This is a genomic window from Pseudonocardia asaccharolytica DSM 44247 = NBRC 16224 (assembly GCF_000423625.1).
GTDB classification, from domain to species: domain Bacteria; phylum Actinomycetota; class Actinomycetes; order Mycobacteriales; family Pseudonocardiaceae; genus Pseudonocardia; species Pseudonocardia asaccharolytica.
Window position 1 is genome coordinate 284,504 of sequence record NZ_AUII01000001.1, and the last position, 57,396, is coordinate 341,899.

General features: G+C 73.2%; 49 protein-coding genes, 4 tRNA genes and 2 pseudogenes (2 of these 55 only partly in view). 28 read left to right on the forward strand and 27 right to left on the reverse strand.

Translation table 11 applies throughout. The annotated features are described in order from the left end of the window. The 6 genes from G567_RS0101365 to G567_RS26150 form a co-directional block, all read left to right on the forward strand. Positions 1-476 carry the final stretch of an HAD hydrolase family protein gene (locus G567_RS0101365; protein WP_028928551.1) on the forward strand. It extends 2,212 nt beyond the left edge of the window, so the window shows 476 of its 2,688 coding nt (coding positions 2,213-2,688); the start codon falls outside the window, past its left edge; the stop codon is at positions 474-476. Beyond that, positions 473-1,276: a polysaccharide deacetylase family protein gene (locus G567_RS0101370; RefSeq protein ID WP_051232028.1), complete on the forward strand. Its 804-nt coding sequence runs from the start codon at positions 473-475 to the stop codon at positions 1,274-1,276. The genes G567_RS0101365 and G567_RS0101370 overlap by 4 nt, the downstream gene beginning before the upstream one ends. A 2-nt stretch (positions 1,277-1,278) precedes the next feature. Then, complete coding sequence (locus G567_RS0101375) at positions 1,279-2,355, forward strand: aminoglycoside phosphotransferase family protein (protein ID WP_037055263.1); 1,077 nt, start codon at positions 1,279-1,281, stop codon at positions 2,353-2,355. Then, positions 2,352-3,653 (forward strand): lipopolysaccharide biosynthesis protein, encoded by a 1,302-nt coding sequence (locus G567_RS26145; protein WP_051232029.1) that lies wholly within the window; start codon positions 2,352-2,354, stop codon positions 3,651-3,653. Before G567_RS0101375 ends, G567_RS26145 begins: the two co-directional genes overlap by 4 nt. Positions 3,654-3,984: 331 nt before the next feature. After that, entirely contained in the window at positions 3,985-5,190 is a 1,206-nt protein-coding gene (locus G567_RS0101385) for a hypothetical protein (protein WP_028928554.1), read from the forward strand. Positions 5,191-5,209: 19 nt separating this feature from the next. Continuing rightward, positions 5,210-8,164 (forward strand): FtsW/RodA/SpoVE family cell cycle protein, encoded by a 2,955-nt coding sequence (locus G567_RS26150; RefSeq protein WP_051232030.1) that lies wholly within the window; start codon positions 5,210-5,212, stop codon positions 8,162-8,164. A gap of 75 nt (positions 8,165-8,239) precedes the next feature. Here G567_RS26150 and mreB read toward each other — a convergent pair whose 3' ends face one another. From mreB to G567_RS0101410, 5 genes are all read right to left on the reverse strand, one after another. Then, positions 8,240-9,235 (reverse strand): rod shape-determining protein, encoded by a 996-nt coding sequence (mreB, locus tag G567_RS0101395; RefSeq protein WP_028928555.1) that lies wholly within the window; start codon positions 9,233-9,235, stop codon positions 8,240-8,242. 96 nt (positions 9,236-9,331) lie between these two features. Continuing rightward, the gene (gad, locus tag G567_RS0101400) at positions 9,332-10,753 is read right to left on the reverse strand and encodes a glutamate decarboxylase (protein WP_028928556.1); all 1,422 of its coding nucleotides are present in this window, start codon (positions 10,751-10,753) and stop codon (positions 9,332-9,334) included. 4 nt (positions 10,754-10,757) lie between these two features. Beyond that, positions 10,758-11,396, reverse strand: a complete 639-nt coding sequence (locus G567_RS35295; protein WP_245585491.1) for an acyl-CoA thioester hydrolase/BAAT C-terminal domain-containing protein — start codon at positions 11,394-11,396, stop codon at positions 10,758-10,760. After that, positions 11,354-12,346, reverse strand: coding sequence for an acyl-CoA thioesterase/BAAT N-terminal domain-containing protein (locus G567_RS35300; RefSeq protein ID WP_211223812.1), 993 nt, complete (start codon positions 12,344-12,346; stop codon positions 11,354-11,356). Before G567_RS35300 ends, G567_RS35295 begins: the two co-directional genes overlap by 43 nt. 552 nt (positions 12,347-12,898) lie before the next feature. Next, positions 12,899-14,227, reverse strand: a complete 1,329-nt coding sequence (locus tag G567_RS0101410; protein ID WP_051232031.1) for a cytochrome P450 — start codon at positions 14,225-14,227, stop codon at positions 12,899-12,901. A gap of 141 nt (positions 14,228-14,368) precedes the next feature. Here G567_RS0101410 and G567_RS0101415 point away from each other — a divergent pair, with 141 nt between their 5' ends. The 3 genes from G567_RS0101415 (at position 14,369) to G567_RS0101425 (ending at position 16,530) form a co-directional block, all read left to right on the forward strand. Beyond that, positions 14,369-15,208, forward strand: coding sequence for a metallophosphoesterase family protein (locus G567_RS0101415; RefSeq protein WP_028928558.1), 840 nt, complete (start codon positions 14,369-14,371; stop codon positions 15,206-15,208). A gap of 174 nt (positions 15,209-15,382) precedes the next feature. Next, positions 15,383-15,829: a hypothetical protein gene (locus tag G567_RS0101420; protein ID WP_028928559.1), complete on the forward strand. Its 447-nt coding sequence runs from the start codon at positions 15,383-15,385 to the stop codon at positions 15,827-15,829. After that, the gene (locus G567_RS0101425; RefSeq protein ID WP_028928560.1) at positions 15,766-16,530 is read left to right on the forward strand and encodes a hypothetical protein; all 765 of its coding nucleotides are present in this window, start codon (positions 15,766-15,768) and stop codon (positions 16,528-16,530) included. Before G567_RS0101420 ends, G567_RS0101425 begins: the two co-directional genes overlap by 64 nt. Positions 16,531-16,638: 108 nt before the next feature. Here the strand turns inward: G567_RS0101425 and G567_RS0101430 are convergent, their stop codons facing one another. The 6 genes from G567_RS0101430 to G567_RS0101455 form a co-directional block, all read right to left on the reverse strand. After that, the gene (locus G567_RS0101430) at positions 16,639-16,836 is read right to left on the reverse strand and encodes a hypothetical protein (protein WP_028928561.1); all 198 of its coding nucleotides are present in this window, start codon (positions 16,834-16,836) and stop codon (positions 16,639-16,641) included. Continuing rightward, complete coding sequence (locus G567_RS26160) at positions 16,833-17,405, reverse strand: MarR family winged helix-turn-helix transcriptional regulator (RefSeq protein WP_084795663.1); 573 nt, start codon at positions 17,403-17,405, stop codon at positions 16,833-16,835. The genes G567_RS0101430 and G567_RS26160 overlap by 4 nt, the downstream gene beginning before the upstream one ends. A gap of 191 nt (positions 17,406-17,596) precedes the next feature. Continuing rightward, positions 17,597-17,671 (reverse strand) — tRNA-Val (locus tag G567_RS0101440). Between the two features lies 1 nt (position 17,672). Beyond that, positions 17,673-17,744 (reverse strand) — tRNA-Cys (locus G567_RS0101445). Positions 17,745-17,812: 68 nt separating this feature from the next. Next, positions 17,813-17,885, reverse strand: a tRNA-Gly gene (locus G567_RS0101450). Between the two features lie 102 nt (positions 17,886-17,987). Further along, on the reverse strand, positions 17,988-18,419 hold the full coding sequence (locus tag G567_RS0101455) for an SsgA family sporulation/cell division regulator (protein ID WP_028928562.1): 432 nt from the start codon (positions 18,417-18,419) through the stop codon (positions 17,988-17,990). A gap of 279 nt (positions 18,420-18,698) precedes the next feature. On the opposite strand from G567_RS0101455, the gene G567_RS0101460 reads away from it, so the two are divergent. The 3 genes from G567_RS0101460 (at position 18,699) to G567_RS0101470 (ending at position 20,058) form a co-directional block, all read left to right on the forward strand. Next, complete coding sequence (locus tag G567_RS0101460) at positions 18,699-19,547, forward strand: anti-sigma factor (protein ID WP_028928563.1); 849 nt, start codon at positions 18,699-18,701, stop codon at positions 19,545-19,547. Positions 19,548-19,585: 38 nt separating this feature from the next. Further along, positions 19,586-19,963, forward strand: coding sequence for a TIGR02611 family protein (locus tag G567_RS0101465; protein ID WP_261763853.1), 378 nt, complete (start codon positions 19,586-19,588; stop codon positions 19,961-19,963). Between the two features lie 23 nt (positions 19,964-19,986). Beyond that, positions 19,987-20,058: transfer RNA gene (locus G567_RS0101470), tRNA-Val, on the forward strand. Between the two features lie 798 nt (positions 20,059-20,856). On the opposite strand, the gene G567_RS0101480 is transcribed toward G567_RS0101470, so the two are convergent. Together G567_RS0101480 and G567_RS36780 are read right to left on the reverse strand one after the other, a co-directional pair. Then, positions 20,857-21,201: a DUF2254 domain-containing protein gene (locus tag G567_RS0101480; protein ID WP_147201112.1), complete on the reverse strand. Its 345-nt coding sequence runs from the start codon at positions 21,199-21,201 to the stop codon at positions 20,857-20,859. Positions 21,202-21,467: 266 nt separating this feature from the next. Continuing rightward, positions 21,468-21,748: pseudogene (locus tag G567_RS36780) on the reverse strand (carboxylesterase family protein). Between the two features lie 293 nt (positions 21,749-22,041). Between G567_RS36780 and G567_RS0101495 the strand changes: the two are divergent. The 3 genes from G567_RS0101495 to G567_RS0101505 all read left to right on the forward strand — a co-directional run bounded on the left by G567_RS0101495 (position 22,042) and on the right by G567_RS0101505 (position 25,428). Continuing rightward, a complete protein-coding gene (locus G567_RS0101495; RefSeq protein WP_028928567.1) occupies positions 22,042-22,638 on the forward strand; it encodes a PadR family transcriptional regulator in 597 nt (198 codons plus the stop codon). After that, positions 22,635-23,861: an FAD-dependent monooxygenase gene (locus tag G567_RS0101500; protein WP_028928568.1), complete on the forward strand. Its 1,227-nt coding sequence runs from the start codon at positions 22,635-22,637 to the stop codon at positions 23,859-23,861. Before G567_RS0101495 ends, G567_RS0101500 begins: the two co-directional genes overlap by 4 nt. A 622-nt stretch (positions 23,862-24,483) precedes the next feature. Then, positions 24,484-25,428, forward strand: coding sequence for a hypothetical protein (locus tag G567_RS0101505; protein WP_147201111.1), 945 nt, complete (start codon positions 24,484-24,486; stop codon positions 25,426-25,428). A gap of 85 nt (positions 25,429-25,513) precedes the next feature. Here G567_RS0101505 and G567_RS26165 read toward each other — a convergent pair whose 3' ends face one another. Then, on the reverse strand, positions 25,514-26,197 hold the full coding sequence (locus tag G567_RS26165) for a DUF6777 domain-containing protein (protein ID WP_051232032.1): 684 nt from the start codon (positions 26,195-26,197) through the stop codon (positions 25,514-25,516). 130 nt (positions 26,198-26,327) lie between these two features. Continuing rightward, a complete protein-coding gene (locus G567_RS0101515) occupies positions 26,328-26,603 on the reverse strand; it encodes a hypothetical protein (protein WP_028928570.1) in 276 nt (91 codons plus the stop codon). Between the two features lie 178 nt (positions 26,604-26,781). On the opposite strand from G567_RS0101515, the gene G567_RS31655 reads away from it, so the two are divergent. From G567_RS31655 to G567_RS36560, 6 genes are read left to right on the forward strand one after another with little or no spacing between them, the layout of a single operon-like run. Beyond that, the gene (locus G567_RS31655) at positions 26,782-28,821 is read left to right on the forward strand and encodes a glycosyltransferase (protein WP_051232033.1); all 2,040 of its coding nucleotides are present in this window, start codon (positions 26,782-26,784) and stop codon (positions 28,819-28,821) included. Between the two features lie 4 nt (positions 28,822-28,825). Further along, the gene (locus G567_RS0101525; protein ID WP_028928571.1) at positions 28,826-30,295 is read left to right on the forward strand and encodes a lipopolysaccharide biosynthesis protein; all 1,470 of its coding nucleotides are present in this window, start codon (positions 28,826-28,828) and stop codon (positions 30,293-30,295) included. After that, a complete protein-coding gene (locus tag G567_RS0101530; protein ID WP_028928572.1) occupies positions 30,288-32,552 on the forward strand; it encodes an ArnT family glycosyltransferase in 2,265 nt (754 codons plus the stop codon). The genes G567_RS0101525 and G567_RS0101530 overlap by 8 nt, the downstream gene beginning before the upstream one ends. Then, entirely contained in the window at positions 32,549-33,202 is a 654-nt protein-coding gene (locus G567_RS33800) for a protein-tyrosine phosphatase family protein (RefSeq protein WP_147200956.1), read from the forward strand. The genes G567_RS0101530 and G567_RS33800 overlap by 4 nt, the downstream gene beginning before the upstream one ends. Continuing rightward, positions 33,199-34,341: a GNAT family N-acetyltransferase gene (locus G567_RS0101540; RefSeq protein WP_028928574.1), complete on the forward strand. Its 1,143-nt coding sequence runs from the start codon at positions 33,199-33,201 to the stop codon at positions 34,339-34,341. Before G567_RS33800 ends, G567_RS0101540 begins: the two co-directional genes overlap by 4 nt. Then, positions 34,338-35,597 carry a glycosyltransferase family 4 protein gene (locus tag G567_RS36560; protein WP_028928575.1) on the forward strand — a complete coding sequence of 420 codons (1,260 nt, stop codon included), beginning with the start codon at positions 34,338-34,340 and terminating at the stop codon, positions 35,595-35,597. The genes G567_RS0101540 and G567_RS36560 overlap by 4 nt, the downstream gene beginning before the upstream one ends. Before the next feature lie 32 nt (positions 35,598-35,629). Here the strand turns inward: G567_RS36560 and G567_RS32670 are convergent. Further along, positions 35,630-36,565: pseudogene (locus G567_RS32670) on the reverse strand (GNAT family N-acetyltransferase); the annotation flags it as partial. Positions 36,566-36,683: 118 nt separating this feature from the next. Between G567_RS32670 and G567_RS32675 the strand changes: the two are divergent. Then, positions 36,684-37,925 (forward strand): hypothetical protein, encoded by a 1,242-nt coding sequence (locus tag G567_RS32675; protein ID WP_147200955.1) that lies wholly within the window; start codon positions 36,684-36,686, stop codon positions 37,923-37,925. On the opposite strand, the gene G567_RS0101555 is transcribed toward G567_RS32675, so the two are convergent. The 5 genes from G567_RS0101555 to G567_RS0101580 all read right to left on the reverse strand — a co-directional run bounded on the left by G567_RS0101555 (position 37,895) and on the right by G567_RS0101580 (position 42,099). After that, entirely contained in the window at positions 37,895-38,707 is an 813-nt protein-coding gene (locus G567_RS0101555) for a PIG-L deacetylase family protein (RefSeq protein WP_211223813.1), read from the reverse strand. The two genes, G567_RS32675 and G567_RS0101555, sit on opposite strands and share 31 nt — an antisense overlap. Before the next feature lie 5 nt (positions 38,708-38,712). Next, the gene (locus tag G567_RS33805; protein WP_037055270.1) at positions 38,713-38,955 is read right to left on the reverse strand and encodes a hypothetical protein; all 243 of its coding nucleotides are present in this window, start codon (positions 38,953-38,955) and stop codon (positions 38,713-38,715) included. A gap of 154 nt (positions 38,956-39,109) precedes the next feature. Then, a complete protein-coding gene (locus tag G567_RS26180) occupies positions 39,110-40,537 on the reverse strand; it encodes an Hsp70 family protein (protein ID WP_051232034.1) in 1,428 nt (475 codons plus the stop codon). A 27-nt stretch (positions 40,538-40,564) separates the two neighbouring features. Continuing rightward, positions 40,565-41,464 (reverse strand): homocysteine S-methyltransferase, encoded by a 900-nt coding sequence (gene mmuM, locus G567_RS0101570; protein WP_028928579.1) that lies wholly within the window; start codon positions 41,462-41,464, stop codon positions 40,565-40,567. Positions 41,465-41,598: 134 nt separating this feature from the next. After that, the gene (locus G567_RS0101580; protein WP_028928580.1) at positions 41,599-42,099 is read right to left on the reverse strand and encodes a GNAT family N-acetyltransferase; all 501 of its coding nucleotides are present in this window, start codon (positions 42,097-42,099) and stop codon (positions 41,599-41,601) included. A 154-nt stretch (positions 42,100-42,253) separates the two neighbouring features. Between G567_RS0101580 and G567_RS0101585 the strand changes: the two genes are divergently transcribed. Both G567_RS0101585 and G567_RS0101590 read left to right on the forward strand, forming a co-directional pair. Then, positions 42,254-42,520, forward strand: coding sequence for a type II toxin-antitoxin system Phd/YefM family antitoxin (locus G567_RS0101585; RefSeq protein WP_028928581.1), 267 nt, complete (start codon positions 42,254-42,256; stop codon positions 42,518-42,520). Between the two features lie 2 nt (positions 42,521-42,522). After that, on the forward strand, positions 42,523-42,900 hold the full coding sequence (locus tag G567_RS0101590; protein WP_211223814.1) for a type II toxin-antitoxin system VapC family toxin: 378 nt from the start codon (positions 42,523-42,525) through the stop codon (positions 42,898-42,900). 189 nt (positions 42,901-43,089) lie between these two features. Here G567_RS0101590 and G567_RS0101595 read toward each other — a convergent pair whose 3' ends face one another. From G567_RS0101595 to G567_RS0101605, 3 genes are read right to left on the reverse strand one after another with little or no spacing between them, the layout of a single operon-like run. After that, positions 43,090-44,250: a ZIP family metal transporter gene (locus tag G567_RS0101595; protein WP_028928583.1), complete on the reverse strand. Its 1,161-nt coding sequence runs from the start codon at positions 44,248-44,250 to the stop codon at positions 43,090-43,092. Between the two features lie 13 nt (positions 44,251-44,263). Then, complete coding sequence (locus G567_RS0101600; protein ID WP_028928584.1) at positions 44,264-45,307, reverse strand: multicopper oxidase domain-containing protein; 1,044 nt, start codon at positions 45,305-45,307, stop codon at positions 44,264-44,266. Then, a complete protein-coding gene (locus tag G567_RS0101605; protein ID WP_051232035.1) occupies positions 45,304-46,020 on the reverse strand; it encodes a metal-dependent transcriptional regulator in 717 nt (238 codons plus the stop codon). The genes G567_RS0101600 and G567_RS0101605 overlap by 4 nt, the downstream gene beginning before the upstream one ends. Before the next feature lie 265 nt (positions 46,021-46,285). Between G567_RS0101605 and pglW the strand changes: the two genes are divergently transcribed. From pglW to G567_RS26190, 3 genes are all read left to right on the forward strand, one after another. Then, entirely contained in the window at positions 46,286-50,473 is a 4,188-nt protein-coding gene (gene pglW, locus G567_RS26185; RefSeq protein ID WP_051232036.1) for a BREX system serine/threonine kinase PglW, read from the forward strand. Positions 50,474-50,642: 169 nt separating this feature from the next. Continuing rightward, positions 50,643-50,942, forward strand: a complete 300-nt coding sequence (locus tag G567_RS36990; protein WP_211223824.1) for a hypothetical protein — start codon at positions 50,643-50,645, stop codon at positions 50,940-50,942. Positions 50,943-51,127: 185 nt separating this feature from the next. Then, a complete protein-coding gene (locus tag G567_RS26190; protein WP_051232037.1) occupies positions 51,128-51,520 on the forward strand; it encodes a hypothetical protein in 393 nt (130 codons plus the stop codon). A gap of 125 nt (positions 51,521-51,645) precedes the next feature. Here the strand turns inward: G567_RS26190 and G567_RS34725 are convergent, their stop codons facing one another. Together G567_RS34725 and G567_RS0101625 are read right to left on the reverse strand one after the other, a co-directional pair. After that, positions 51,646-52,023: an HIRAN domain-containing protein gene (locus tag G567_RS34725; protein WP_051232038.1), complete on the reverse strand. Its 378-nt coding sequence runs from the start codon at positions 52,021-52,023 to the stop codon at positions 51,646-51,648. A gap of 398 nt (positions 52,024-52,421) precedes the next feature. Further along, on the reverse strand, positions 52,422-53,027 hold the full coding sequence (locus G567_RS0101625) for a hypothetical protein (RefSeq protein ID WP_147200954.1): 606 nt from the start codon (positions 53,025-53,027) through the stop codon (positions 52,422-52,424). A 142-nt stretch (positions 53,028-53,169) separates the two neighbouring features. Between G567_RS0101625 and pglX the strand changes: the two genes are divergently transcribed. Continuing rightward, positions 53,170-57,081 (forward strand): BREX-2 system adenine-specific DNA-methyltransferase PglX, encoded by a 3,912-nt coding sequence (pglX, locus tag G567_RS26200; RefSeq protein WP_084795674.1) that lies wholly within the window; start codon positions 53,170-53,172, stop codon positions 57,079-57,081. Here the strand turns inward: pglX and G567_RS0101635 are convergent. Next, positions 57,042-57,396 carry the 3' end of an FAD-dependent monooxygenase gene (locus tag G567_RS0101635; RefSeq protein WP_028928587.1) on the reverse strand. It continues 1,274 nt past the right edge of the window, so only the last 355 of its 1,629 coding nucleotides appear in the window; the start codon falls outside the window, past its right edge; it ends in the stop codon at positions 57,042-57,044. The genes pglX and G567_RS0101635 overlap by 40 nt on opposite strands.

A 57,396-nucleotide genomic window follows, 5' to 3' on the forward strand; every position in this document is an offset into this window, starting at 1 on the left:
CAGAGCGGGAGCGGGTCCGGGTCGTCGCCGGGCAACGGCAGACCGATATCGTCGCGGCCGGCACCGACAAGGGGACGGGCCTCGCCGCCCTCGCCCGGATGCTCGGACCGGCCCCGGACTCGCCTGCCGAGATCGTGCTGGCCGTCGGCGATACGGAGTCCGACCTGCCGATGCTCGGGACGGCCCGGCACGCCTACGCCCCGGGCAACGCCGCCGAGGCGATACGCGGGGCCGGGGTCGCGGTGCTGTCGCGCCAGTACGCCGCCGGATTCGCGGACGCGGTCGCCCGGCTGCTCGGCCACCGCCCCGGCAGGTGCCCGCGCTGCCGCGGGGCGGCGCCCGAACCGTCCGCCCGGCTGCTGCTCGCCCTGCTGGATGCCCAGCGCGGGGGACGTCCCGGTCTGCCCACCGCCGCGGTGCGCCTGGCCGCCGAGCTCGCCCGCGCCCGGACGCGGCCCATCCCGGCGGCCGCATGATCATCCCGATCCTGCTCTACCATGCGGTCTCCGATGCCCCGTCGCGGTTCATCGCGCCGTTCACCGTGTCGCCCGCCGCGTTCGCCCGCCATCTCGACGCGATCACCGAGGCCGGTGGGACGACACTCACCGTCTCGCAGCTGCGTGCCGCCGTGCGCGGGGACGGGACGCTGCCGCCGCGCCCGGTGCTCGTCACGTTCGACGACGGGTTCCGCGACACCCTCACCGCCGCGGCGCCGCTGCTGGCGGCCCGGGACATGACCGCGACGGTCTACGTGACCACCGGGGTGGCGGACGGCGTCAGCCCCGGTGGCGACCCGATGCTGAGCTGGGCGGAGCTTCGCGAGCTCGGCGCGATCGGGGAGCTCGGGGCGCACAGCCACACCCATCGCGAGCTGGACACCCTGCCGCTGGCGGACGTTCGCCGGGAGGTGGTGGACTGCAAGCGCCGGCTGGAGGACGGGATCGGCCGCCCGGTGCACAGCTTCGCCTACCCGTTCGGCTACTCCGACCCGCGGGTCCGCCGCGTCGTCGCGGAGGCCGGCTACTCGTCGGCGTGTAGTGTCAAGAACGCCCTGAGCTGCGTGGATGACCCCGACTACGGCCTCTCCCGGCTGATGCTCACGGCCACCCACACCGACGCGGATGTGCGCGGCTGGCTGCGCGGCGCGGCACCGATCGGCCAGCCCGACGAGCGGCTGCGCACCCGGGGCTGGCGGGCCTGGCGGCGGCTGCGGAGCCGGTGGCGGCCCGTGCCGCCGTGGGCCGCGGTGGGCTCCCCGGCGGGTGAGATGCCGTGACGATGTCCGGGGCGCTGCCGTTCGGCTGGCTGCGCGGACCGATCGCCGGCCCGCTCACCTCCCTTCGCGCCTCGGTCCTGATCCGCCGGACCGCCCCGGCGGCGGTCGCGGCGCTGCTCGACGGCGACGGCAGGTCGTGGCGAATGGGGGAGCGGCTGCGCGGAGGTTCCGACACGGCGATCGTCGCGATGCACGACGGGGACGCAACCGGTGGCCGGAGCATCCTGCTCAAGGCCACCATGAGCAGGCCGGGGCGTGCTCAGCTCGTCCGGCAGGGCACCGTGCTCGCGGCGCTGCACGCCGACGAGCGGCTGGGTCCGTGGCGCGGGCTGCTGCCCCGGATACTGGCGGCCGGAGACGTCAACGGCGCCTACTGCACGCTCGAGACCCGGCTCGGCGGGGGCGACGGGCGGATCGCGGTGGCCGATCCCCATCGCCGGGATCTCGTCCTGGCCGGTGCCCTCGACGCGATCACCCGGCTGCACCGCCGGACCGCGAGCGTGGTCACGGTCGCTGATGCGGGGATCACCCGCTGGATCGGCGAGCCCGCCGCCGTCGTGCGTCCCGTCCTGCGCGGTGCGTATCGGGCCGCCCTGGACCGCCTGGTGGGGGAGCTGACCGGCAGCCTGCACGGCCGGCGGGTGGCGGTCGGTTGGGTGCACGGCGACTTCACCGCGCACAATGTGTTGTGCGCGCCCGGCTGCGAGGTGACCGGGGTCGTGGACTGGTGCCAGTCGGATCCCGACGGGCTGGCGGTGCTCGATGTCGTCAGCTTCCTGCTCACCTTCGACACCGAGGTGGCGGGCGAGGAGCTGGGGACCGTCGTGGTGCGCTGGCTGGCCGACCCGGGACGGGCGGGTGCCGTGCTCACCGAGGCGCAGCGCGGCCTGGGCGCCGATCCGCTCGGGCCCGGCACGCTCGCGTTGCTGGCGTGGCTGCGCCATGTCGCCACCAATATCGCCAAGTCGCCACGCTACGCCGCGAACCCCGTCTGGATTCGCCGTAACGTGCGGGCCGTGCTGCGCCACTGGTACCGGCCGCCCCGCCACCGCCACCCGGGACCGGTGCCGCCGGGATGAGCGGCGGCCCGCCGGTTCTCGCACCGGCCGCGCGATGGCTGCGCGGCTGGGCCGCTCCGGTCCACCGCGACGGGCTGGCACTCGTGCTGAGCGCGGGGTTCACCTCGGTCCTCGGGCTGCTCTACTGGGTCGTCGCGGCCCGGCTCTTCCCGGCCGACGTCGTCGGCGTCAACTCGGTCACCCTGTCGACGATGATGCTGCTGGGCGGGGTGGCGCAGCTGAACCTGAACTACATGCTGCTGCGGTTCCTCCCGGTCGCGGGGGTGCGCAGCCGCAGGCTGGTCGTGCTCGCCTACCTGGTGAGCGGGTTGCTGTCCGCGGCCGCGGCGGGAATCTTCGTCGCGGGCGCCGGGGTGTGGGCGCCTGAGCTGCTGGAGCACATCGGGCGGGCGCGGCTGTTGCTCCTCCTCGTTCCGGCGACCGCCCTGTGGGCGCTCTTCACCCTGCAGGACTTCGCGCTCACCGCGGTCCGGCGGGCGACCGTGGTGCCGGTCGAGAACCTGGTGTTCTCGGCCCTCAAGATCGTGTTGCTTGTCGTGGCGGTGGGGCTGGCGCCGCGCGTGGGGATCGCGGTGTCGTGGGTGATCGCCACCGCGGTGGCCGTCGTGGTCACCAACGGATATCTGTTCCTGCGGGCGTTGCCCGCGCACGAGGCCCGCAGCCGAGACCTGGCTGAGCCGTTGACGCTCGCCGGGATCGGGCGGTTCGTCGGTGCCGACTACGCCGGTGCGGTGTTCTGGCTCGCCGCCACCTACGGCCTTCCGATGATCGTCATCGCCGTCGTGGGCCCGGTCGGTGCCGCGACCTACAACATCACGTGGACCATCGCGTTCTCGCTCTACCTGGTCTCGTCCGCGATGGGGCAGTCCCTCGTCGCGCACGTGGCCGTCGAGCCGGCCCGGCTGCCCGCGGCGCGGCGGGCCATGGAGCTGAAGGCGGCGGCGCTGCTCGTGCCAGCGGTCGCGGTGATCGCGCTCGGGGCGCCCGTCGTGCTCGGCGTGTTCGGGCCCTCCTATGCCGAGTCCGGAACCGGGGTGCTGGTCCTCGCGGCGCTGTCCGCGTTGCCGAACATCATCACCAACTCGACGATCAGCGTCGCCCGGGTGCGTCGGCGGATCCCGGTGCTGTTCGCGGTGCCGGCGAGCGTGGCGGTGCTGACGATCGGCCTGTCGCTGGTGGCACTGCCCCGATGGGGCGTGACCGGGGTCGGGGCCGCATGGTTGGCGAGCCAGACCCTGGTGGCCGGGTTGCTGCTCGTGCTGCGCTCGCCTCGGCTGGCCGCGCGGCGCCGCGGATAGCCCAGGCAACCACCGACGTTCAGCGGCGGCGCAATCCCGAGCTCTGTGGTGAAATGAACAGGGGCAATCAAGGCGGGGGGCGCCATGGGCGGGGAAATGGTCCGGGGACAGGCGCGGCGAACCGTGCGGGACCACCACGGCGGCGCTCGAAGATCGATTCTGTCCCCGGCTTGAGCCGCGGCTCTCGCCGGATATCGCTGCTTCCCATCGCAATGCGCGGGTCCGAACGTGCGGTGCACCGACCGGGCCGGCCGAACGTCGCTACGGCGCTGAGGGATGGCCTGCCATGCTGCAGCCTGGGTCAGGGGGTACCAGGTCGCCTGGTACGCGGATGTCTCGCCGGCGGGGTTCGGCGCGCCGTCCGCAGCCGGACTACGCCGGGGAGGTGGTCGGGGACTCCCGGCCGCTGGTCGAGCCGGCGCTGGAGCACGATGCGATCCTCGGCCTGCCCCGCCTGCTCGAGGTCGCCCGGCTCACCCCGGCCCAGGTGCTCGTGCTGGCGATCGATCTGTTGTCCGGGCTGCAGGCCCGGGGCCCGGCAGGCGTCCGGCCCGGTGAACCGTTCGGGTACGCCGTGGTCGTCGGCTCCGACGGCCGGGCCCGGTTGACCACCCACCCGGGGCACCCGGGCCATCCGGGGCCGAACGGCCACGGGCCCGCCGAGCCGGCCGGCGCCGCGCCGCTGCTGGCGGAGCTGGCAGCCGCCGCAGACCGATCGACCCGCCATCCGGACCAGCGGGCGGCCGACCAGCTCGCCGCGCTGGACCGGGCGGCTGACGCGGCGGCAGCGCCCGGCGCGAGTGTCGCCGCCGTGGCGGAACCGCTACGCGCCGCGCTGCCGTCCGACTCGGGCCGGCAGCAGCGCGCCGAGCTCGCGCGGCTGGTCCGCGCCGCGAACGGGCTTCCGGCCGTTGCGCCCGCCGCGGTCCCCGAGGCGCTGCCGTACGCCCCGCGGGAAGCCACGCCCCGATCCCGGCCCGTCGCCCGGACCGTGGTGTCGCGGGCCTGGAAATGGGGGGTCTCGATCGTGGTGCTGGCCGGGGTGATCCTGCTCGAGTTCACCTTCCTGAGCGACCGGATCAGCCAGGACATCGGTGTGGTGCTGGACGCCGGTCGCGCCGGGTCGGTGACGGCCACCGCCCGGCCGACCCCGCCGCCGGTCGTGCCGCCCGCCCCGCAGGCGGCCGGCGCCGTCGCCGGCGTCGACCTGCGGGCGCTGCATCCGTGCACCCCCGGCAGCGACTGCCAGGTCCGGTTGCAGGTGCTCCTGCATCCGCGGCCCGAGCCGCAGACGGTCGACTGGAACGTCCGGGTCGACAACCCCTGTACCGGTGCGACGGTGGCCGGTCCGCAGGGGACGGTGGCCGTGCCGCCGGACGGAGACCGCGCCGTGGTCGTCGACACCGTCGCACTGCCGCCGGGCGCCGCGCTTGCCGTGCTGGCCCAGATCAGCGCCCCCGCCGTGGCGGCCAGCGCGCCGTTGCTCGTCCCGGTCGAGGGTGCGTGCGCGACGACACCACCCGAACCGTCTCGCTGAGCTCGAAGGGAGCGCTGGGGTGCTGAGCGTGGAGCGTGGTGGGACCTCGGCGGCGCCGGGCGGGCCGGCGGGTCCTGAGCAGAAGCGCCCGTTGCGCGCCAAGGACTCCGGGGGCACCGCCTTCGACCTGCTGGCCATCCTGTCCGCGCTCGTGCTGGTCGGGCTCGGGCTCGCCAATCTGTACATGGTGGACAGTCCCGAGGCGATGGTCCGGCAGGCGGCGATCGCGGTCGCCGGGGTCGTCCTGCTCGCGGTGCTGTGGCGGTTCCGGGCCGGGCTGCTGCTCGTGCTCGGCTGGGTCAGCTACGGCGTTGCCGTGCTGTTGCTGGGTGCGGTGCTCGTCGTGGGCGTCACGGCGAACGGGGCGACCCGCTGGATCAGCTTCGGCTCGTTCACCTTCCAGCCCTCGGAGCTGGCCAAGCTCGGGTTGCTGCTGGTGCTCGCCTCGGTCCTCGGCTCGGGTCGTCCCGCCTGGCAGCGCTTCGTGTTCGGGATCGGGCTCGCGGTGCTGCCGATCGGGCTCACCGTGCTCCAACCGGACCTCAGCACCACCACCCTGCTGATGGTCCTCACCGTCGCGATGCTCGTCATCGGCCGGATACCCGCGCGCTTCCTGCTGCCTCTGTTCGCCGCGGCGGCGGTGGCGGTGCCGCTGGTCATCGGGATGCTGCGGCCCTATCAGGTGGAGCGTCTCGGCAGCTTTCTCGTGGGTTCCCACGAGGAGCCGACGGGGGCGGGCTGGGCCGTTCAGCAGGCACGGATCGCGCTCGGCTCGGGGTCGCTGTTCGGCCGGGCGGGCGAACCGCTGACCGCGCTGATGGCGCAGTACCTGCCCGAGCGGGACACCGATCTGGCGCTGGCCAGCGTGGTCGAGCAGTTCGGGCTGGTGGCCGGTGCCGCCGTCGTCGTGGCCGCGATCGTGCTCGTCTGGCGGCTCGCGCTGGCCAGCCGGGTGCCCCGGACGCCGAACGGGGCACTCGTCGGCGGTGGGCTCGCGATCCTGCTCGGAGCGGAGATCCTCGTTTCGCTGGGCGGCAACCTGGGGCTGCTGCCCCTTGCCGGTGTCCCGTTCCCGCTGCTCAGCAATGGCGGGACGGCACTGCTGGTGCATCTGGCCGCGCTCGGGGTCGTGCTGGGCGTGCGCCGGGACGGGGCGCGCAGGCGACTGTGGATCGTGCCCCGCTGGCGGGCGCGGCGGCCGCGGCTGGTCCGGGCGACCGCGCTCGCGATGTCCGCCGTGCTGGTGACGTTCGGATTCTACGGCTGGAACATCCAGGCCACCCAGGGTGAGGCCCTGTTCGCCGCCGGCCAGGAACAGATGACCCGATGCATCCGGCTCCCCGCGCTGCGCGGGGAGATCACCGACCGGCACGGGGCACCGTTGGCCACCAGCACCGCGGCCGCGGGCACCGGCGTCGACAAGGTGGTCGCGGTGCCGGCCATCCTGCGGTCCCGGCCGGACGACATCGCCAAGCTCGCGGCGCTGACCGGGCAGCCGGTGCAGGCCATGACGGCCGCCCTCGACGACGCCCCCGCGACCACCCTTTCGCTGCCGGTCGCCGAGGTTCCTGCGGAGACCGGGGCATCGGTCGCCGCGGCCGGGATCACCGGGGTGCTGGTGATCCCCGAACCACAGCGCAGCTATCCCACCGGATCCCTGCTCGGCCCGGTCCTCGGGTTCGCCGGGATCGCGACCCCGGCCGAGATGCAGCGGCAGCCGGATCTGCCCCTCGGGGAGATCGTCGGGCGCGCGGGACTGGAGCAGCAGTACGACTCGATCCTGCGCGGGATCAACGGCCAGCAGTGCGTGTACGTCACCCCCGCGGGGGTGCCGGTGGTGATGGGCCCGCACCGGGAGCCGATCCCGGGTGCCGACCTGCGGCTCTCGCTCGACCTGGGGTTGCAGCGGCAGCTCGCGGCCGGCCTGGCGGACGCGCTGCGCGGGCAGAGCCGCAGTGCGATCGGGGCCGCCGTCGCCGTGGATCCGCGGGACGGTCAGATCCTCGCGATCGCGAGCCTGCCGTCGTATGACAACAACGTCTACGGTCCGCCGATCGACCCGGCCGGGCTGCGGGCGGCCACATCCGCCCCCGGCCACCCCATGCTGGAGCATGTGACCCAGGCCGCGGTACCGCCCGGCTCGACGTTCAAGCTGGTGGTCGCCTCGGCCGACGTGATCCACCCCCCGTGGCCGGTCGACCAGATGATCCCCACCGGCGGCAGTTTCACCCTGGGCGGGCACACGTTCAACAACTGGCGGACGATGGGTCCGATGGACCTGCGCCAGTCGATCGCCTGGTCCAACGACGTCTACTTCTACAAGCTGGCCAACGCCCTCGGGCCCGAGCCGATCATCGACGCCGCGCGGGCGCTGGGGGTCGGCGCCCGCACCGGTATCGATCTGCCGGGGGAGTCGCCGGGCTACCTCGGCACCCCGCAGTCGGTGAGCGAGAGCGGCGGGACCTGGTACGGCGGATCGACGGTGATCCTCGGCATCGGACAGGGATATCTACAGGTCACGCCCCTGCAGAACGCCCTGTGGACGGCCGGTGTCGCGACCGGACAGCTTGTCACCCCGCGGCTGGGCCTCGCGACCGGGGCCGACGGGAGCGCGTACACCGCACTTCCGGTCCCGCCGCCGAAGCCGGTGCCGTTCGCGGACGCCCTCGGCCCGGTCCGGGACGGCATGCGCGCCGCGGTGACCGGCGGGACCGCCACCCGGCTGGCCGGGCTGCCCGTGCCCGTCGGCGCGAAGACCGGAACCGCGCAGGACGGCAGCCTGCCCGACACCAGCTACGACAACTGGATGAGCGCGGCCGCCCCGATGCCGGGTCCGAACATCGTCATGACCGCGCTCGTCCAGGGACCCGGCACCGGTGCCAACAGCGCCAGCGCCGTGGTCGCCGGCGGGTTGAGCTACTACCTCGCCCACGAGGCGGAGGTACGGGCCACCGATCCGGTCCAGACTCCCTGACCGCCCCGCCCGCGTTATGGCTCCACAATGCGGACGGGACGTCGCGCCTGACCGCATTGTGGAGCCATGACGCGCTCAGCTGCGGCCGTAGGCGGCCAGCAGGTCCGGGCTGCGCAGGCACTGCGCGGCGCCTTCGGCGACGCAGGTCAGCGGGTTGGCCGCGAGCGTGATCGGGAACCCGAAGGCCTGTTCGAGGTTCTCGCTGAAGCCGCGGGTCAGCGCCGCCCCGCCGAAGAGGAGAATCCCGTCCGCCAGCACGTCGGCGGTGGCCTGCGCCGGCAGGTCGTCCAGGCAGGCCGCGAGGGTCTGGATGATGGTGTCCGTGAGCGGCCGGATGACGTCCGTGATCTCCGCGACCGGAAGAGTGAGCACGCGTGGCCGGCCCGATCCGGCGTCGCGGCCCTGGACCACCAGGCTGGGTCCGGTTTCCACGCCTGCCCGGATCTTGATCTCCTCGGCCGTCTGCTCCGCCACGATGAGCTCGTGCTCTTCGCGCAGATGCCGGTAAACCGCAAGGGTCATCTCGTCACCGGCGACCCGGCAGGAGCGGGAGGTGAGCACGCCGCCATAGCAGAACGCGGTCACCTCGGCCGTGCCGCCGCCGACGTCGATGACCATGTGCACCCGGCGCTCCAGGGGATCGATCCCGCAGCCGACCGCCCCCGCGATCGGTTCGTCGAGCGCTGTCGCCCGGCTGATCCCGGCCTCGTCGGCGGCCTCGAGGAGGGCGCGCTGTTCCAGGTCGGTCGCGCCCCCGGGCACGCCGATGACCACCCGGGAGCGGCTGCGCTGCCAGGGATGCTGGGCGATCCGCCGGACGACCGCGCGCAGATAGGCCCGCGCCGTCTCCAGATCGGTGATCACCCCGTCCTGTAGTGGCCGGATCGCGGTCATCCCCGCCGGTGTCCGACCGACCAGCTCCGAGGCGTGCTGCCCGAGTGTCACCACCCGGCCCCGTCGGGCCCCGTTGCGGCGCATCAGCAGGACCGATGGTTCGTCGAACACGACGCCTTGACCCGTGTCACAGACAACCGTGTTCGCGGTGCCGAGATCGATGCCGAGTTCGACCACTGCCCCTCCCCCCGCGGCCGCTACCGGCCATGGGCTCAGTGTGGTCCGGTGAACACGGCCGGTCCACCGCTGACCGGCGATTCGCCCGGTGCGGAGTCAGCCGCTGCCGGTTCCGGCCGATTGCCCGGCCCCGTGCGCGAATGACGACGCCTCCGCCCCGCGCTGGGGCGACCGCTGGGCACCGAGCCTGCCCAGCGCCCGGCGCAGGTCGTCGAGCAGCAGACCGGCGAGGTCGTGGGAGAAGCCGTTGCGCACGACGATCCGCAGCGCCGCGATGTCCTCGCGGTCGGCCGGGAACACATAGGCCGGTACCAGCCAGCCGGCCTCGCGCAACGCCGCCGAGACGTCGAACGCCGAGAACGGCGCGTCCGCATCGACGGTGAACGCGAACACCGGAAGCTGCGAGCCGTCGGTGAGCAGCCGGAACGGACCCAGCTCGGCGATCCCGGCGGCGAGCGACGTCGCGACGTCGCGGCAGGTCTGCTGCACCCGCCGGTAGCCGTCCACGCCGAGGCGCAGGAAGTTGAAGTACTGCGCGATCACCTGACCGCCGGGCCGGGAGAAGTTCAGGGCGAAGGTGGGCATCTCGCCGCCGAGATAGTTGACGGTGAAGACGAGTTCCGCGGGCAGCGCGTCGTGGTCGCGCCAGACGGCCCAGCCGACGCCCGGATGGACCAGCCCGTACTTGTGCCCGGAGGTGTTGATCGACGACACCCGCGGCAGCCGGAAGTCCCATTCCAGCCCCGGATCGCAGAACGGCGCGATCATCGCCCCGGACGCGCCGTCCACATGCACCGGGATGTCGAGACCGGTGCGCCCGGCAAGGTCGTCGAGCGCGGCACAGATCTCGGCGACGGGTTCGTAGCTGCCGTCGAAGGTCGACCCGAGGACCGTGACGACGCCGATCGTGTTCTCGTCGCACCGCTCGACGGCCTCGGCCGCGCCCAGCCGCAGCCGGTCGCCCTCCATCGGCACCAGCCGGGCCTCGACGTCGAAGTAGTTCGCGAACTTCTCCCAGCAGATCTGCACGTTGATGCCCATGACGATGTTGGGCCGATCGGTGGGCTTCCCGGCGGCCCTGCGCGCGAGCTGCCAGCGCCGTTTCATCGCCAACCCGCCGAGCATGCAGGCCTCGCTCGACCCGGTCGTGGAGCAGCCGATGGCCGCGGCCGGGTCCGGGGCGTTCCACAGGTCGGCGAGCATCCGCACGCAGCGGGCCTCGAGGTCGGCGGTCCGCGGGTACTCGTCCTTGTCGATCACGTTCTTGTCGAACGACTCGGACATCAGCCGCTCGAGGTTCGGCTCGGCCCACGTGGTGACGAAGGTGGCGAGGTTGAGCCGGGCGTTCCCGTCGAGCATCAGCTCGTCGTGCACGATCTGGTAGGCGATCTCGGGGTCGAGCCCCTCGGCGGACAGGGCGAAGCGCGGCACGTCGAGCGGCTCACGGGCGAAGATCGGGTTGACCGCGACGTCGCGGTGGTGGCCTCCGGTTTCGGACGGCGGGTGCGCGATCGGCATGCGATCACGCTAGCCCGGGCCGTCCCGATGAGCCGGGATCACGGAGCGAGCTCACCGGAACCGGCCGGCCTTCCGCGACGGTGCGCAGGAACGTCAAGACCCGCACGGTGGCGTCCCGCTGGGCGGCGTCGACCCCCTCGCGGGTCCCGCCCAGCGCGATGCCGCCGGTCCACTGCGCGTCGGTGGGAAGCGTGCCCAGCCGGATCAGGTGCCCTGCGCCGGGATAGTTGACGTGTGCGTCTGCGAACGCGTCGCCGCGCTGGGCGCGCAGCGCCGCCGCCATGGCCGCCGAGGGCCAGACCTGGTCGTCCTCGCCGGTCAGGCACAGCAGCGGGCAGTGGGCACGGTCGGCGGGGATCGCGGCCGCTCCCGGGCCGGCGCGCAGCCCGGCGGCGTAGGCGGGACGCAGCCGCAGCAGACTGGGCCGGTGCGCCGCGATGTCGCGGCCGACCCTCCAGGCGTTGCGGACCAGCTGGGGCATCACCGCGCCCGTGGGCAGCGCCAGCCAGGGCAGCGGTCGCCCGCCCCGGGTCCATGAGGCGGTGTCCGGAACCTCGCCGTCCGAACCGACGGCCTGCCAGGTCACGCTGCTCGGGCTGATCAGCACCAGGCCGGCGGGAGCCGGCTGCGATCCGGTGCACACGGCGGCGAGCAGCCCCTCCGCCCCACGGGACCCCCCATCGCGGCCACCGGTCCGGACACCTCGTCCCGGGTCGCCAGCCAGCGCAGCGCGGTGTCGAATCGCTCCAGCGGCACCTCGGCGATGGCCTCCGCGGCCTGTGTCTCGTCCACCCACGAGACCGCGAGCGCGGCGAACCCGTGCGAGGCGAGCAGCGCGGCGTGCCCGACCTGCGAGTCGTGGCCGCCCTCCGACCCGCCGAAGCAGACCACCCCCGGACGGCCCGTTGCGGGCGGTGGACCCTCGGGAACCGCGAGCACGCCGGGCCGCCCGCCGACGTCGACCGGTGCGAGCCGGACGTCGGCCTCAGCCGCCACGCGGATCACCGTGCGGCGCGCGACCGCCGCCCCGACCGCAGCCGAGACGGTGACCGGCCACGCGGGCGCGGGCGGGACGAACAGCTCCGGGACGGCGTCCCGGGCGGCGAAGCGCATGGCCCACAGCGGCGCGTCGGGTGCCGCGGTCGCCCAGTCCCCGGAGTCCGGGACGAGCACGGCCGGTTCGACGAGGCCGGAGGGTGGCGCGGTGAAGCGGGCGACCGACCGCCACGCCCGGCCGAACAGGTCCACACCGGACGCGGCGAGCTCGACCGCCGCACCGGCGGATGCGCGCACCACCACCGCGAACGGCTCGTCGTGGCGGCTGCGCACCGGCACGTCCAGCTCGATTCCGGCGGCGGTGAGATCCGTGGGAGGCGTGGGCGGGACGGCGATCGCCGGGGCCGCGGCGGTCCGCCCGTCGACCAGCGCCGTGCGCGTTTCGAACCACGACGGGAACACCCCGGAGACCAGGCCGCCGAGCCCGGCGAGCGCGAACGGCAGCACCCAGTAGCACACGACCGACAGCGCGTCGCCGGCATCGCGCAGGGTCGCCGCGCCGTCGACCAGAGGCGGCACCAGCGCCGACGCCGTCATCCCGGCGAAGACCCCCCCACAGCCAGGTCATCGCGGTCGTGATGACCCGGAACCCGTCCGTCCGGGCGGTGCGCGCGTCCACCGAGGACGCGGCGTACTCGCGCACGGACGGCCGTCCGGTCAGGACGCCGACCAGCGCGACGATGAGCAGGCCAGCGTTGCCCAGCGGTTGCAGCCAGCGACCGAGCACGGCGTCAGGCACGACGAACGCGGCGACGAGCAGGACCGCGAACACCCAGACGGTGCCGATCTCCAGGGTTCGCAGCGGGGCACCCCGCCACCGCGCGAGCAGCTGCGTTCCCGCGGCGACGGCGAACGCCAGGCCCACCGCCGCCGGAAACGGTGCGTTGCCGACCAAGGCCCAGTACACGACCCACGGCAGGAACCCCAGGACGAACGCCATGTGGGCCCCCTCCCGGCCGCCATCCCGAATGTCAGCGTGCGCCTGGCCGGGGAGCTCCGGTAGGTCCATCCGGCGCAAGCCGGCACTGCGGCTGCACGTTTCACCCCTGGTCAGAGCCCCTGTGAGTGCGTAACAGTGTTAGAATACTGTTACGCACTCACAGGGGCCGGGAGGGTCACAGGCAACGCGTCGTAGCCGCGCAGCACCCGGGTGGGCCTGCGGTGCCCGGGGCCGGCCGGGGCGAGACCGGGGAAGCGGTCGAACAGCGCCCGCAGAGCCACCTCGCCCTCCATCCGGGCCAGCGCGGCGCCGAGGCAGTAGTGGACGCCGCTGGAGAACGCGACATGCCGCCCCGCCTCGGGCCGGGTGACGTCGAAACGGGCCGGATCCGGGAAGACCGCGGGGTCGCGGTTGGCGCCACCGATCAGCAGCGCGATCGGTGTCCCGGCCGGCACCGCCTGCCCCGCCACCTCGGTGTCGCGGCAGGCGATCCGCCCGGTGCGCTGCACCGGAGACTCGATCCGCAGCATCTCGTCGATGGCATTGCCCCAGCGCTCGGGCTCGGCCTGCAGGACGGCGAGCTGGTCCGGATGCGCCATGAGCAGCGCGGCGCCGCTGCCGATGAGGTTGACGGTGGTCTCGAAACCGGCGGCGAGCAGCAGCATCGCGATGCTGCTCAGCTCGTCCTCGGCGAGCGTGTCGTCCTCGTCGTACGCGGTGACCAGGGCGCTGAGGATGGTGTCGCCGGGGGTGCGGCGGATCGTCTCGAAATGCCCGAGCATCCAGGAGTGCAGCGCGTCGATGTCCCGCTCCGAGCGCCGGAAGTCACGGAAGGAAAGGCCGATGTCCAGCGAGAGCGCCCCGCTGGCGCCCCATTCGAGAAACTGCCGTCGCATCGCCACCGGTACCCCGAGCATCTCGGCGATCACCGTGGCGGGCAGCAGGGCGGCGTAGTCCTCGATCAGATCGCCCCGGCCGTCGCCGGCCGCCCGTGTGGCCAGCGCATCGAGCAGGTCGGCCGCGATCTGCTCGGCGCGGGTGCGCAGCGCCGCGATCGCCCGAGCCGTGAACGCACGGGTCACGAGCTTGCGGTAGCGGGTGTGGTCGGGCGGGTCGACGGCGAGCATCGACGGCGGCTCCACCGGCCCGAGCGACCACCGCCCACCGGCCTTGACCGCGAGCTGGAGCAGCGCGGGCAGGTTGTCCGGAATCCGCATGCCGACGCCGAAGTCGGTGCTGCGCAGCACGGCCGTCACGACGTCGTGATGGGCGGAGATGCGCCCGAACCCGGTGTCGACGAGCCTGCCGCGCGTGCGCAGCTCGTCGTAGTGGGCGAACGGCTCGGCAACGACCGCCGGATCGACCATCAGCCGGGCGCCCAGATCGCCCGCCGCGGCCCGCTTGCCGATCGCGCGGCGGATCATCCCGTGCCGCAGCCCCCACCGGACGGCGCGCCGCACACCCCGCGAACCGGCCATGATCGCCCCCTTCGCTCGCCGCTGCGTGTCCGAACTTACTGGCGGTAAGTTGTCCGTGCCAGGAGCACTCTCAGCGGTCCCTCAGCCCGTCGGGCCTACCCCGATGGGCACGGGGCGAGCGCCCCCCGGTACGACTGGCTGGTGCCGTCCTCGCGCCTGCTCGCCGTCAGCGACCTGCACGTGCGCTATCCGGAGAACCGCGCGATCGCTGCGGAGCTGCGGCCGACCAGCGAGGGTGACTGGCTGATCATCGCGGGCGATGTCGGCGAGCGCGTCGACGACGTCATCGACACCCTCGCCCAGCTGCGGCAACGATTTGCGCAGGTCATCTGGGTGCCGGGCAACCACGAGCTGTGGACGCGGCGGAAGGATCCGGTGCAGCTGCGCGGCGAGCACCGCTATCGGCATCTCGTGGCGCGGTGCCGAGCCCTGGGGGTGCTGACGCCCGAGGATCCGTTCCCGGTGTGGACCGGTGTGGGCGGCCCGGTCACCGTCGCGCCGCTGTTCCTGCTCTACGACTACTCGTTCTGGCCCGATGGCGCCGGGACCCGGGAGGAGGCGATCGCTGCCGCCTACCGGGCCGGCGTCGTGTGCACCGACGAGCACCTGCTCCACCCCGACCCGTACCCGAGCCGGGACGCGTGGTGCGACGCACGGATCACGTTCGGGGAGAAGCGGCTGGCCGAGGTGGATCCGGCGACGCCCACGGTGCTGGTCAACCACTGGCCGCTGACCAGGGCGCCGACCAGGGCGCTGCGCCGTCCGGAGTTCGCACTCTGGTGCGGGACGCAGCGCACGGCCGACTGGCACATCCGGTTCCGGGCCGTCGCGGTGGTCTACGGCCACCTGCACATTCCGCGGGTGACGTGGGAGGACGACGTCCGCTTCGTCGAGGCGTCGCTCGGCTATCCGCTGGAGCGACGGCGTCGCGAGGCGCGCGGGATCCCCGCGGCTCCCCTTCCACGTCACGTCCTCCCGTGAGTGCGTAACAGTGTTCTAACACTGTTACGCACTCACGGGAGGGGTTGACGAGCCCCAACTCGTCGGCTGTGAGCCACGCGATAGATTCCCTCCGTTCACCGAGCGATCAAGTCGTGTGACCGAGCGTCGCCGCTGCACGGCGCCGCCGGTATTCCAGAGCAGGCGGGAGTGGTCGTGGGCAGACGCATCGACCGGGTCCGCACCGCCCTGCGCTGGGCGCAGGATCTGCCGGCCCGGATGGATGCGCTCGACCGGCGGCTCGGCGGTATCGACGCCGAGCCGCGCGTCGCGCGCGACGTCCTGCGACTGATCAAGGCGATCGAACCCGACGTGGTCTACCGGCAGTCCCAGTGGGACGCCGATGTGCCCGACGAGCTGAGCACGGAACGGCTCGGCTTCGTCCGCACGTGCCTGATCCCGTACGAGACGATGAACCTCGTCGTCAACGTCGCGGGTGAGCGGACGGCGAACACCGCCGTCGACAGCGATTTCCACCGCGCGGCGTGGATGGTGTTCTGCACCAACAAAATGATGCTGGAGACCGCGATCCGGGACGGGTGCGCAACGGTGCCCAGTTCCGCGTCGCCGGCCATCCCAAGGCCGACCACCTGCGGACGGTGAGACCGGTCTGGCCGCTCGGCCCCGGGCGGCCGGAGAAGACTGCCCGGCCGGGGCGCGTGGTGTGCTCGGCGCACCACACGATCGCGACGGGGTGGACCGACTTCGGTGCCTTCCACCTGATGCGCGCGGAGATGCTCGCCTGGGCCCGGCAGTGTCCCGACGTGCAGTTCGTCTTCATGCCGCATCCGGCGCTGCTGCCCTTCCCCGATTCGGACGCCTCGCCGATCAGCCGGGCCGACTTCGACGGATGGATGCGGGACTGGACGGCGCTGCCCAACACCGCGGTGCTGTCCGAGGAGGGCTACGGCCCGATCCTCGCCGCGTCGGACCTTATGGTGACCGCCGGTCTGTCGATGCTGGTGGAGTATCAGCTCCTCACCAAGCTGGTGATCTTCTTCGAGCGGGACGGTCACCGGCCGTTCAACGCCATCGGTGAGCAGGTCGTTCGCGGCGTACACAGCGTGCGTACGGTCGACGACGCGCGCAGGCTGGCCGAGAAGCTCCTTGCCGGCGGTCCGGACCCGCTGGCGGACCGGCAGCGCGACAACGTGCGCCGGCTGTTCGGTACTGCCGACAGCACTGAACGGATCCTCCGGGTGCTGCGCCGGGGGATCGCGAGCGAGGGCGGGGAGCCCGACGCGCCCGGGCGGGCCGACCCTCCGCACGGTCCACACCGCCTGGATCGGCGGCTCGCCATGTAGCGCTGGTCAGCGGTCCGCTCCGCGCCGGTCATCAACTGCGAAGCCGGCCTGACGCCAACAGCCTGCGCAGGTAGGTGACCGAGTCCCCGAGGTGCTTGCCTGCGGTCTTCAGGAGTGGATCTGCATCCATGCCGGGGGTGCCACCAGTGCCCAGGCCGGACTCAGCTTGCTGTGCAACCGGATCACGATCACTAGTTCCGTGGCGGGGTCATCCAGGGTCAGCTGGCCGTGATCCAACCGGGCCGGGGTGCTCCCGTCGGGTAGGGCCTCGATCTCGCTGCTCTGTCCGGTGCCGGCGCGTGTCACTCGGCGGGGGGTTTGGTGCTGCTCAGACCGGGTCGGCTGGGTCGTGACCGGCCTGGAGTAGGCACCGGAGTTCGGTCCGTGGTGTCCCCGAGGGATGCGAGGAGGTCACGGAGTGCGTCGGCGAGCGTCTCGCGTTGGGCGGGGGTGAGTGCGGCGAGGAGGCGGTGCTCGGTGTCGACGTGGTCGGGCAGTGCCCGGTCGATCAGCTTCCGGCCGTCCTCGGTGAGCGTGACGTGCACGCCGCGGCCGTCGGCGTCACTGGGGGTGCGGGTGACCAGTCCCCGCGCCTGGATGCGGTCGAGTCGCTGGGTGATCGCTCCGGAGGTGACCATCGCCGAGCGCATCAGCTCGGTGGGGCTCAGGCGGTAGGGCGGGCCGCTGCGCCGCAGGGTGGCGAGCACGTCGAACGATGCGGCGTCGAGGTCGTGCGTGCTGAAGGTGCGTCGCAGTTCGGCGCCGACGAGCAGCGACGCGCGGGTCAGGCGTCCGAGAACGGCCATCGGCGAGACGTCGAGGTCAGGGCGTTCGGCGGCCCACTGCTCGAGGATGCGGTCGACGTGGTCGGGCATGACAGAAGGCTAGCGGGTTGCTTAGAGCTGAGGTATGTGGGTTGAGCGCTCAGCACCCGTTGCGTCGTTCCAGCTGCCCCCGTGAACCGGACGGGGACGGCGGGCGGGCCCCGAGCTGTTGTGAATGTTGCCCGTAGGCCGCTGGAGACGACGAAGGCCCCCTGTTTGTGCTGGTCAGGGGCCTTGTCGGGTGGTGGGCGATACTGGGATTGAACCAGTGACCTCTTCCGTGTCAAGGAAGCGCTCTCCCACTGAGCTAATCGCCCGAGGCGGAGGCGGGAATCGAACCCGCGTACAGGGCTTTGCAGGCCCTTGCCTAAGCCACTCGGCCACTCCGCCTGATCCTCCGGACTACAGCTCCGCAGGCTCAAAGCCTGGAGGTCCGGCGCAGACCCGAGGTTCCTCCGAGCGGACGACGGGATTCGAACCCGCGACCCTCACCTTGGCAAGGTGATGCGCTACCAGCTGCGCTACGTCCGCATGTGCACCGGTTGGTGCGATGGGAGAACATTAGCGCAGGCCCTCGGGGGGTTCAAAACCGGCCCCTCCACACGCCCGCGGAGGTCCTCCGACCTGCGGACCTCAGTCGCGGGCCCGGTCATTGGCGAGCAGGTTGGACAGCGCCGCGTCGAAGTCGAGCCAGGAGTACTCGCTCCCGGCCGGGACCACCTCGAAGGTCCGGTCCAGGAACTCGGCAAGCCTGGCGGCACACGTCGTGAAGACGGCGTGACCCGACGGCGAGGTCAGCTCGAGCTCGATACGACCCAGATCGTGGGGTACCGGCTGCACCTTCACGTCACCGGCTCCGGCCGGGGCGACCAGGCCGTCGGCCAGCAGATCGCGGGCGAACACCCAGTTCACGGACGACTCCCCGCCGGTCCGGAACGACGCCTGCACCGCATAGGGGTCTCGGCTGGAGTACGCCAGCTCGACCTCGACGGGCACGACCGGCGCATCGGGGGCGATCAGCTCGAAGATCACTGATGAGCAGATGGTCAGGTACTCGTCGCGCATCCTGCATCCTCTTCCGTGGTGCCGCGTGGTCTGTCATGCAGAAAACGAGCGGGGCGCGAAGACGTGACGGTCGGGTACGCGTAGTCCGTCCCAAACTATTCTCGATTCACCGGGACGAGTCGGTCACGCCCGGTCAGGGCCTTGCGTCGCCGGGTGTGAGCTGCCTTCCAGCGCTAGCCTGATCCGGGAGTTGCGTGGGCAGCGAAGGCCGGACGTGCAGGAGGCCGGGTTCGGCCCGCCGCTGCGGGAAGTGACGACCGGTGTCGACGGAGGGGTGTCGTGACCGAACCGCCGTCCGGGACCTGCTCGCTCACCGAGCAGTCCATCGGCTGGGCGTTGCATGCGCTGGAGCCGGACGAGGAGTTGGAGGTGCAGCGGCACCTGCCCACCTGCCGGGCGTGCCGGGAGGCCGTCCGCGATGCCGAGGAGGTGCTGTCGGACCTTGCCGTATGTGCCGAGCCGGCCGACCCACCCGGGCGGCCGCGCGACGATCTGCGCACCGCCGCCGCGCAGACCTCCCAGGCGGCCGGCCGGGACGCGGAGCCGGCCGAGCAGGAGGGGACGTTCGACGGTGCCCGGAACCCTCGGCCCACGGGGACGGTGCGGCCCCCCCGGCCGGAACGGGGCCGGCTGAACACGCCGCGCGGCCGGCAGCTGGTCATCGCGTCGGTCGTGCTGGTCGTCGTGCTGGGCATCGGCGGGCTCGTGGCTTGGACCGCGCAGTCGCAGGCCGAGCGCGGCGCGCAGTCCGGGCAGGCGCAGAGCCTCATCGACATGGTCGCGCAGTTCGACGGTCCGGGCAGCAAGCACGCCATTCTCACCGCGGCGGAGGGCACGTCGCCGGTGGCGGCGGTGCTCGTGCACGATGGCCAGATCCAGGTTCTCACCGTCGGTCTGCCGCCCAACACCACCGATCGCGAGACCTATGTTCTGTGGGGGATCCCCGGTGCGGGCGCGCCGAAGGCCATCGGAACGTTTGATGTGGTGGACGCTGAGACCCGGCCGCGCCCCGTAGGATCGGTCTCCGTGGCTGACGCGTTCACGACCTACGCGATCTCGATGGAACCAGGTCGTACCGCTCCGGCCGCACCGTCGACGATGGTCGCGAGCGGGCAGGTGGAGACCTGAGCGAGACCGACAAGCAGGAACAGACCCGGCTGGCCAGACTGCGCGCCCGGATCGCACACCGGCCGGCGCTGCGGCACACCTACCGAATCGGCGTGGGCGTTCTCGGCGGGCTCGTGCTGGCGGGCGGCCTCGTCGCGATCCCGTACCCGGGCCCGGGCTGGCTCATCGTGTTCCTCGGCCTGGCCATCCTCGCCAGCGAGTTCGCGTGGGCCCGGCGGCTGCTGCGCTTCGCCCGCGGCAAGTACGACGCCTGGACCGACTGGCTCGCCCGGCAGCACCTGGGCGTCCGGCTGTCAGTCCTGAGCGCCACCTGCCTCGTCGTCCTCGGCACGCTCTACCTGCTCAACGTGTTCAACACGGTCGCCAGCTGGACGGGGCTCGTGCAGTGGACCTGGTTGCAGAGTCCGCTGTTCTAGTGTTGTAGGGTTTACGACGGCACGGGCGATTAGCTCAGGGGGAGAGCGCTTCGTTCACACCGAAGAGGTCACTGGTTCGATCCCAGTATCGCCCACGCAGGTCAGAGGCCCCATCCGAGACGATCGGACGGGGCCTCTGGCGTCCGTACAGCCACGAAGTACCGCTACGCGCCATCGAGGTGTATTCAGCGGCGCTGGGTGCCGGTCGCGCTCACCTGATCGAGTCATCCATCGTGCACAGTCGGCACATCGGGGCGACCGTCATCGATATGGGGTACTCGAGGGGGCGCCGATCGGCGGGACTGTGGTCATCGGCACTGCCCTGGTATCCGTGCTTGTCGCCTGCGGCCCGGACTCGGCTCCGATGCCCGCGCCGCCGGTCACGACCGCGCCGGGGCCGGCCCCCGCTGAAGCAGCGCCGACGACGACCATGCCGGCCGCTCCTACCCGGGTCACCCCGGCGCGCCGGGCGCCGGCCCCGACGAGCCGGAAGCTGTGGCCTGTGACCAGGGGTGAGAAGCAGTACCAGCAGGGCATTACGGAGGGCTGCGAGCGGTTCGCCCGGGGCGGCGCTGCGTCGAGCCGGGATCGACCCGAACAGCTGACCCGACCGACCGGGGAGATCAGGCAGGCGGCGCGATCGGGAACCTCGGTGATCTTGCTCTGATTCCGGCGTCGCCGGCGCCAAGCCGTCGAGCAGAACCCGCACGTCGCGCCGGGCCGGGTCGCGGTGCAGATCATCTCCAGTATCGCAGGGAAGATCTCGTCCCGTTGCGGAGCAACCGCACCGCGTTGCCCTCGGTGAACGGGACGCCGAGCAGTGCCTCCAGCGGCCGGCGCAGGGCGGTACTCATGCGTTCCGCTCGGTCATGGCTGCGACCGCCGGTCCGCGCTCACGGTGGGCCTCGGGGGAAGTGCCGGGAGTAGGCGTGCCGCAGCCGCGCCAGGTCCTCGGGAAGCAGGTCCGACCGTGCGGCCCCGTCCACCACCAGCCGGGCCTGCTCGGCGATCGCGTCGAGGGTGGCCGGGTCGAGCGGGTGCGGGTCCAGGGCGCGGCGCACCTCGTGCAGGCACTCCAGGAGGTAGACACACACATCGGGCAGTGCGGCGGTGGCCTGGCGCACCTCCGCGAAGGTCAGCGCGACGAGCCCGGGCGGTGTCGGCGTGTGCGGCAGCAGCACCCGGCCGTGCCCGTCTCGGTGCACCCGCTGTTGGGGCGCCGCGACCAGTCGCCGCAACTGAGCGCCCGCGTGGCGATGCCGGCGACCGAGATCGTGGCGGTGGCGATGGTGCTGAGCACCGAACGCGCGCTCGCCACCGTCGACATGAGCACCAGGGGCAGGCCCACCCCGGTGCCGAGGACGCGGTCGATCGCGATCATCAGCTCGGCCAGGCCGACGCCGAGGAGCGGGCCCGCGGCTTCCGTCGCCGGGTCGGTGTACCCGGCTCCGCCGCGAATGTGCGGGCCCGCTCCTCGGCGACGTCACGGACGAGCATCGCGTTGTCACACGGGGGCGCTCTGCACGATCGCGCTGTGGAACAAGCCACGCGCCGCGAGCTGGGCGCAGACGCCGTACCCACTTGCCGACTCGCCCCAGAGCGTGACGCTGCCCGGGTCGCCGCCGAACGCCGTGATGTTGTCCCGCACCAGCGCAGAGCGGCCTGCTGGTCGGCGAGGCCGAGGTCGCCGGTGGTCGGGTCGGTGAGAGCGGGATGGGCGAGCCAGCCGAGCGCCCCGAACCGGTAGTTGAGTGTCACGACCGCGATCTGGCCGCCGGCGCTCATCGGGTCGGCGTCGCAGACGGCGCCCTGCCCGGACCTGAGGCCGCCGCCGTGCAGGATGGGCGGATTCCCCCGCGCGCACGGCGTCCCCGGGCCTATCGAGCGGCTCCGCACCGGGCGGATGCGCGTTCACCCGCGCCGGGGTCGCGCTCCCGACCCGCCACCTGAGATCTACGTTCCGGGCCCAACGGTCGTGTCGAACCTCCGCCCGTCACCTACCCGCCCTGCTCAAAAATAGTTGACTACGACTAGTCGTTCATAGATAGTTGGTTCTGGCTTAGAAAGGAACGGCGGCGGTGGCGAAACGGCGGAAGGTGGGCAACCCGTTGGCCCTGGCGGTGCTCGCCTGGCTGGTGACGGGCCCGATGCACCCCTACGAGCTGGGACGACGGCTGAAGCAGAGCGGCAAGGACCGCAACATCAAGTACAACCGGGGCTCGCTGTACATGGTCGTGGAGCAACTGCGGAAGGCCGGTCTGATCACCGAGTACGAGACCGTGCGCGACACCCAGCGGCCGGAGCGCACCGTCTACGCGCTCACCGACGAGGGCCGCAACGAGCTCTACGCCTGGCTGCGCGAGCTGGTCGCCGAGCCACAGCACGAGTACCCGCAGTTCGGGGTCGCCCTGTCGCTGTTGAGCGTGCTCTCGCCGGCCGAAGCGGCCGAGCTGCTCGGCAGGCGGCTGGCGGCGCTGGCCGCCGAGGCCGACGAGATCCGCGCCGAGTTGCAGAAGGCGACCGACGGCGACGTCGCATGGGTGTTCCTGATCGAGGAGGAGTACCGGCTCGCGGTGCTGGAGGCGGAACGTCGCTTCGTCACCGGTCTCGCCGAGTCGCTGGAGCAGCCGGAGTACGTCCGGTCGTGGCACGAGTTCTTCGGAGGGCAGACATGACGAACGTCAAGACGGCACTGGTCATCGGCAGTGGGGTCGCAGGCCCGGTCGCGGCGATGGCGCTGCAGCGGGCCGGTATCGAGGCCACGGTGTACGAGGCGCACGACGGCCCGGCGGACGGGGTCGGCGCCATGCTCGGGCTGGCGCCCAACGGTCTGAACGCACTGTCGGTCATCGGCGCCGACGAGACCGTCCGCAGCATCGGCGAGCCGGTGTCGTCGATGATCACGCAGAGTTGGACCGGCAAGCGGCTGGCCGAGTTCGGTGACGCGGCCGGCCCGCCGATCCTGCACGTGATGTGGCGCGCCGACCTGTACCGGGCTCTCTACGACGAGGCGGTACGGCGGGGCGTCCGGATCGAGCACGGCCGGCGGCTGACGGGTGCGACGGACACCGGCGAGAGCGTCACGGCGGTCTTCGCGGACGGCACGCGGGCGAGCGGCGACATCCTGATCGGGGCCGACGGAATCCGGTCCGCGATCCGGTCGCTGATCGACCCGGCCGCGCCGCAGCCCCGGTACACGGGCCTGCTCGGCTTCGGCGGCTGGGTCACCGACACCGGCCTGGCCGGCACCGGTGGCGCGATGCACATGATCTACGGCAAGCGGGCGTTCTTCAGCTACAAGTCCTACGAGGACGGGCGCGCCGGATGGTTCGCGAACCTGCCGCGGCAGCATCCGATGTCGGCCGCCGAGGCGCAGACCGTGGGCGCGCAGGGGTGGCTGCGCGTGCTGCGGGAGGCGTTCGCGGGCGACCGCACCCCGGCGCGCGCCATCTTGGAGCGCTGCGATCCGGCCGACCTCTTGATCACCGGAGCGCTGGAGGGCATGCCGCCCGTCCCCACGTGGAGCCGGGGCCGGATGGTGCTCATCGGGGACGCGGCCCACGCGACGACGCCCAGTTCGGGACAGGGTGCCTCGCAGGCGATCGAGAGCGCGGTACAACTGGCCCGCTGTCTGCGCGACCTGCCGGTGAGCGAGGCGTTCGCGGCGTACGAACGGCTGCGCAGGCCCAGGGTGGAGCGGATCATCGCGACGGCCGCGCGCACCAACAGCGACAAAGCGGCCGGCCCGATCGCCCGCGTGCTGCGCGACCTGCTGATGCCAGTGACCATGAGGCTGCTGGCCCGGCCCGAGAAGATGGCCTGGCAGTTCGGCTACCGCATCGACTGGGACGCCCTGGCCGCAGCCCCTGGCCGGACAGAACCTCAGCCCGTGCGCTGAGAACACGGCCGTAGAACGCTATGGCTCCATAACGCGCAAAGCGGTGGGGTGAACTGGACACTATGGCTCCATAACGCGCTGGACGGTGGGGCGCCCAGCTCTCCTCGATGGAGAGGTTCCTCGAACACGATCCGTCTGGTACGGACTATCGATCACTCACAGCTGAACCGTCCTGGGTGGTGGAGGGGCTCTGGACCAATTCCGCAGAGATGGCAACTACGTACAGTATCCGTTTGAGGGCCATCTCTCGGTGTTTCCCACGATCGCGGCATGGATTCGGACATGGGGTCTTCCTACGCTGGCGTTCGTGCTGTGCAGGGGTCGATCCTTTCGCGTCCTTGCCGTCGGGATCGCCGCAGCTACGGTGCTGGCCGCATGCGGCGCGCCGACTCGCGTCGGCGATGACGGGCCCGCGCCGGCATTCGATCCTCCGACTGCGTTCGGGCCGACGATGGCGGTGCTCTCGGCGCATGGCGGACCGTTGCCGATCCTGCGTCTGCTGGACGGACAGGTCGGATGGGCAGCGGGCCCGGGCGGGCTGGCCCGAGTGGATCTGAGCTCCGCGACGGTGGGCTCGCCCGCGGCTCCGACCGGCGGGGCTGTCGGCTCGGGGAGTGTGTCGGTGGGGGCGCCGATCATCGCCCGAGCCGGGGGTCGGCGAGCGGTGATCGCGGTGTTCCCGGTCGAACTCTCCGGGTCTGGCGCCACCCCGCGGCAACCGGTCGCCGAGCTGGTCGCTGCGGATGCCGGCACCGGGGAGCGGCTGTTCACCCTGGCGGTTCCGCTCGCGGACTGGGCGCGGACGAGTTGGATGGAGACCACGGCGGTCGGGGTCGGGACCAACCCCGCCATCGCGGTCGTCACCGCCCGCGGCGTCGTCGCCCCCGACACCGTCCAACAGGTGTCGTTCGGCGTCGACCTGGACCGACGAGAGGTCGTCTGGACCGCGCCCGGCCTGGCGCTCGACGTCGTGGCCGGCGATACCGCCGTCGGGAGCGTCACCGATGACGTCGCCACCACGGTGCGGGCGGTCACCGTCGCGGACGGGGCGACCCGCTGGACCGACCCGGATGGTGGGCCCGTGCACAAGGCCGGGGACGGGCTGGTCGCGGTCTCGGGGAAGATCTTCCACTTTCTCACCACCGCAGAGGGTCGCCGGGTGGAGTACGTCGAGCGTGCCCGGCTCCCGCTCGATGAATCGGTCCGTTTCACCTGCCGCTACGACGAGCGCGAGACGACGGTGTGCTCGCGGCCGACGGCGGCGGGCGGAGAGTACGTGGTCGCGTTCGACTCGACCACGGCAAACCCGCTGTGGCGGCTCCCCGACGGTGCCGACAACCGGGTCGCGCTGAAGATCACCGCAGTCTGGCACAGCGCCGTGTACGGGACGACCCCGAACGGGCCCGTCGTGCTCGACGCCCGCACCGGCGCCCGGCGCAACGCCGCTCCTGGCGTGGCGCCGCTGCTGGTCAGCGCCTACTACGGGATCGGCTCAGCTCCCGGGAAGACCTCCGATCCGGTCGATCCGTTCCAGAGCGAACTGCACGCGCATGCGGCCACCGGCTGACCAGACGAACGTTATGGCTCCATAATGCGCAAAGGGGGCAGGCAGATTGCGCACTATGGCTCCGTAGTGCGCTGGGGAAGGGCGGTCAGGGGGTCTTGATCTTGTCCGTCGCCGGGCGAACGTAGGCGATCAACGACGGCTGGAAGTACGGCCACGGCGTGCCCACGTAGTTCGCCTGCCCGAACGACTGGGCGGCGGTGAGCGGGTTCCCGCTGACGCATTTGACCTTCGGCTCGCCCCGCTCGTCGACCAGCACCACGGTTCCGGCCTGCAGCACGGCCGGGTAGGCGGTCGCGGCGCCGCCGGCGAAGCCGTGCTCGACGACCCCGGCGTCGGCGCGCAGCACCACCGGGGCGAGACGGGCGGTGACCTTGGCGATGTCGCCTGGACCGACGCCCAGCGCACCGGCCCAGGCGCTCGCCCGGCCCTGATCGGCCTGCAGGTCCGAGGCAAGGCGCTGCGCGTCGCAACCCCCGGCGCCGGGCGCACCGAACAGCCCTGCGGTGTCCGCGGGCAGCTCACCGGCGACACCGGCGGTCGGGGCGACACCGGCGCGGTCCTTGCCCGCCGCGGAGGTGAACGGGCTCGGCCCCGGCGACGACGTCGCCTCCAGGCGCACCTCGACCGTCGTCGCGCTCGGGCTCAGCCCGGCCCAGAACGCGCCGCCGGCCAGCCCGAGCGCGACCGCGGCCACGATCAACGTGATCTGGGAGCGCACGGGAAACCGGTGGGAGGTCACCGGACGGGGCGGTCGTCCGCTGTCGGCCATCGCTGCTCCTCGTCGTCCGGGCGTGCCGCAGCGAGGATGGCGCCGGGCCGGGCGCCGGACGAGGGGGCTCACCCCCGGATCGGCGCCGCGCTCCCCCGGCCGCGGGTAGGGCCTGCCCCCGGCCGGCCGGTCAGCCGATCTCCCGCGGCGCCTGGTCCGGCGGGTGGGAGCGGCCGGTCGCGGTGGACCCGTCGGGCAGGCTGAACAGGTTGCGTTCCCAGCGCAGCCACCAACGCCGGCGCACCGCCACATACCGCGACCGGCACGTGCAGAGGAACTCGTCGCCGGCGTCGACGGGCGTGGGAAGCGGGCAGCGGTGGTTGTCGTCGATCGCGCCGCCCTCCCCCGTGCCCGCGGTGCCCGGCCGGCACCGCGCCCGCCGCCAGTCTCGATCCTCGCCGGCCACCCTGACAACCCACCGGGGACGCCCCGGGTAGGAGAGAACCCCCGTCCGGAGCGGGGGACGGCTCCACAGGCCCGGGGGAGCACACCATCGATCGTGCGCCGTCCCGGCGCCACGCTGTTCGTGCCGGACGCGCCAATGGTGGCCGCGTCGGCGCACGAGGACGGGAGGGCCCTCGGAGATGTCTGCTCACCTCGCGGTCCATGAACCCGGCACCGCCCCCCGACCCCTGCCGCGCCACGGCGGGCGACGCCCCGAGCTGTCCGTCGTCATCCCGACGTTCAACGAGGCCGAGAACATCGACGAGCTGCTGCGGCAGCTGAGCGCCGCGCTGCCTGCGGACCTGTCCGCCGAGGCGATCTTCGTCGACGACAGCACCGACGAGACCCCCTCGGTGATCGCCGCGGCAGGCGAGCACCACCGGATCCCGGTCACCCTGTTGCATCGGCGCGAGGCCGTCGGCGGGCTGGGCGGCGCGGTGGTCGAGGGCCTGCGCGCCGCGCGCTCGCCGTGGGCCGTCGTGATGGACGCCGACCTGCAGCACCCGCCGTCGCTGGTCCCGACGCTGCTGGCGCAGGGCCGCGAGTCCGGCGCCGACCTGGTCGTCGCCACCCGGTACGCGCCCGGGGGCAGCAACTCCGGGTTGGACGGCGGCTATCGCCGCGTGGTGTCGCGCGCGTCCACCGCGGTCGCGGCAACGGTCCTCGGTGGGCCGGTGCGGGCGCTGACCGACCCGATGAGCGGGTTCTTCGCCGTGCGCACCGCCGCGCTGCGGCTCGACGCCGCCCGGCCGCTCGGTTACAAGGTGCTGCTCGAGCTGATCGTGCGGTCCGGTCTGACCCGCGTCGCGGAGGTCCCCTACCAGTTCCGCGCCCGGCACGCGGGCACCTCGAAGTCCACCCTCCGCGAGGGCGTCCGCTACCTGCGGCATCTCGCTGCGCTCCGGCAGGCGCAGCGAAGCGCGCCCCGGCCCTCCGCGGCCGGCGAGGCGGCCGCCGGGCCCGTCGCGGGCGAGGTCCGGCCCGCCCGATCCGTGCCGCCGCGCCACCACGGCGTCCTCGACCTGCGCGACCGCAGACCCGAAGGGGGCCTGGACGTCCTGGTCATCACGAGCGAGGCCCCGCCCATCGTGTCGGGCATCTCCCGGTGCGTGGACCGGCTCTCGACCGGGCTGCGCGCGCGCGGGCATCGCGTCGACGTGCTCTCGTCGGTGCAGATCCCGCGGCTGACCGCGGGAGAGGTCCGGCTCAGCGCGCTCGCCGCCCGTTGGCCGGGGATCGCCCGCAGGCTCGACGACTACGACGTGATCAACCTGCACGGGCCGGTGCCCACGATGAGCGACGTCGTCCTGCTGCTGGCCGGGAGCTGCCGCGGCACCCCGATCGTCTACACCCACCACTCGGCGCTCGCGGTGCGCGGCGCGGAACGGCTGTGTGCGATCTACAACCGGATCCACCGCGCGCTGAGCGGGCGGGCCGACATGATCCTCACGACGTCCGAGCACTACGCGCAGCGGGAACGCAGGCCCGGTGGCCCCCCGGTGCGCGTCGTGCCGTGGGGCGTCGACATCCGGCCGCAGCCGCTGCGGCCGTGCATCGACCGGCCGCTGCGCGTGCTGTTCGTCGGCCAGATGCGTCCGTACAAGGGTCTGGAATGGCTGTTGCCCGCGGTCGCCGGCCAACCCGGCATCGAGCTGACGCTCGTCGGCGACGGCCGGCACCGCCAGGACTACGAGCGGCTGGCCGCGGACCTGAACGCGTCGAACGTCCGGTTCCTCGGACGGGTGCCCGACGAGGCGTTGCACCACGAGTACGACCGCAACGACGTCGTGGTGCTCCCGTCGGTCACGCAGGCGGAGGCCTTCGGGCTGGTGGTCCTCGAGGGGATGGCGTCGGGCTGCGTGCCGGTCGTGTCGGACCTGCCCGGGGTGCGTGACGTCGTCGCCGATGCGGGCACGGTCGTGCCGCCGCGCGACGAGAACGTGCTGCGCGCGGCGCTGCTGGACCTCGCGGCGGACCGCGCGCGGCTGCGCCACCTCGGGAGGCTGGCTCGCCGGCGCGCCGAGGGGCTCGGCTGGGACACCTGCGTCGAACGCTACGAGGACGCGCTCTTCGACGCCGTCGCCCACCGGGGACGGCAGGCGCGCCGGGCCGGCACCGAGCACCCCTCGGCGGTCGGGTGCCCGTCCGGGCCGGGCCTGCGCGACGAAGAGACGGGCTGAGCCCGTGCTGGACGTGCGGGCCGAGCGGACGGCGGCCGGTGGCAGCGTCGTCCTGCTGGCGGGGATCATCGTGACGGCGGCGCTGAACTACGGTCTCGGGCTCGGGCTGGCCTGGCTGTTGCCCCAGGACCAGTTCGGGGTCGTGGCGGTGTTGCTGACCGTGCTGCTGCTGGCCACCTCCGTGCTGGCCGCCGGCTTCCCGTGGGAGCTGGCCCGGACGCTGGCCAGGGCCGACGGGCACACCTCGGCGACGGCCCCGGCCTTCCGCGCCGCCGTGCTGGGCAACGTCGGGCTCGGCGCGGTGCTCGCGGTCGCCTTCCTGGCCGTGCAGCTGGGCACCGGACGGCTGCTGCCGGACGCGGGCGTGGGGCCGACGGTACTGGCGGCGGCCGCGATCGTCCTGCTCGCGCTCGGCTCGGTGCTGGCGGGAGCGCTGCAGGGGATCCGCCGTTTCGCCGCGCTCGGTCTGACCAGGGTGCTGGAGGTCGTGGTCAAGACCGGGCTCGCGCTCGCCCTGGTCGCCGCGCTCGGCCTCGGCGTGACCGGGGTGGCCACCGCGCTGCTGCTCGGCGCGGCCGCCGCGGCGGCGTGGGCCTGGTGGGCACTGGGCGACCGGCTGCCCGGCCTGGGCCCGGTCGCGGGCGCGCGGACGTTCGCCGCCGCGGTCCCGATGGCGGTGGGCACCACCGGTTTCGGTCTGCTGGGCACGCTCGACGTCCTGCTGCTCGGGGTGCTCGGCCACGGCCACGGCGTGACGACGGCGGTGGTCGCGATCTACCAGGCCGCCGTGATCCTCGCCCGCGCCCCGTTCTTCCTCGGCTCCGCGCTCTCGGATGCGGTGTTCCCGTTCATCGCGGGAGGCCGCACGGCCGCCGACGCGCACCGCTGGTTGATGGTCGCGCTGCGCTGGGTGCCGCTCGCCCTCGTCCCGCTGCAGCTGGTGCTGTTCGTGGCCCCCGGCTCCGTCCTCGGTCTCGTCTTCCCGGCGGACTACGCCGCCGCGGCGCCGCTGTGCCGGATCATCACCGCGGGCACCGCCGGGCTCATCGTGGCCGACATGCTGCTCAAGGCGCTGTTCGCCCGCGGGCTGGCCAGCGCGGTCGCCGGGCGCATCCCGGTCGCCGTCGCGGTGCAGGGGGCGGCGCTGGTGGTGCTGATCCCGCGGTTCGGCGCGACCGGTGCGGCGCTGGCCGCGGCCGCGGGCACCTGGACCGCCGCCGCGCTGCTGGCCGTCGTCTACCTGCGCCACCACCGGCCGGGCACGCTCCGCCCCGGCACCGCCGCGCGCTGGTCGGTCGCGCTGGGCGTGCTGGTGGCGTTCCTGCTCGCCGCCGGGTCGGCCCCGCGGCCCGTCGACCTGCTGGTGGTCCTCGCCGGGCTCGGCGGCTACGCCGCGGTCGCCGTCCGCCTGCGGGTGGTGCCCGAGGCCGACGTGGTGAGGGCGCGCGCGCTGCTGGGCGGCCGCCGTGGCTGACCCCGCCTATCGGCGGCGGCGCGTCGTCCACACCGAGTGGCTGGTCATTCTCGCCGGCGCGCTGCTCACCGGCGCGACGATGTTGTGGAACATCACCGCCAGCCCCGACACCCAGTACGACGAGGTCGTCTACACCCGCGCCGCCCAGCAGGTGGCCCAGGGCTGGCACCTGACCTGGACGAACAGCCCGATGTTCGTGCACCCCCCGTTGTCGTTCCTCGCCCAGGCCGCGTGGCTGCGCCTGCTCGGTCTCGGCTCCGCGCCGCTGGGCGACGCGATCGTCGCCGCCCGGGTGCTGACCGCGGGCGTGACCGTGTTCGCGGTCCTGCTGCTCGGCCTGATCGCGGCCTATCTCGCGCCCGTGGCGGGCCGGCGCCGCGGCCTGCTGCTGGTCGGCATCGTCGTCGCGCTCGCCGCGACCGACCCGGTGCTGCTGCGCTACGGGCGGCTCGCGCTGATCGAGCCGCTGGCCCTGGTCGTGGCGCTGCTGACGTTGTGCCTGGCGATCTGGCTGCGCCGGGAACGTGCGTTGATCTACGTCCCGGTCGTCGGGCTGGCCTCCGGGCTGACCCTGCTGACCAAGGAGGTCACGGTCTTCCTGCTGTTCACGCCGGTCCTGCACGCCGTGCTGGGCCGGGAGTGGCGGCGCGCCGCGATCGTGCTCGGCGGGTTCCTGTGGGGGCTGGGGCTGTGGCTGCTGTTCCCGCTGTGGTCGGTGGCGCTGGGGCTCACCTCGGACTTCGTCGACATCAAGTTCGCCACCGTCCAGCGGCTGCTCGGTCTGCTGCAGATCACCGGCTGGAACCGGCCGGGCGTCTCGTTCCTCGCCGCGATCGGCGACCAGTTCGGGCAGTACGCCGCCTCGTATGTCGTGCTGGCCTGCGGGGGGATCGCGCTGGTGTGGCTGCTGACCCGCGCGGTCACCGGGGCGTCGCGCTGGCTGCTGGCCTGGCTGCTGACCAGCTACGCCTTCGGCGCCTACACCGTCCTGCTCGGCACGCTCAACGAGCAGTTCTTCGTCTACATCCTGCCCGCCGCGATCGTGGGCTCCGTCCTGGCCGGCGACGCGGCGATCGCCCGGCTCGCCGCCGGGCGCCGGCCGGCGGGACGGCGGTTCCCGAAGGCCCTCGCCGGGGCCGTGGCCATCACCGCGGTGACCGTCGCGGTGCTGGGCTCCTCGCTGGGCGGCTGGGTGCGCCTGTACGCCTCGGACAACGACGGCGTCTTCACCCTCGCCGACACCGTGCGGTCGCGGTTCCCGTCCTGCGCGGCGCTGGCCGTCACCGGCGACCCCGACAAGTACGCCTATCTGCTGCCGGGCCACCCGGTCGCCGCGTTCGCCACCGGCCAGGGCGCGCAGAGCCACGGCCTGCACCTGTTCGTGCTCAGCGACAAGGACGTCGCGGCCGGCTACGGCAACGCCACCAAGGAGCTGACCACATGGGTGCGCGCCCGCGGCACCCTGCTCGCGACGTTCACCAGCGCCACCTACCAGGGGCTGCAGCTGTGGGAGACCCCGCTGGACCCGTACGACCCGCTCGCCGACGTCGAGCCGCTGCCCGGCGGGGTCTTCGTGGGCACCGACACCGCGCGCTGCGGCGGCTTCCCGGTGCTCGACGGCCCGGGCGGCGATTTCGCGACGGCCTGGCGGGCGCTGGGCGGCAAGGCCGTGCTGGGTGCACCGATGAGCGCGAGCTGGACCGCGGCCGGCACGTCCTACCAGGTCTTCACCGGCGCCGTGCTGACGCTGGACGCGAACGGCCGGGCGGCGGCGCTGCCGGTCGTGCCCGACCTCGCGAGGACCGACCCCGCCGGGTACCGGGCCGCGGGGCTGCCCCCGGTGAGCGGCGCTCGGGCCCTCACCGATCCGGCGATCGCGGCCGCCTACCGGCAGGAGCCGATGAACGCGCTGCTCGGCGACCCGGCCGGGCCCGCCACCCCGATGCCCGACGGGCGGGTGCGCCAGGCGTTCGCGGGCGGCGTGCTCGAGCGGGCCGCCGACTCCGACCGCGTGCGGCTGGCCCCGATCGGGCGCCTCGCGCTCGACGCCGGACTGGTGCGCCCCGACCGGGAGGCGGCCGACCGGGTCGCCGCGCCGCCGCTGCCCTCGGACCTCGGACCGCCCCAGCCCACTACTGTGCAGCCGTTCGTGATTTCGCTGCTGGCCGGGCTCGCGCTCTACACCGGGCTGCCGGTGGTGTTGATCGAGCTGGCCCGCCTCGGGTACCGCCGACCCGATCGGAGGTGGCCGTCATGAGGGACGCGCCGCTGCCGGACACGCCCGCGCTGGGTGCGGTGGCGCCGCTGGGACGGCGCCGGGTCCTCGCCCGCGCCGGGCTGCTGCTCGGCCTGCTCGTGCTCGCGATGCTCGTGCGGGCCACCGGGGTGCTGCACCCCGACCCCGGCCCCGATGCCCTTCCCCCGCTGCCGGCCGCCGCCAAGGTGGTGCCCGGGCTGCTGCGCGCGGGCGCGCCGACCGAGACCGATCTCGTCCTGCTGCGGGACACCTTCGCGGTCCGCGGGGTCGTCGTGATCGGCGCGGCGAGCGTGGAGGAGCAGGCCGTGGTGCCCGCGCTGGGGATGCGGCTGCTGCAGCTCGACGTGGCGGAGGGCGCCGCACCCACGGCGGCGCAGGTGCAGCAGCTCGACGCGTTCGTGCGGTCGGTCCGGGCCGAGGGCCCGGGCGTCGTGTTCATGCACGACGCGTCGGGCACCGGGCCGGTCGTCGTCGCGGCGGCGATGGAGCAGCTCGTGGCGGGCCGGCCGCTACCCGAGGTGCTGGCGGGGCTGTCGGCCGCGGAGCTGGACGGCCTCAGCGCGGCCCAGCTGCAGGCCCTGCGGGACGCGGCCCGGGCAGCGCCGGCCGCCGGCAGTTCAGTCTCGAATTCGACGGAGGCGACGAGATGACGACGATCGAGGCGCGCGTGAGCGGTGGTGGCACGGTCCGGATCACCAGCCCCGCCCCCCGGGCGGCGTGGCGGACCGTGTTCGGCGGCGACGCCGACGCGGTGGCCACCCAGGCCCCGGAATGGATGGACGCCCTGCGCACCCGCGGCTACGCCGACGCCAGCAGGCTCTACGAGCTGGACGACGGGCGGCGGCTCGTGCTGCCGCTCGCGGCCCGCCGGGTGGCCGGCATCGGGCTGACGGAGGAGTCCTGGCCCTACGGCTGGGGCTACGGGGGGCTGCTCGCCGAGGGTGGGCTCACCGCGGCCGACTGCCGGCTGGTGCTGGCGGATCTGGCCCGGCGGCCCGCCGTGCTGCGCGCGGTCGTCCCGATGCCGCTGCACGGCGCGCGGTGGGCGGCGGCGGCACCGGGGCAGGTGCGCCCGGTGCCCTACACGGCCCAGGTCATCGACCTCGACGGCGGTTTCGACGCGGTGTGGTCGACGCGGTTCCGGCGCCAGGCGCGCAACTCCGTGCGCAAGGCCGAGCGGTTCGGTCTCGACGTCCGCCGCGAGCACGGCGGCGATCCCGGCGGGCGCGGGCTGGAGATCTTTGCGCAGCTCTACGCCGGGGCGGTGGACCGGTGGGCGGCCCAGCGCGGCCAGCCGCCGCGGGTGGCCCGGCTGCTCGCCGCGCGCCGGGACCGGCCGGGTCAGCTGGGTGCCGCCGCCGCGGCGCTGGGCGAGCGGTGCGTGATCTGGTCGGCGTGCCACCGCGGCGAACCCGTCGCGGTGAACGTCGTGCTGCAGGGGGCGCACCACAGCGTCGGCTGGCTGTGCGCGATGCACCCCGAGCTGGCCAGGCAGACGCTGGCCACCTACCTGCTGCATTCGCTGACCATCGCCGACGCCTGCCGGGCCGGGGTGCGCCAGTTCCACATGGGCGAATCCGACGCCGGTTCGGGCGCGGAACATTTCAAGCGCTACTTCGGCGCGACGCCGGTGGAGTACGCGGCGCTGCGTTTCGAGCGGCTGCCGCTGCACCGGGTCGAGCAGCGGCTGCGCGCGGCCTACGCCGCGGTGTCCCGGCGCAGCCCATCGTCGCTGCGCAGCCCGTGGTCGCGCAGCCTGCGCCCGGCCGAGGGGAGCGACACCCCGTGAGCCGCGCGGACGTCGTCCTGTCGATCTACGATGACCTCGGCAACCCGCACTACGGCGGGGGCGGCGCCGTCGTCGTCGCCCGCATCGCCGCGCGGCTGGCCCGCGACCACCGGGTCACCGTCTACGCCGGGTCCTACCGGGGCAGCCGCTCGCAGCTCCGCGACGGCGTGCGGTATGTGTTCCTCCCGGTGGGGTGGGCCGGGCCGCGGGCCGGGCAGCTGCTGTTCGCGCTGCTGCTCCCGCTGGTCGCGCTCGTGCACCGGCCCGGGGTGTGGGTGGAGAGCCTCACCCCGCCGTTCTCGGCGAGCCTGCTGCCGGTCGTGGCCCGCTGCCCCGTCGTCGGGCTCGTGCAGATGCTGTCCGGCGCCGACATGGCCCGCCGCTACCGGCTGCCGTTCCCCGTCGTCGAGCGGTGGGGGCTGGCCCTCTACCGGCATTTCGTGGTGCTGAACGAGACCGACGGGCAGGCCGTGCGCCGGGCCAACCCGCGGGCCCGGGTGACCCTGATCCCCAACGGGGTCGACCTCCCGCCGGTCGATCCGGCCGGCTACGGCCGCGGCCGGTACGCGCTGTTCCTCGGCCGGATCGAGGTGCAGCAGAAGGGCCTCGACCTGCTGTTCGACGCGTTGGGGCCGCAGCCGCCGCTGCCGGTGGTCGTCGCCGGGGGCGGTCCGCCCGCGCAGGAGGCGCGGCTGCGTGAGCTGGTGCGCGGCGCGGCGCCGGACCGGGTCCGGCTCCCCGGGCGTGTCGACGGCGCGGTCAAGGAGGCGCTGCTGCGGGACTGCGCGTTCCTGGTCGTGCCCTCCCGCTACGAGACGTTCTGCCTCAGCGCGCTCGAGGCGATGGCGCACGGCAAGCCGGTGGTGCATTTCGACCTGCCGCGGCTGGCCTGGATCGGGCCGGGCTGCGGGATCGCCGTCCCGGCGTTCGACGTCGCCGCGCTGGGCGCGGCGCTCGCGCGGCTCGCCGCGGATGAGCCCCTGCGGGCCCGGCTGGGCCGGGGGGCGCGCGCCCGCAGCGCGGATTTCGGCTGGGACGCCGCGGCGGCGCGCTACGCCGGACTGGTGGCCGGGTTGCTGGCGGGCCCCGCCGGTCAGCGGCGCAGCCGGTTGCGCACCGCCGAGAGCCGGGCCCGGGTCTCGCCGGACATCCGGTGCACCAGCGACGCCCGCAGCCGCACCGCCGAGACCACCGCGGCGCGCTCCAGCGGCCCGATCCGCGGGCTCGGGAAGATCTGCAGGCGGATCTGCTCGTGAGTGCCGCTGGCGAGATCGGCCTTGTACTGCTCGTTCTCGCCCAGCAGGTCGAGCCGGGTGAGGCCGGGCTGGGCGAAGGCGTGGTCGATCAGATGCTGGGTGAGCACGACCCCGGGCCCGAGTTTCTGGTAGGCGTCGTCCATCCCGAGCTTGAGGAAGTACAGCGTCGAATGCTGCTGGATGAGGTAGCCGAACGCGATCGGCCGCCCGTCCAGGCGCAGGAAGGCCAGCCGGAGGAGGTCCTGGTCGGCCGCCCACCGGGCGGCCGCGGTGTAGAACCGCAGCGCGGCCGGGCGGGACAGGATCGCCGAACCCGCCGCCCGCTTCCATTCCCTGGCTTCGAGCCGGAACCCGTCGCGCAGCAGTTCGTCGAGGTCGGCGCGGCCGTCGTGCACGGTGAAGGTGAGCTCGCCCGCGTCGCGCAGCCGGTTCGCCAGCCTGCGCAGGCCGTGCCGCCGGTTCTTCGACAGACCCCGCTGGAACGCGGCCGGATCGCCGCTGACGTCGATATGGGGCGACTGCCGCAGCGGCCGCCGAAGCGCGCTCACCCCGTTGCGCGCCACCGCGTCCAGCAGCACCTTCGACGCGGCCTGCTCTCGCGCGAGCGCGTCCAACTCGACGGCGCCGGTGCGCACCGACAGCAGCCGGTGGGCCAGCAGGCCCGCCGCCCCGGCGTCGGTAGCGATCGGGCAGAACAGCGGCGTCTCGGAGTTGGTGGGGGAGCGCAGGGTCCAGCGCCCGGCCAGCAGCGGCAGCGCCGCGACCGGCTCCCCGTCGCGCTCGACGGTCAGCAGCCGCAGGTCCCTCGTCCTGCCGAACGCGGCCGCCCAGGCCCGCAGCCAGCCCGGGCGCACGAACGGCGGGCTGCCCGCGTCGAGCGCCAGCTGGTCCCACCGCAGTTCGAGGGCCGCATCGATCGGGCCCGGCGTTGCTCCGGTGACCGATCGCGTCGACGACATCCGGTCGCTCCGGTTTCTCCGCGACGGCGACCGGGCATCGACGGTCCGGCCGGTGGCGCGGGTCTGCGTGTGCGGGGGAGGCTACTGCCGATCACGCGGCGGGTCGAGCACGTGCGAGGTGGTCGGGATGGCTGACCCGGGACGCGGCCCGCGGGCGCCCGCGCTGCTCAGCGTCGCGCTGGTGGTGCTGGTGGTGCTGACGGCCTGCGGCGGCGCCGCCGAACCCGCGCCACCACCGGGCCCGGCGTTCGGGACGCTCGTCTCGCTGGCCGAGCACGCGCGCGAGGAGGCGGACGCGGGGGTGTCGGCCGGGATGGTGGAGCTGTCCTGGCGGCGGGCCCAGCCCGCCGCGGGCGCCTTCGATGATGCCTACCTGCGGTCGGTCCGGCGCGATATCGAGGCGCTGCGCGCCGCCGGGCGCACGGTGACGCTCGGGCTGGGCCTGCACGACGCGCCGCCGTGGGTGATCGCGATCCCGGGCAGCCGCTTCGTCGACCAGACGGGCGAGGAGTCCGACGAGGTGAACCTCGTGTTCGACCAGCGGCTGCGCAACATCGCCGAGCACTATCTGGCCCGTCTCGCCGCGGCGCTGGACCTCGGCGAGGTGGACGCGGTGCGGCTGACGTCGGGCGGACTGCCCGAGGTCCTCTACCCCGGGGGGGAGCGCTACTGGGCGTTCGACCCGAACGCCCAGGGCGGCCCGGACCGGCCCGCCTCGATGCCGCCGAACCCGTTGCCGGGCTGGCGGCCCGGGGAGGGCGGGGTGAGCCGGCAGGAGGTCCGGGCGTGGGCCGACTGGTACGTGGGCGCACTCGTCGACGTCGTGGAGTGGCAGATCGCCACGCTCTCGGCGCTCGGGTTCCGCCACACCTACCAGGTGCTCACCCCCGGCGTCGGCGTCGGGCCGGCGGCGTACGACGCGGCGGTCCGCCGCGGCCTGCCGCCCGGGCTGCTCGGTTCCGGTGCCGCCTGGCGGGTGTTCTACGAGCGGCTGCCCCGCCGCGATGACCTGGTGGCCTATGTGAGTTCCGTCGCCGACGGCTCCGGCCGCAACGACAGCTGCGAGCCCGGCGACGCCGCCGTCCCGCTGGACGCCCCACAGGCCGCGACCTGGTCGGCGACCCGCTGGGTGAGCAGGCTCGCCCGCGAGTACGGCCACCCGGTCGCCGGGGAGAACCCCGGCTGGAACCAGTCGGCCCGGCTCGACGAATCCTATGTGGATCTTTCTGACGACGGCATGCTGGCCGCGGCACTGCGGCAGGCGCGCGGCTGCGGCTTCCGGTCCTTCTACTGGGCCCATGACGAGCAGCTGTGGGACGGGACGGTGCCCTTCGACGCCTACGCGGAACGGATCGCGCGCGGCTCGTAGTAGATCTCCGGCCGGCGCGGGATCGTCCCGCCGGGAAACAGCGCGTCCGCCTGGGTGCGGTAGTCCCGGATGAGCCGGCGCTTCTCGGCGATCCCGTGCTCCCAGGTCCACGGCCACAGCCGGTGGCGTTCCAGGAAGTCCCGGTCGGGCGTGGCGGACAGGGCGTAGGGGAAGTCGGAGTAGTGGACGACGGGCCTTCCCAGGCGTGCGCCGATCCCGCGGGTGAGCAGATGGTCGACGTGGTTGCCGACGCCGACGGGGCAGAACACCAGCTCGGCACCGGTGGTGGCGACCAGGTCGGAAACCTGCCTGGCCAGGCCGGCGGCCAGTACGCGATCGCCCGCGGCGACGCGTCCCCGCGCGATGTCGAGGCGGTAGGTCGGATACCGGTGCACCAGTTCGGGTACCGCCCGGCCGAGCCGCCCCAGCGCGGCGCGCGATCCGCGGGTGCGAAACAGCGCGTCGACCGCCCCGAGGTGGACGTGGGCGACGCCGAGCCCGGCGAGCACGTCGCGGTCCTCGGTCCGCCGGTCGGCGAACAGCGCGTCCGCGTCGGTAGCCCCGCACTGACGCAGGAACGACCGCGCCGCGCGGGTGTGCGGCGGGTCGGTGGCCGCGGTGAACACGGTGGCCACCGTCACCGGACACCGGGGGGCCAGCGCGGCGAGCAGGGCGCCGCAGGACAGCACCGCGTCGTCGAGGTGGGCGGACAGGAACAGCAGCGGAGCGCCCGCCGACACCGCGGCGTCCAGCCGCGGGGAGGGGATGCTCCGGAGGTTCACGCGGTTCACGCGGCCTCGAGGAGTGTGCGGCCCGCCGGGGTGAGCCGCGGGCGCAGCGGCGCCTGGCCCGATGCCGCGACGAGACCGGCGTCGACCAGGCGCACGCCCGCGAACTGGTCGCAGAAGGACAGGCCGTCGACGGTGAGCGAGGTGCCGTGGTCGTCGGAGACCGTGCAGCGGTCCGCGGCGATCGCCCGCAGCAGGGCGCGGTCGCGGCCGCTCAGCTGGGGGAATGTGATGCAGGCCATGATCCTCGCTCCTTCCGGCGTCGTCCCGGATCTGGGGTTGCGGTTCGTCCGACGGGAGAAAGGATCCGCCGCCGCGGCCTCGCACAACATCGAGTCGCCCCTACAGTCGCCCGGGACAACCCGCGGGTGCAGGTAGGGATTGTCCCCGGGCGGATCAGCGGGCCTGCGGCGGCGCGGCTACGGCCGTCACCACGGCGATGCTTCGGGGCGGAGTCAGGGTGCCTGCGGAGTCGCCCCGCAACCGGACGATCACGAAGTAGGTGACCACCGCGACGAGCACCGCCACCGCCAGCAGGGCCACCCCGACGACGAGCATCCGCCCGATCGAGGCGCTTCTCCAGTCGCCGTCGGTGCCCGGGTGGGTGTCGTCGGGTGGTTCCGGGTCCGGCGGAGCCTGGCGGTGCGGCGCCGGCCGGGACGCCGCCGGCGCGGGTTGCGGTGCCGGTATGGGTTGCGGTGCCGGCGCGGGTCGTGGCGTCGGTGGCGCGGAGGCCGGGCGTCCAGGCGGGTGGGCCACCGCGGGCACCGGGCGGGCGGCGAGCGCGGCGGCGCCGAGCGCCGTGGCGTGGTCGGGATGCAGACGCACCAGCGGGACGCCGAACTCGCCCTGCACCGCGCGGGCGACCAGCGGGATCCGCGTGCAGCCGCCGACGAGCAGCACCGCGGCGAGGTCGCGCGGGGTGACGCGGGCCGAGCGCAGGGCCCGTGCCAGCGCGCCGAGGGTGGCCTCGACCGGCGCGCGCAGCATGTTCTCGAACTCCGCGCGGGTGATCCGCACGTCGAGGTGCCGGTCGGGCAGCAGCACCGGCACCGTCGCCTCGGTGTCGACCGTCAGCGTCTCCTTCGCCAGTGCGCAGTCCTGACGCAGCCGGGCCAGCGCGACTGCGGTCCGCGGGTCCTGCAGGTCGAGCCGGCTCAGCGCGTCGTCGATCCGGTAGTTGACATACGACAGGATCGTCTCGTCGAAGTCGATCCCGCCGAGGCGCTCGATTCCCTCGGGATCGCCCAGCAGTTGCATGCCGGACGGTTGATTGACCAGGACGGCGGCGTCGAAGGTGCCCCCGCCCAGGTCGTAGACGGCGACGACCTCGCCGTCGCGGGGCCGCCGTGTCGCCGCGAAGTGTGCCGCGGTCGCCTCGGGATCGATGACGGTGCGGACCCCGCGCAGCCCGGCCATCGCCGCGATCTGGTCGAGCAGCCGGTACCGGGTCGGGCTCCAGCTGGCCGGCCGGGTCAGCACCACGTGGTCGGGAGGGCCGCCCGCGGTGGTGACGACCGTGCGCACGGCGTCGCGCAGGATGGACGCCAGCAGGTCGGTGACCGAATGGGGCGCACCCCCGAGGATCACCGGCGTGGGGTCGCCGAGGCGGCGGCGCAGGCCGCGGCCGATCCGTTCCGGGCTGCTCAGGGCGCTCCTGCTCGCCGCGTCCCCGGTGACGACGGTGCCGTCGTCGCGCAGGTGCACGACGGCCGGGGCGATCACGGACCGGTCGCCGAGGATGACCATCTCGGTCCCGCCGGGACGGCAGATCGCGGCCGCGACGGAGGACGTGCCCAGATCCACGCCGAGGCCGTAGCGCACCGCACCTCCCCCGTGGCAGGACGTCGTTCATCGTAAACCGGCGATGGCGCGGGCGAGGCCCGCGATGTCGGCCGGACCCACCCGGCAGCACCCGCCCACGATCGTCGCGCCCCCGGCCACCCACCGCCCGGCCTGCTCGACCGAGTAGCGTGCGGATCCCGTCCACCGTCCTCGGCGCGCGTCCCACCCCTCGCCGCTGTTCGGGTACACGACCACCGGTTTGCCGGTGACGGCCCGGGCCGTCGCGATCGCGGGGGCGACGTCGGCCGGGGTGCAGCAGTTCACCCCGACCGCCACGATCTCGGGGACGTCGGCGAGCAGCGCGAACGCCTCGGCCAGCGGCTGCCCGGCCCGGGTGCGCTCGGCGTCGATCGAGTACGACAACCAGGCCGGGACGGGCGAGCCGGCGATCGCGGCGACGAGCGCGCGGGCCTCGTCGGCGTCGGGAATCGTCTCCAGCGCCAGCACGTCCGGGCCCGCGTCGACCAGCACCTCCAGGCGCGGCCGATGCCAGACGGTCAGCTCGGCGACGGTCAATCCGTAGCGGCCCCGGTACTCCGAGCCGTCGGCCAGCGCGGCGCCGTACGGGCCGACGGACGCGGCGACCCAGCGGCGGCGGCCGTCGGCGGCCAGCTCCGCGCGGGCGGCGCCGGCCAACTCGACGCCCAGCCGCAGCAGCTGCTGCGCGTCGGCCCGCCCGAGGCCGCGCGCCGCGAACCCGGGGAACGAGGCCTGGTAGGTGGCGGTCGTGGCGATCGCCGCGCCGGCGCGGAAGAAGGCCAGGTGGGCCGCGACGATCGCGTCAGGGTCGTCGGCCAGCAGCCGGGCCGACCACAGCGCGTCGGACAGGTCGTGCCCGCGCGCCTCCAGCTCCGTGGCCAGACCGCCGTCGAGCACCGTGACCGCGTCGGCCGGCGGGAAGTCCACCGCGTCACGATAGGACGCCGGTCACCGCACGGCGGCCAGGACGAGGTTGGCGCCGGTGTCGGCGGTCGTGCCGGTGACGTCGCCGCGGTACATCCGGTTCATGAGCGTCCGTGATCCTGAGTGACCGGGCCGCCCTACGGGCGGGCGCCGAAGGCGGGGTGGTGCGTGACCCGCCCCGCCGGCCTGCCCGCGCCGAAGGCGAGCAGCTGGACATACCGCTGCGGCACGCCGTCCATCGTGACGTCCGGGCGGCTGCGGAAGCCGAAGCGCCCGTAGAGCGCCGGTTCGCCCACAACGACGCAGCCCGCCGCCCCGCGGCCGCGCAGCCCGGCCAGCCCCGCGTCGATGAGCGCCCGCCCGATGCCCTGACCCTGCCGGGCCGGCGCGACCGAGACCGGGCCCAGGGCGTACCAGCCCGCCGACCCGTCCGAGAACTCCACCGACGAGAACGCGATATGCCCCACGACCTGCCCCGCCGCCTCCGCGACCAGCGACATCGACAGGGCGTCTCCTCGGCGCAGCTGCTCGATGATGTGCTGCTCGGTGTGCTCGCTGTGCGGGTGGTCGCGGAAGGCCAGCTCTGTGACGCGGGTGATGGCGGCGGCATCGTCCGGGCATTCCGGTCGGATAGCCACATGTGCTGTCAAGGCTTTACCCTCTCCGGTTTCGCAGCATCGACGGGCCCCGAGTGCGCGGCGCGCCGCGGTTCTCGTGCGCTCGTTCCCGGCCGGCGACCCGTTTTCGTCCGGCTCGCGATTGACCAGGTCTGACCAGGCTAGGATTGTCGCCATGGCCGAGAAGGTGAACGTCTATGAGGCGAAGACCCACCTGTCGCGGCTGCTGGAGCGCGTGGAGGCGGGTGAGGAGATCGTCATTGCCCGCAACGGGCGGCCGGTCGCGCGGCTGGTGCCCGCTCAGCGCACGGCTCCCCGGCGGGAACCGGGTTCGCTGCGGGGGAGGATCTGGGTCGCGCCGGACTTCGACGAACCCGAGGAGGACCTGGTCGATGCCTTCTACGAGGGCTCGATCTTCCCGGGTCCGGAGCGCGATTCGTGAGGTTGCTCGTCGACAGCCACGTCCTGCTGTGGTGGCTCGAGGGCGGCCCTGGGCTCTCGCCGGCGGCGTTCGAGGCGATGGCGGACGGCGCCAACGAGCTGTTTCTCTCGGCAGCCAGCGTGTGGGAGCTGTCCATCAAGCAATCCGTCGGCAAGCTCCGCGTGGACGTGGACCTGCGGGCGCACGCCGGGGAGCAGGGCTTCACGGAACTCCCGGTCACCGGCGCGCATGCCTCGGTCGTTCGCGATCTGCCCTTTCATCACAAGGACCCGTTCGACCGCATGCTCGTGGCCCAGGCACGGGTCGAAGGGCTGACCCTCGTCACCGCCGATCCCGCGCTGCGCGCCTACGACGTCGCGATCCTGCCGGCGACGGGCTGACGCCGCGTCGGGGAGCAAACGGCCACGACTCGCCCGCTCGGGTGGTGGGCCAGCGCCGCGGTGCTCGCACACCGGACGGAGCGTTTGTGCGAGCACCGCGGCGTTTGGGCGAGCACGACGAACCCTCGTGTGCCGGGTGCTCCGACGGGGCCCCGCCCGTGACCGGCCACCCTGCCTTGTCCGGCTTGCTCAGCCTGCGACGAGCAGGCCGGTGAGGTACATGACGAGCGCGCCGCCGGCGAGGCCGCCGATCACCGGCGCGTCGAGGCTGCGGCCGGCGGCTCCGCGCAGCAGCGGCGTGATCTGTACGGCGACCTGCGCGATGGCGCCGATCCCGAGGCCGAGCAGGAACGCGGCCTGGGCGGGGGTGGTGACGGTGGCGCCGAGCACGGTGCCGAGCATCGCGGGCGCCCCGGCGACCAACCCGAGCCCGAGGAGCCGGCTCGGAGTGGCCCGTTGCCCGGTGAGTGGTGCGACGACGGCGATGCCCTCGGTGGTGTTGTGCACGGCGAACCCGACCAGCAGAGCCGTCCCGAGGGCCAACTCCCCGACCGCGAACGCCGAGCCGACCGCGAGCCCCTCGCCGAGGTTGTGCAGGCCGATGCCGATGGCGATGAGCAGCGCCAGGTGCGGCCCGGTGGCGCCGCGGCGCGGGATGCGGTCGACGGCGGCCAGCGCGAGGAACGCGAGCGCGGCACCCAGGGCGACCAGGGCGACCCCGCCGAACGCGCCGCCGGTCGCGGCGGCGAGGTCGGACCCGTCGATCGCCGCGTCGACGGCGAGGAACCCGAGCAGCCCGACGGTGAACGCGAGCAGCACCCGCGTGGCGGTCGGCCCGGCCCGGCGCAGCACCGGCAGCGCGGTCATGCCGAGCAGCACCGGGACGATCCCGATGAGCGCGCCGAGCAGCGCCATCCGCCCGAGGGAGGGGGCGTCGACGGCCGGGGTGGCGACGGCGACCGGGATCTCGTGTTCGATGACCAGCCCGGTCGAGGTGAGCAGCCCGACGCGGTAGGGCATGCCGTCCTGCCAGGGGTAGTCCAGGCGGAGCGTGGCCGTCCCGAGCCGGTCGATCGGTTCGGTGCCGCCGGCCACGTCGACGAACGAGTCGTCGACGGTGACCTGGGCGACGGTGACCGGGTCGGGGCCGGTGTTGCGGACGGTCAGCTCGATCGTGCCGGGGTGAAGGACGGTCCGCTCGACGGTGAGCTCCTCGACCGGCGGCCCGGTGCGGGCCGGAAGCACGGCGGCCCCGAACACGGCCAGCGCGGCCAGCCCGGCGGACACCACGGCGAGGACGCCGGCCACGAGGGCCCAGCGCGGGGCGCGGGCGATGGCTTTCTGCAACATCTGCTCAGCACCCCTACTCGGTGACCTCGAAGTAGCCCATCCAGCCCAGCTCGGCGAACTCGGTCTTGTGGGCGTGGAACATGTAGCGGCCGGGATGCGGGAAGCGCACCTCGCAGATCCCGCGCTGGCCCTGGCCCTGGACGACGGTGTCGGTGAAGTCCGCCGGCTCCAGCCGGGTGCCGGTGGGGTAGTACTCGAAGAAGTTGCCGTGCAGGTGGAAGCTGTTGATCGGGTCGTACTCCAGCACGTTGACCAGGTAGATCCGGACCAGCTCGCCGCGGCGCACCCGGATCGGTTCGTGCGCGTAGTGGAACGGGATGCCGTTGACCGCGTAGAGCTGGTTGCCCTCGCCGTCGAACGTGGTGTTGTAGCCGTGCTGGACCAGGACCAGCTCGTCCGCGGCCGGCCGCCCGCCCGGCGGGTCGATGATGAACGTGCCGTACATCCCGCGGGCGATGTGCTCGGCCAGCGGCCCGACGTGGCAGTGGTAGAGGTGCAGCCCGAACGGTTCGGCGTCGAACTCGTAGGCGAACTCCTCGCCGGGCGAGATCACCCCCCGGCCGATCATCGGGACGCCGTCCATGTCCGCCGGGTGGATCCCGTGGAAGTGCATGGTGTGCGGGTGCTCCGACGCGTTGCGGAAGCGGACCCGGAGCCGGTCGCCGGCCCGGCAGCGCAGGGTCGGCCCGGGGATGCGCCCGTTGAAGGTCCACGCCGGGAACCGGGCACCGGGGGCGACCTCGATCTCCTGGTCCCGGGCCACGACATCCCACTCCCGCAGCGTCCGGCCGTCGGACAGCTGCGAGGTGCGCCCGTAGTCGAAGTCGCGCAGCAGTTCGCTCGGGTGGAAGCCGTTCGCGGCGTGGTCGACGACCTGGCCGGCGCGGAACGTCGCCCCGTTGATCCCGCCGCCGTGTCCCGAACGGTCCGGTGGGGTGCGCCCGCCTTCGTGTGCCTGGGCGGCCCCCGGGGCCAGCGTCCAGCCCAACGCGCCGACCCAGGCGGCGGCACCCGCGCTCCCGGCAAGGAACCGCCGCCGCGACGTCGCCGCGCTCACCGCTCCTCCCGGCCGTGCACCAGTGCGGCCAGCCGGTCGCTCAGCGCCTGGCGGCGGCCGCCGATGGACAACCAGAGGGGGCCTCCGAAGGGTTCGTGTTCGTGCATCTCGACGGTCACCCCGGGCTGCACTCCGAGGTCGGCGAGGTAGCGCAACGCCGCGCTGTCCCGGTCGTAGACCCGCTCCACCCGGAACCGGGTGCCCGGGCGGACCTGGTCCAGCCGTTGCCCCCAGGACTCGACGTGGTTCCCGCCGAGGGAGGGGATCGGGTCCCCGTGCGGGTCCAGGGTGGGGTGGCCGAGCAGCTCGTCGATCCGGGCGAGCAGCCGGTCGGACACGGCGTGCTCGAGCACCTCGGCCTCGGCGTGCACCTCGTCCCAGGGCACGTGGAGCACCTGCGCCAGGAACGCCTCGAGCAGCCGGTGCCGCCGCACCATCTGCTGCGCGTGCCGGGCGCCGTGCGCGGTCAGGGCAGCCAGGTGGTCCTCGGTCCGGTGCACCAGGCCGTGCGCCTCCAGCCGCTTCAGCATGCTCGACGCCGTCGGCGGCGTCACCGCCAGCTCGTAGGCCAGCGCCGAGGTGCTCACCGGCGACCCTCGCCCGGCCAGCACGAAGATCGTCTTCAGGGTGTCCTCGACGGCATCGGTATGCGTCAGGTCGCAGCACGACGGATGACGTCGTTCGGCTGCACCGCGCGTGCTGAGTTCCGGCATTAGAGACCTCTAAGTGCAGGAGGAAGAGTGCTCGAACGTCTCGATACGGTAGGTGTTCGCACTTCGTTTCGACGTCTCACATTGAGAATCCCCGCACGCTCCCCAGGGATGGGTCCCGCGGCGGCCAGTCGCGAGATCGGTGCCCGCCCAGCGCAGCGCTCCTCGACGGGAACAGCGCGACGAACCTCATTCCACCGCGGCCGTCGGGTGCTGATCCTCTACGGTCGTCCTCGGCAGGCAGGGCGGGCAGCGGAGGAGGGGAAGCGTGGAGGCCAACTCGAGCCGCTGGCACGAGATCACCCCGTCGTCGTTCGCCCACGAGCAGGCCGCGCTGCGCTACGTCCGGGATCTGCTACCGGACCGACATCCCTACCAGGCGTGGTCGAACTTCACCTTCATCTCCGACCACGGCCACATCCGCGAGGTCGACCTGCTCGTGGCCGCGCCCACCGGCCTGTTCCTGATCGAGATCAAGAACTACCGGGGTGGGCTCACGAACAGCGGCTCGACGTGGATCCTCACCGGCGACCGGTCCCGCTCCTTCGACAACCCGCTCCCGCTCGCCGACCAGAAGGCCAAGGAGCTCAAGAGCCTGCTCGGCCGGGCCGCCGCGAAGGACCGCAGCATCCGGATGCCGTTCGTCCGCGGCTGCGTCTTCCTCGCCGAACCGCAGATGACGTGCGCTCTCGATCCCGAGCAGCGCCACCACGTCTACGTACCCGATGAGAGCCGCGCCGCCGGGACGCTGGGGCGTATCGGGGCCGGTCTGCTGCTCGCGCCGGTGACGCACGCGCCGCCGCCACCGGAGTTCCTGTCGGCGCTGCCGCGGCTGCTGCAGAAGGTGGGCATCCACCGCACGCGGCGCAGCGTCGCGGTCGGCCCGTGGCAGGTCGAGCCCCGGCCGTATGACTCCGGTCCGACGTGGCAGGACCACCATGCGTCCCGCGAGGACCTGCCGGGCGCCTACCGGCGTATCCGCATCTACCTCCATGAACGGCAGGCCGACCCGGAGGCCCGCACGTCGGTGCGACATGCGGCGCAGCGCGAGTTCCTTGCCGCGCAGGGCATCGAGCATCCGGGCCTGCTCGTTCCGCGTGAGCTGCTCGACCACGAGATGGGCCCCGCGCTGGTGATCGACCAGCACGCCGAGGCGAGGCGGCTCGATCACTACATGACGGGTGAGGGCAAGGCCCTCGATCTGCCCGCCCGTCTCGGGCTCGTCCGGCAGCTCGCCGAGGCCGTGGGCTACGCCCACGACCGGCGCCTGGTGCACCGCGCGCTGTCCCCCCGCGCGATCATCGTCGAGCCGGGGGAGCAGGGGTGGTCGGCACCACGGCTGCGGATCGGGGAGTGGCAGTCGGCGGCCCGCGGGCTCTCGTCGACGAGCACCACGCATCGGGTCGAGCCGACCACGCACGCCGGTCGCCACGTCGAGGCCGCCGCAGGCCCCTACCTGGCCCCGGAGTTCACCGGCGAGGTCGACGGCACGGTCGGCATCGACGTCTTCGGCCTCGGCGCCACGGCGTATCTCCTGCTCACCGGGGGTCCGCCGGCGGAGGGGCGGTCCGAGCTGATGGAGCGGCTGGCCGCGGAGGGCGGGCTGCACCCGTCGGTCGTGTTCGACGCGATCCCGCCGGACGTCGACGCCCTGGTGGCGCTGACGACCGCACCGCGGGTCTCGGATCGCCCGGACGTCGAGGAGTTCCTCGTCGAGCTCGACCGGGCGATCGGCAATGCGCAACCGCAGGATCAGCCCGTCGACCCGTGGGACGCACAGGTCGATGCGGAGCTGCCCGACGGCTACCGGGTGCGGCGGGTGCTGGGAACGGGCGCGACCGCCCGCGCGTTCCTCGTCGAGCGCGACAGCCTGGAGTCCGTGCTCAAGGTGGGCCGCTCGGCCCAGGCGGAGGAGCGGCTCGGCGACGAGGCGATCGTCCTGGAGGGGCTGCGCCACGAGCACCTCGTGCTGCTGCGGCGCGGCGTTTTCGAGCTGGGCAGCCGGCATGCGATCGAGATCGACTACGCCGGCGACCAGACGCTCGCGCAGCTGCTCCGCGCCGAGGGCGCGCCGGTGCCCGACCAGCTGCAGCGGTTCGGCGACCAGCTGCTCGACGTCGTCGACTACCTCGGCAGGCGGGAGACGTTCCACCGCGACATCAAGCCCGACAACCTCGGCGTGCGGCGGCATCCCAAGCGCGGCCCGGCCCTGGTCCTCTTCGATTTCTCGCTCGCCGGCGCGAGCGCCTCCGACGTCCTGGCGGGGACCCGGGGCTACCGCGACCCGTTCCTCGGCACCGACCGTCGTCCCACCTACGACGGCGCCGCCGAGCTGTACGCGGTCGCGGTCACCTTGCACGAGATGGCGAGCCTGGAGCTTCCCCTGTGGAGCGAGGACGGGACCGACCCGCGGTTCGCCGACGAGGTGACGATCTCCTCGGAGCTGTTCGAGGCCGGGCTGCGCGAGCCGTTGACCGCCTTCTTCCGGCGGGCGCTGGACCGCGACGCCGACGAGCGCTACCCGACGGCCGGGGCGATGCGGCAGGCGTGGAACCGCGTGTTCACGGCGATGGACGAGCAGGCGCCGGCCCGCACGTCCCACTCGTCCACCGAGGACCCGAAGGAGATGCGGGAGGAGGCGGCCTCGGCCGCGACGGCGGACACCGCGCTCGACGCCGCCGGTCTGTCGCTGCGGGCCGTCGCGGTGGCCCAGCGGCTCGGCGCGAGCACGGTCGGCGAGTTGATGCAGATCTCGACCCGGGATCTGTGGCGGGCGCGGGGGCTTGCCCGCAGCACCCGGCTCGAGCTCGTGAACCGGACGACGTGGTGGCGCAGGAATCTGCTGACGGCCGCGCCGGGCCCGGTCCGCGCGCCGGTCCCGGACACGGGGGACGGCCTGCCGCCCACGTTGGACGCGATCGTGGCCGGGCTACTTCCCGCCCCCACCAAGCGGGGCGCCGACCAGCGCGAGCTCACGCGTCTCCTGCTGGGTCTGCCCGGCGACGACGGCACCCTGCCTGCCGTCCGGTGGCCGACGCTGGCCGACGTCGCCGCGCCGTCGGGCCTGACCCGCGCCCGGATCAGCCAGATCGTCGGCAAACGACGGATCGAATGGGCCGCGGTCGCCGCGGTCGACGGCGTCCGCGAGGACCTGGCCGCCCAGCTGCGGGCGCTCGGGCGGGTCGCCGCCGCGAGTGAGCTCGTCGACCAGCTTCTGATCACCCGTGGCTGCGACCGCGAGGAGGACCCGCAGCGCCGCCGGGCGTACGGGTACGCCGTGCTGCGCGCCGCCTGCGAGACCGACTCGATCGCCGAGAGCCCGATGTTCGCGACGCGCAGGCATCGCGATCGCGTCCTCGTGGCGCTGCAGGTCGGCGACGAGGAATCACTGGAGACGCCCAGCGACGCGCAGCTGCTGGACATGGCGGTCGAGCTGTCCGACGAGGCGGTGCGGCTCGCGAGCCTCGATCCGCTGCCGACTCCGGTGGCGGTGGTGCGTGCGCTGGAGACCGTGGCGCGCAGACATGATCAGGTTCCGGCGGAGCGGCGGCTCGTGCAGCTCGCCGCGGCGGCGTCGGGCACCGTCCTGGCGAACGCGCGGCTGGAGCTGTATCCGCGCGATCTCGACCCGATCCGGGCGCTGCGGCTCTCCCAGGCCGGGGCGGGTGTCCCGGACAACGGGCTGAAGCCGGACGCCCTCGTGCGGCGGGTGGCCGCCCGCTTCCCGGGGCTGGCGGCCTTGCCGGAGGGGCTGGAGTTCGTCCGGCTGCTGCGCGAGGCCGGCTTCGACCTGCGGTGGGACGGCGACCTCCTCGTCCCGCCCCGGACCGTCGCGTCCAGCAGTTCGTGGCGTTCGGAGACGTCGACGGGCGGCGCAGCCGTGGCCGCTGCGCCGGCGGGCGAGAGCGGGCCCGAGGCCCGGCTGCGGTACGTGCTCGAACACGGTGGCGTCCGGATGGTCACCGTCCGGCGGTCCCGGTGGGCGGCGTGCCGCCGGCATGTGGCCGGACTCGTCGGAGCCGAGGTCGTCGACGCGTCGGCCGCGTTCGTCTCCGCGTTGCGGGAGATCGCGCGGGAGCGGCGGATCGCCGACTTTGGTGTCGTGCTGCGGGCCGACGCGCCCGACGCGGACCCGCGCGCCCGGGCGAACCTGCAGCGCGTGGTGGACGAGGCCTGGGTACGGCTGCGCGACGGGTGGGACGCGGCGGATGTCCTTGTGCTCGATGCGCTGACGCCGTTCGGTCGCTACCCGGGCGGCGTGGCGGTGCTGGACCGGCTGCTCGACGCCGCCCGCCGCGCCGGCCGGGACGGCGGCCCGCGCACCGTCGTGTTGCTGTGTCCCGCTCAGGACGAGCAACAGGCCCCGCGGATCGGGGCGCAGGCGGTCGGGCTCACGACCGCGGAGGAGTGGATCGTCGCGCCCGCGCGGTGGACGGCGGCCGCAACGGTTGCGTAGAGCTTCGGCCGGTGACCGATCTCTAGGCGCCCTTCTCACCGGTGTCGGCAATAATCACCGGTGAGGAGGCGGACGTGGTCGGCGGCAGGTTGATGGAGCTGAGGGTGGAGAACTTCCGCTCGGCCCGCTCAACGTTCTCGTCGGACCGAACGGCTCGGGCAAGACGAATGTGCTCGACGTTTTCCGGTTCCTTGCCGACGTCATCCGCACTGACCTCGAACCCGCACTCATGTTTCGTGGCGGCTATGACGAGTTCGTGTTCCGCGGCGGAGAGAAGACGCCCACCTTTATGAAGATCGCGGTCAAGGCCTCGTGGACGACTCACAGTCATGCCGGGCTCCCGATGAGTACCAGCTGCGGATTGAGAATCGGCCTGGACGGAATCTCTCGCGCAAGGAAACGTTCACCTTCAAGCGGACGCAGGGGCGCGGCCGTCGGATCACGATCACCGGCGAGAAGGCGGTCCTGAGCAACATCGGGCCGGACCAGGTCGAGGTCCCGCAGCGAAGTATCGGACTGCGGCGACTCAGCAGCGGGCTCTCGACCCTGCCCCGCCTCTCCGACACGGGCACATCGATACGCCGTCGGGGACGAACCGCTCGTGGACTCGGCTCCGACATGATGTCGGGCAGTGCTGCGCCGATCACCTGAGACGTGGTCGGCGAAGAGCACATGATCCGGCTCTGGAAGCAGACCCTGGGCTGGACCGCCCCGAAGATCCGCTCACCCGAAGCCGCCGACCGCTGGACCTGGCTGATCATCACCGCGCACACCCGGCTACGGCTGGCCCGCCCGCTGGCGGTCGATCTGCGCCGGCCCTGGGAGAGACCGCTGGCGCCGGAGCGGCTGACCCCCGCCCGGGTCCGCCGAGGATTTCGCTGCCTGCGGCAGAAGACCACCCAGCCGGCCAGCGCGCCGAAACCCTCCCGACCCGGACCCGGACGCCCGCCCGGCGCCAAGAACCAGCACCGCGCCGCCCGCTATGCCGTCGGCAAGAGCGCCAAACCAAACGCCATCGACAGCTGCGACCCGCAGGTCAGCGGTTAAACGTCAAGCTGAGGCGCCGGGCGTTCTGCCTACCGGCTGATGCGCTCGCGGGTCGTTGCCCGCCTCCGCCGCGGTGGACGATCTCAGCACTGGTAGCTGAAACCTGGGACGTCTCGGTGCTCGCCTCAGAACGTCTCCCAGCCAGGGCCGCTCATCGGCTCGTACCCGACTGGCGCCCGGCCGTCGAGCCGGGCCAGGAGTCGCAGGTGCGCCGGTGCCTCCGGTCCGTTGACGTGCTCGACGGTCACCGCCACGGGACCGCTGCGCTGCAGAACGCGCAGGTGCTCCAGCAGTAGATCGGGGACGTAGCCGAGCGGCTGCCCGGTGCGGGTGCACACGCGCACGGCATCGGAGTTGATCGGGTTCTCGGGCTCCTCCTGTAGGACGAGCCGCTCTCCCGGCGAGAGCTGCGGCAGGCGGCCGCCGGTCACGTGCCGGATTCCGTGGACCAGGAACAGGCACGTCGTGGAGCCGTCGGACTCGACCCGCGGGATCGGGAACACCTGAACGGTGTCTCCGGTGCTGCGACCTCCGGAGCGAGCGAGCTGCTCCCAGGGGGACGCGTCCCGCGCGAGGTGTAGCTGATCGAGGAACTCGCCGAAGTCGGTCGGCGGGCGCTCATGATTCGCTGAGAGAACAACGGGAACAGGTGCTCGGACGTGTAGGTCCGGCTCCACTCCGGGAAGCTCAGGAACGGGAGGAAGCCAGGTGTCTGCGTCGCCGGCGCAAGTACCGGAATCGATAACTGCCATCCGCTGACAGCTCCAGAAGCCCGACGGGCGCGATGAGCCGCGTCTCGGGGTTCTGCCAGGCAACGATCAATCTGCCGGACGAGCCCCTGGCCTCGCCGGCGGCTGACCTCGAGCCGGAGAAGGGCGCCTCCAAGAGCCCGGCCGCCACGTCAGTCGTCATGAAGCAGCCTCCTCCGGTGGATGTCGAGCACTCCGATGATGAACTTAGCCGTCGGCTCCGACAGCCGCGGGATACTTCTCACGACGTCCTCGATCTCATCCTGTTCGATGTCGCGCAGACGGCCGGTCCAGTAGCGGCGATCTCGTTCGCCCACCAGGTCGAGGGCCTGATGAGCGGTCGCCACCAGTGTAGGGATCTCGCTCTTGGGGCGGCCCCGCGGGTTCAGGCGGCCTTCCTGGTAGTTCGGCACGACCGTGCCCCTCAGTTCGGACCCCAGGACTCGGCTCCAGCCGTCGGAGATGACGTTGCGTGAGATCGCGCCTTCCTCTCCGTCGTGCACGGCGAGCCGCACCTCGGCGCAGGGGACGCCGAGCAGGCGACCCAGTTCGCTCACGATCTTCTCCGCCCAGTCCTCGCCCTGGCGGTGCCCATGTTGCGGGATGACGACCGGTTTGTAGAGCCAGTCGCGCTCTCGGCTGAGTGAGTCCTTGGGTGCGCCGGGCTCCCGCAGCCAGAGTTTTCGGTCGCGGCCGATCGGCTCGACGTTGACGACCTCCCACGCCGAAACGTCCACAATGGGAAAGTTCCGGATCATGAGGGCAGCGTACGGAGACAACCGTTCGAATCCGATCGCCATGGGCCGCAGCGGTGCCCGCTGCTTCCTCCGGCCCGGTGTGCCTGGAACGATCAGCGGTCCCGGCCCGATGAGGTCACCGGGGGCACGGAGGGAGAACCGGATGATCGACTCGAAGGCGCTGCTGGAGGACCTGCGCGGGCAGGTGCGGTTGCTGGAGGTCGATCTGGCCGAGCAGTCGACGGCGGTGCCCGGGTTGGCCGACGTGCTGCGCGAGGAGCATGCGGCCGAGCGCAAGGCGCGGCGGACCGCGGCGGAGTGGCCGGCGTGGCGGGACGCGCGGCTGACCCAGGTCGCGGTCGCGTGGGTGCTGGGCACGGTGTTCCTGCGGTGGAGCGAGGACAACGGGCTGATCGACCCGGTGCTGTCGGGTCCGGGGGAGCGGTTGGCCGTGGCCGAGGACGCCCAGCTGGGGCACTACCGGCGCCATCCCGAGCACCACGACGGCGAATGGCTGGCCGAGCAGTTCGAGGTGCTGCGCAGCACCGACGCCGGGCGGCTGCTGTTCGACCCCGACCACAACCCGATGTACTGGGTGCCGATCTCACACGACGCGGCGAAGAACCTGGTCGCGTTCTGGCGCTCGACCGACGGCCGCACGCTGCGCCACGACCTCACCGACCCCGGGTGGGACACCCGCTTCCTGGGTGACCTGTACCAGGACCTGTCCGAGGACGCGAAGAAGCGCTACGCCCTGTTGCAGACCCCGCGGTTCGTCGAGCGGTTCATCCTCGACCGGACGCTCACGCCCGCCATCGACGAGTTCGGGCTCGACGGGCTGCGGCTGGTCGACCCGGCGTGCGGGAGCGGTCACTTCCTGCTCGGCGCGTTCTCCCGGCTGGTGGAGGCCTGGCGGGAGCAGTCGCCGGGGCTGGACGGCTACGAGATCGTGCGGCGGGCGCTCGGCTCGGTGCACGGGGTGGACACCAACCCGTTCGCGGTGGCGATCGCCCGGTTCCGGCTGCTGGTCGCCGCGCTCAAGGCCGCCGGGGTGACGACGTTCGCCCAGGCCGCCGGGCAGGGCTGGCGGCCGGTGGTGGGCTGCACCGACTCGCTGCGCACGCCGGAGCGGCAGGAGTCGATCGCCGAGGTGGACGCGGCGGTCGGGTACCGGGCGCGGTGGGAGGACGTCGAGGAGTTCGCCGACGAGCGGCTGCTCGCCTCGGACTCGTATCACGCGGTAGTGTGCAACCCGCCCTACATCACGATGAAGGACCCGGAGCAGAACGAGTACTACCGCAAGCGGTGGTCGGCCTGTCACCGGCAGTTCCAGCTCACCGTGCCGTTCGCGCAGCGGATCTTCGACCTGGCCCGGCGCGCCGGGGAGGACGGGCTCGGTGCCGGGTACACCGGGCAGATCACCTCGAACGCGTTCATGAAGCGGGAGTTCGGCACCAAGCTGGTCGAGGAGTTCTTCCCGACGGTCGAGCTGACCCATGTGGTCGACACCTCCGGCGCCTACATCCCGGGACACGGCACACCCACGGTGATCCTCATCGGACGGAGGGCGAAGCCCGATCGGCGCGAGACCGTGCGGGCGGTCCTCGGGGTGCGGGGCGAACCCTCGCAGCCCGCGGACCCGGAGAAGGGTCTGGTGTGGACGGCGATCGAGGCCCAGGTCGACCACCCGGGCAGCGAGAGCGACTGGGTCAGCGTGGTCGACCTCCCGCGCTCACGGCTGGCGAGCCACCCGTGGTCGCTGTCGGGCGGCGGGGCTGTTGAGCTTCTTCAACACCTTGAGAGTGTTTCACCGACCCGGATCAAAACGGTTTGCGAGCTTATCGGCTTTCTTGCGCTGACGCGTGAGGACGATGCATACGTTCTCGACCGGGCTACGGTCAGCAGGCTTGAACTAACGGATACCGCGCATCAATTCGCGATCGGAGCCGAGATACGCGACTGGGCGCACGAGACAGATCTGTATGCGGTTTTCCCCTACTCGGCGAATGGCGAACGAGGGCGGCTCACCTCGGCTGCATTCCACCTTCTATGGCCCAACCGAGTTCTTCTGCTGAAGCGTCGGGCACTATCCGGTTATCATATTGATCGCGGGCTCGACTGGTTCGTGTACTCGGACTTTCATCCACCGCGCTGGCAGGCGTCCCGCTTGATTGCGTTCGCGGAAGTGACGACGCACAACCATTTCGTGCTGGACCGGGGCGGGAAGGTGTTCAAACAGACTGCTCCGGTGATCAAGCTGCCGGCGGAGGCGAGCGAGGACGACCACCTGGCGCTGCTCGGGGTGCTGAACTCGTCGACGGCATGCTTCTGGCTGAAACAGGTATGCACACAAAAGGGCGGTGGTGGCGTCGGGTGTGGCTTCAAGACTGAGCGCTGGGAAGAGCGGTTTGCGTTCAATGGGTCGAACGTCGAGGAGTTCCCGCTGCCCGCCGATCTCCCGTTGAATCGCGGCCGCCAGCTCGACTCCCTCGCCCGGCAGCTGGCCGCCACCACCCCCGACGCGATCGCCGCCACCGCGACCCCGACCCGCGACCGCCTCGCTGCTGCCCGGATCCAGCACGAGCGCCTGCGCGCGGAGATGGTCGCCGCGCAGGAGGAGCTGGACTGGGACGTCTACCGCCGCTACGGCCTGCTGTCGGACACCGAGGCGGCGGAGGTGCTCGGCGACGGTGCCGCCGAACCGCTGAACCTGGGCGAGCGGGCGTTCGAGATCGTCCTGGCCCGCAGGGTCGCGGCCGGCCAGGCCGACACGCAGTGGTTCGCCCGCCACGGCTCCACCCCGGTCACCGAGCTGCCCACGCACTGGCCAGCGGAGTACCGCCGCACGGTCGAGGCACGGATCGCGCTGATCGAGCGGCGCCGGGATCTCGCGCTGATCGAGCGCCCGGAGTGCAAGCGGCGGTGGGCCACGGAATCCTGGGAGCGCCAGCAGGAACGCGCGCTGCGCAGCTGGCTGCTCGACCGGCTCGAATCCCGGGCGCTGTGGTTCACCCCGGACATGAACGGCGAGGAGCAGCCGGCCCCGCAGACCGTGCGCACCCTGGCCGACCGGCTCCGCGGCGACCAGGACTTCGGCTCGGTCGCCGCGCTGTGGGCGGGCGGTGCGCTGGGGCGCCCGGACGCCGACCTCGCCGAGATCGTCGGCGAGCTGATCGACGCCGAGCACGTGCCGTTCCTTGCCGCCTACCGCTACAAGCCGAAGGGCCTGGCCAAGCGCGCGGAGTGGGAGCACACCTGGGCGTTGCAGCGGCGGGAGGACGCGATCGCGGCCCGGCTGGGCCACGACGACGTCACCCACCCGGAGGTCCGGGCGGCGATCGCCACGGAGATCGGGGAGGTGCCGGTCCCGCCGAAGTACGGGTCCGGGGACTTCCTGCGCGGCAGCTACTGGAGCCGGCGGGGCAAGCTCGACGTGCCCAAGGAGCGGTTCGTCTCCTATCCGGGCGCCGGCCGCGACGGTGACGGCAGCCTGCTGCTCGGCTGGGCCGGCTGGGACCACCGGGAGCAGGCCCAGGCGCTGGCGGTGCTGGTCAGCCAGCGCCGCGGGGACGACGGCTGGCCGGCCGAGCGGATCACGCCGCTGCTGGCCGGGCTGGCCGAGGTGCTGCCGTGGGTGCGGCAGTGGCACGCCGAGATCGACCCCGTGTACGGCGCGGCGCCCGCCGACATCTACGACGGATTCCTCGACGCCCAGCTCGGGGAGCTGCACCTGAGCCGCGACCAGCTCGCCGCCTGGCGCCCCGCCGGGCGCGTCGACGTCGCCCCGATGCCGCGGCGGGCAGCCTCGCGCGGCCCGCGCGGCGGTGAGTCGGGCGCGCCCCGTGCGCGGCGTTCACGGTCGGCCCCCGACCCGGAGCACGTCGACGCGGTGCTGACGGCGGCGGCGACCGGACCGTTGTCGAACGAGCAGATCCGCGACCTCACCGGCCTCGACGCCGCCGGTGCGCGAGCCGTCGCGACATACCTGGTGAAGCAGGGCCGGCTCGTCACAACCGGGCAGCGCCGCGGGATGCGCTACGGAAGCTGCCGCACGAGATCCGAGGGTGATGGTTGATCCGAGCCGAACCACCGACCGGCGGCGGCTCGCAGGGCTGCTCGCTCGGCGGCGTCCGGGGTCGCCGAGTCGGACGCCCAGGCCACGTAGCAGTCCGGTCGCAGCAGCAGCGCGGTGGCCTGGCCGGCGCGGCTGTCGTGGCCGGTGAGCTCGGGCCGGGCCGCGACCATGGTGACGCGGTCGTCCCATCCGGTCAGAGCCCCGGCGAGCGAGCTGCCCGTGGTGAGGTCCAGCAGTAGTGGCCGGGCGGTTCGGGTCAGCTCGGCCAGCCGGACGGGCCCCCTCGGCGTGTGCAGGTTCAGCTCCGGAGCGCAC

What these genes read in the sequence shown, in the direction of transcription:
- G567_RS0101455 (WP_028928562.1), bottom strand. Translation starts at nt 18,419, where the DNA reads ATGCGCGACGAGTACCTGACCATCTGCTCATCAGTGATCTTCGAGCTG.
- G567_RS0101500 (WP_028928568.1), top strand. Translation starts at nt 22,635, where the DNA reads ATGACGAACGTCAAGACGGCACTGGTCATCGGCAGTGGGGTCGCAGGC.
- G567_RS0101595 (WP_028928583.1), bottom strand. Translation starts at nt 44,250, where the DNA reads ATGTTGCAGAAAGCCATCGCCCGCGCCCCGCGCTGGGCCCTCGTGGCC.
- G567_RS0101625 (WP_147200954.1), bottom strand. Translation starts at nt 53,027, where the DNA reads ATGATCCGGAACTTTCCCATTGTGGACGTTTCGGCGTGGGAGGTCGTC.
- G567_RS26145 (WP_051232029.1), top strand. Translation starts at nt 2,352, where the DNA reads ATGAGCGGCGGCCCGCCGGTTCTCGCACCGGCCGCGCGATGGCTGCGC.
- G567_RS35300 (WP_211223812.1), bottom strand. Translation starts at nt 12,346, where the DNA reads ATGACGGCGTCGGCGCTGGTGCCGCCTCTGGTCGACGGCGCGGCGACC.
- G567_RS0101540 (WP_028928574.1), top strand. Translation starts at nt 33,199, where the DNA reads ATGACGACGATCGAGGCGCGCGTGAGCGGTGGTGGCACGGTCCGGATC.
- G567_RS32675 (WP_147200955.1), top strand. Translation starts at nt 36,684, where the DNA reads ATGGCTGACCCGGGACGCGGCCCGCGGGCGCCCGCGCTGCTCAGCGTC.
- G567_RS26160 (WP_084795663.1), bottom strand. Translation starts at nt 17,405, where the DNA reads ATGCCCGACCACGTCGACCGCATCCTCGAGCAGTGGGCCGCCGAACGC.
- G567_RS26165 (WP_051232032.1), bottom strand. Translation starts at nt 26,197, where the DNA reads ATGGCCGACAGCGGACGACCGCCCCGTCCGGTGACCTCCCACCGGTTT.
- G567_RS33800 (WP_147200956.1), top strand. Translation starts at nt 32,549, where the DNA reads ATGAGGGACGCGCCGCTGCCGGACACGCCCGCGCTGGGTGCGGTGGCG.
- G567_RS0101410 (WP_051232031.1), bottom strand. Translation starts at nt 14,227, where the DNA reads ATGGCCGGTTCGCGGGGTGTGCGGCGCGCCGTCCGGTGGGGGCTGCGG.
- G567_RS0101375 (WP_037055263.1), top strand. Translation starts at nt 1,279, where the DNA reads ATGTCCGGGGCGCTGCCGTTCGGCTGGCTGCGCGGACCGATCGCCGGC.
- pglX (WP_084795674.1), top strand. Translation starts at nt 53,170, where the DNA reads ATGATCGACTCGAAGGCGCTGCTGGAGGACCTGCGCGGGCAGGTGCGG.
- G567_RS33805 (WP_037055270.1), bottom strand. Translation starts at nt 38,955, where the DNA reads ATGGCCTGCATCACATTCCCCCAGCTGAGCGGCCGCGACCGCGCCCTG.
- G567_RS0101585 (WP_028928581.1), top strand. Translation starts at nt 42,254, where the DNA reads ATGGCCGAGAAGGTGAACGTCTATGAGGCGAAGACCCACCTGTCGCGG.
- gad (WP_028928556.1), bottom strand. Translation starts at nt 10,753, where the DNA reads ATGCCGATCGCGCACCCGCCGTCCGAAACCGGAGGCCACCACCGCGAC.
- G567_RS31655 (WP_051232033.1), top strand. Translation starts at nt 26,782, where the DNA reads ATGTCTGCTCACCTCGCGGTCCATGAACCCGGCACCGCCCCCCGACCC.
- G567_RS0101605 (WP_051232035.1), bottom strand. Translation starts at nt 46,020, where the DNA reads ATGCCGGAACTCAGCACGCGCGGTGCAGCCGAACGACGTCATCCGTCG.
- G567_RS0101370 (WP_051232028.1), top strand. Translation starts at nt 473, where the DNA reads ATGATCATCCCGATCCTGCTCTACCATGCGGTCTCCGATGCCCCGTCG.
- G567_RS0101385 (WP_028928554.1), top strand. Translation starts at nt 3,985, where the DNA reads ATGTCTCGCCGGCGGGGTTCGGCGCGCCGTCCGCAGCCGGACTACGCC.